The sequence below is a fragment of the Streptomyces sp. NPDC104381 genome (assembly GCF_055583745.1).
This window is the reverse complement of record NZ_JBVJNK010000001.1, coordinates 553310-607683: the sequence shown is the minus strand read 5'-3', so window position 1 is coordinate 607683 and position 54374 is coordinate 553310. Positions and strand designations below refer to the sequence as shown.

The window sequence follows — 54374 nt, the reverse complement described above, 5'->3', positions numbered from 1 at the left end:
GCACCGCGCTGCACAGCGGTGACATCTCGATCGGGGCGAAGGGCTATCTGACCCTCAACCCGCTCAAGTACACCCACGCCCTGCTGAGCATCGTGCTGCCCGTGCTGTTCGTGATCATGGGCGGGATCGGTCTGCCGGGCGGGGCGGTCTACGTCGAGCGGGGCCGCATCCGCGGGCGCTGGAAGCACAGCCTGATCTCGGCGGCCGGGCCCCTGACGAACGTGCTGTTCGCGGTCGTCTGCACGGCGCCGTTCTGGCTGGGCGCCCTGGACGGTGTCCCGCTGACGTTCCGGCTCGCGCTGGCGTTCCTGGCGCTGCTCCAGGTGACGGCGGCGATCCTGAACTCCCTGCCGGTCCCCGGCCTCGACGGGTACGGCGTGATCGAACCGTGGCTCTCGTACAAGATCCGCCGTCAGGTCGAGCCGTTCGCCCCGTTCGGGCTGATCGCCGTCTTCGCGCTGCTGTGGATCCCCGAGGTCAACGGGTTCTTCTTCGACGCCGTGGACGCGCTGCTGCGGGGGCTGGGCGTCAGCGAGGTCGAGACGTACTGCGGGCTCGACACCTACCGCTTCTGGCAGGAGTGGTTCGGCGACCAGGACCCGGGCTGCGCGCTGATCCGCTAGGCGGCGGACTCCGCCTTGTGCCGGCGCAGGTAGAACCACGCCATGTTGGAGGAGAGGCCGGCCAGCAGCACCCAGACGACGCCCAGCAGGACGCCGCCCTGGACGAAGGAGACCACGGCCGCGGCGACGGCGAGGACGCAGACGATGATGGCGTAGAGAGCGAGGCGGGGCATGAGGGCTGGTGCTCCTGTCCGGGGATGGTGCGTGTTCCCGTCCAGTGTCCCTCATGCCCGTTCCGGCTCCGGGCAGGGCCCGCCGGCAGCCCTTACACGTCGGTGGCGCGCAGCCCCGCGTGTGCCTTGTAGCGGCGGTTGACGGAGATCAGGTTCGCCACCAGGGACTCCACCTGGTGCGCGTTGCGCAGCCGGCCGGCGAAGACGCCGCGCATCCCGGGGATGCGGCCGGCGAGCGCCTGCACGGTGTCGGTGTCGGCGCGCGCCTCGCCCAGCACGAGCACGTCGGTGTCGATCTGCTCGATCGCCTCGTCCTGGAGGAGCACCGCCGACAGGTGGTGGAAGGCGGCGGTGACCCGTGAGTCGGGCAGCAGGGCGGCGGCCTGCTCGGCGGCGCTGCCCTCCTCGGGCTTCAGGGCGTAGGCGCCCTTCTTGTCGAAGCCGAGCGGGTTGACGCAGTCCACGACGAGCTTCCCGGCGAGCTCCTCGCGCAGGGACTCCAGCGTCTTGGCGTGGCCGTCCCACGGCACGGCGACGATCACGATGTCGCTGCGGCGCGCGCACTCCGCGTTGTCCGCGCCCTCGACGCCGTGGCCCAGCTCGGCGGCGGCGGCCTCGGCGCGGTCGGCGGCGCGGGAGCCGATGACGACCTTCTGTCCGGCACGGGCGAAACGGTAGGCGAGGCCGCGGCCCTGGGGGCCGGTACCGCCGAGCACGCCCACGGTCAGTCCGGACACATCGGGGAGGTCCCAGGGGTCCTTGGCGGGGGGCTTGGGGGCGCTTCCACTGTCATTCGTAGTCATGGCGCCGACCCTACTGCCAGGTAGCGAGGGCGGACCCGCTTCCCGTTCGGGTGGATCGGAGGCGTTCGGGGTGCCGGCGGGGCGGGGCGGCGGCATGATGCCGGGCCATGGATGCCGTACGTGTCGCGTTGCTGCGTGAGGTGCTCGCCGGGACGGAGTGGCCGGAGGCGGCCCGGGGGTTCGCCCGGAGCCTGCGGTCCTCAGTGGTCCCGCGGGGCGGCGGGCTGCTGCTGGTGGGGACCGAGGTGTACGAGCCGTGGCACATGGCCGCGCACCTGGTGGACGAGTCCACGTGGTCGGGGCTGCCGCAGCTGCGCCCCACGCTCGTACGCCACCGGGTGGAGCCGGACGACCCGGTGCACCTGGCCGTCGGTCTGGGCAGGATCGAGGCGGCCGGACGGGGCGAGACGGTGCTCATGGTGGCGCCCCAGCAGGCGGACGGCGGGCTGCTGGAGCGCGTGCACGACGCGCGGCGGGCCGGGGCGACGGTGCTCGCGCTGGACGGCGGGGACCCGGAGGTGCGGGGCCTCGCCCATGAGGCGCTCACGGTCCGTGACGGCGACGAGGTCGACCTGGACACGGTCCAGCACCTGGTCAGCGCGGCGGCGGGAGAGAACGGCGCCCCGTCCTCCCGGGGCCGGCGCACCTTCCGTGACCGCCTCTCCCGCCTGGCCGACCAGCTGACGGCGCCGCCCCCGGCCCGCTGGTGACGGCGCTGCCGCCGCCACCGGCCGGGCGGGCGAAACCTTCAGGACACGCTCTAGTCCGGCGTCTCTTCCGTGGGCCCGTCCGTGCGGTCGTGCCACTTCGGGTCGTTCTCCCACTCCAGGTTCCGCTCACGCGCCGTGTCCATGGCGCGCTGGGCCTCCTCCGGTGTGGCGTACGGGCCGAAGCGGTCCTTGCCGGGGCACTCCGGCCCCTCCTCGACCTTCTTGTGTTCCAGGCAGTAGTACCATTCGCCCGGTTTGCCCACCGTGCGCTTCTTGAACAGGGCCATTGCAGGATCCTTTCCTCGTTGCCATGGTGCCCCGAGCACGCTGGTTAGACTCGCTGACATGTCTGGCCAGTCGCTTCTCGTACCAGGGGAGATCACTCCCGTCCGTTCCGTGCCCGGAAGGATCCGGCGCCCCGAGTACGTGGGGAAGCCCGCCCCCACGCCGTACACCGGGCCCGAGGTCCAGGACTCCGACACCGTGGAGCGCATGCGGGTCGCGGGCCGCATCGCGGCGCAGGCGATGGAGGAGGCCGCCAAGCACATCGCGCCGGGGGTCACCACCGACGAACTCGACCGGGTCGCCCATGAGTTCATGGTGGACCACGGGGCGTACCCGTCGACCCTCGGTTACCGGGGCTTCCCGAAGTCGCTCTGCACCTCGCTCAACGAGGTCATCTGCCACGGGATCCCCGACTCGACCGTGCTGCGGGACGGCGACATCGTGAACCTCGACGTCACGGCGTACATCGACGGCGTGCACGGCGACAACAACGCCACCTACCTCTGCGGCGAGGTCGACGAGGAGTCGCGGCTGCTCGTGGAGCGCACCCGGGAGTCGCTGAACCGGGCCATCAAGGCGGTGCGGCCCGGCCGGCAGATCAATGTGATCGGGCGCGTCATCGAGTCGTACGCGAAGCGGTTCGGCTACGGGGTGGTGCGGGACTTCACCGGGCACGGGATCAACTCCTCGTTCCACTCCGGCCTGATCATCCCGCACTACGACAGCCCGCACGCGACGACCGTGATGCAGCCCGGGATGACGTTCACCATCGAGCCGATGCTCACGCTCGGGACCCATGACTACGACATGTGGGACGACGGCTGGACCGTGGTGACGAAGGACCGGAAGCGGACCGCGCAGTTCGAGCACACACTGGTGGTCACGGAGACCGGGGCGGAGATCCTCACGCTTCCGTAGCGCGCCGATTTTGCCGACAGCCAGTCGGGAACCTGTTGACTTAGGTAAACCTAAGTAGGAGGATCAGCATATCGGCGCGCGGCGGTGTGTACAGCTGCTGCCGGTATGTACGTTTCCGTCCGGACTTCCCGTCCCTCTCGGTCCCCGGAGGCCCGCCTTGGACTCGACCGCCACCACCACGCCGTTCTCGACCCTCATCCGCACCGCCTCGCACGAGCAGCACACGGAGGCGGAGTCCTCGTCCTTCATGAGCGACATGCTCGGCGGACGGCTCGGGGTGGACGCGTACACGCGCTACACCGAGCAGCTGTGGTTCGTCTACCGGGCGCTGGAGGACGGTGCGGAGGCGCTGCGCCGGGACCCGGTCGCCGGGCCCTTCGTCCGGCCGGAGCTGATGCGCACCGCCGAGCTGGAGCGCGACCTGCGTCATCTGCGGGGCGAGGGGTGGCGCGAGGGGCTGGAGCCGCTGGCCGCCACCGCGGCGTACGCCGAGCGGGTCGCCGAGTGCGCCCGTGAGTGGCCCGCCGGTTATGTGGCGCACCACTACACCCGTTACCTCGGCGACCTCTCGGGCGGCCAGATCATCCGCGGTACGGCGGAGAAGACCTGGGGCTTCGAGCGCAAGGGCGACGGGGTGCGGTTCTACGTGTTCGAGCAGATCTCCAACCCGGCCGCGTTCAAGCGGGAGTACCGGGAGCTGCTGGACGCGGTGGACGCGGACGACCTGGAGAAGCAGCGCATCGTCGACGAGTGCAAGCGCGCCTTCGCGCTGAACACCGCCGTCTTCCGCGAGCTGGGCGAGGTCTTCCCGCTCAGCGCCTGATCAGGAGGCGACGACCAGAAGGACGCGGCCCCCGACCTCCATCGTGCCGTCCGGCGCGGGTGCGGTGAGGATCTGGGAGCCGCGTCCTTGTGTGATGTTCAGGGCCCGGCCGAGCTCGGCGCTCAGCAGCATCGCGGCGGCCCCGGTCGCCTCGTCCTCGTCGATGAGGTCGCCACGGCGGGGGAAGGCGCGGGCCCGTACGCGGCCGGCGGCCTCGTCCTCCCAGGCCCAGACGTAGAGCCAGCCCTCGCCGGGCGGCGGCTCCGTCAGTGCCTCGACCTCCGCGACCGAGGCGTACCGCTCCAGGGTCCTCGGCGGCGCCCATTCCGGGCGGGCCGTGATCCAGGTGAACTCGCCGTCCTGGCGGGCCGTCACGTCCCCGACGGGCATTTCGAGGACCTCCAGGTCGAGCAGCCAGGCCGTGCCGACGAGCGGGTGTCCCGCGAAGGGCAGCCGCAGCCCGGGCGTGCGGATGTCGACGGTACCGCGCTCCGGGTCGTCCACGAACACCGTCTCGCTGAAGCCGAGCTTCCGGGCGAGCGCCTGGCGCGACTCGTCGCCGGGATACCTGCGCCCGTCGCGTACGACGCCCAGCGCGTTGCCGTGGCGGCCGTCCGGGCCGCAGAACACGCGTAGTACGTCGATGCCTTCGGGTACGTCGAAGTCGTTCACACGGGCATTCAAGCACCGCGCGGGGGCCTTTCGCGCCACAGGGCCGCCCCGGCACACTCCGTGCCGGGGCGGCCCTGTCGCCGTGGGGGGACGGGATCAGACGGTACGGCGACGGCGTGCCGCGAACACCGCTCCGGCACCCGCGGCCACGACGACACCGGAGGCGGCGACGAGCGCGCCGGTCGGGACGTCGGAGCCGGTGGAGGCGAGGGAGGCGGAGCCTCCGACGGTGCCGCCGCCCACGGTGCCGCTGCCGCCGGTCGTGGAGCCGCCCGTGGTCCCGGTGCCGCCGGTGGTGCCCGACCCGCCGTCGGCGCCCGGGAGTTCGGCGTCCTCGTCGAGGGCGACGGAGACGGTCACGGCGTCGAGCTGGGTGCCCTTGGCGTACATGCCGCCGAACGCCTTGGTGCCGTCGGCGGTCAGGGTGGCCGGGACGGCGGACAGGGTCACCACGCCGTTCTTCGCGGCGAGTCCACCGCTGGGCAGCTTCAGGTCGGCGAGGGCGAGATCGGTGTAGGTGGTGACCTTCTTGGTCTCCCGGTCCTTGCTGGAGACGTCGGCGACCAGCGTGCCGGCGCCGTCCTTCACCTGGACCTCCAGGCCGGTGAGGGAGAGGTCGAGGGTGTAGGCGTCGCCCTCCTTGTGGCCCAGGAAGCGGACCTTGCCGTCGAACTCGGCGTCCAGGGTCTGCTCGTCGGCGTCGAAGCTGCCCGTGGCGTCGGGGAAGCGGTAGCCCGCGCCGGAGGCGGTGGCACCGCCCGACGTCTCGACCTTGCCGTTCGCGATGGGGCCCGTGACGTAGGAGCGGAAGGACTCCTTGACGCCCCAGTCCAGGGCGCCGTCGACGAGCGCGCCCTGCTCGGCCGCCGGGGTGGTGGCCGACGTGGTGGGGGCCGGGGTGGTGGGCTTCTCCGTAGGCGTGGCCGTCGGCTTCCCGGTGGGCTGCTCCGTCGGCTTCCCGGTCGGCTCGTCGGTGGGCTTCTCGGTGGGCTTCCCCGTCGGTTCCTCGGTCGGAGGCGTGACGGCCTTGACCGACAGGGTGGCAGGGTCGAGGACCTCGCCCTCCGCGTACATGCCGTTGAAGGCGGCGGATCCGGCCTTCGTCAGCTTCGAGGGGATGTCCTTGAAGACCATCGCACCGCCCTCGCCCTGGCCGGGACGGATCCCCGACAGGTCGAGCTCGGCGAACGCGACGTCGTCCTGGGTGCCCTCGGGGGTCTTCAGGTCGACGGTGACGGCGCCGGAGGTGCCGGCCGTGGAGACCTTCACGTCGGAGATGGTGATGTCGAGGACACCGCCGTGGGCGTTGAAGTTGACGCTGCCGTCGAAGGCGGTGTCGGTGCCGTGGGTGGTCGTGTCGTACGTGCCCTTGCCGTTGCCGAAGGTGAAGACCCCGTTGCCGGCCGCCTGGGTGGCGCCGTCCTTCACGGTGATCGTGCCGGCCCCGCCGATGTATCTGCGGAACGACTCCTTGAAGCCCCAGTCGAGGGTGCCGTCGGTCAGCTCCATGGTGGCCGCGGGCGCGGCGGCCGGGGCCGTGGTGTCGGCCGCGAGGGCCGGGAGGGCGAACGTCGCGCCGAGGGCGGCCGCGGTGGCGACGGCTGCGGCGAGGGCTATGGGGCGGCGGGTGGCTGCCATGACAGTGACTCCTGGTGGACGTAAGTGATGAGAGGGGGTGTCAGGTGGTGCGTGCCGTACGGCGGCGACGTGCCGCGTACAGCACGCCGGCGGCGGCCGCGACGAGCACGGCACCGCCCCCGACGGCGAGGGAGGTCGGGAAGCCGGACTCCGCCGCGGCCGGCTGGGCGGCGGGGGTTCCGGAGGACTGTGCGGCGGGCGTCGCGGAGGCTTCGGCCCCGCTGCCCAGGTCGGGCAGTGCGGGCAGCTCCGCCTTCGCGTCGACGGTGACGGCGAGGGAGACCGGGTCCATGGCGGTGCCGGCCTTGTAGAGGGAGCCGAAGGCCTTCGCGCCCTCGGCGGTCAGGGTCGCGGGGGCCTCGGTGAGCACGGCGAGGCCGGCCTCGGGGGCGAGGTCCGCGGCGGCGAAGGTGACGAGGGGCACGGCCTTGTCGGTGGTGGTGCCGCTGGTGACGTCGGCCAGGAGCGTGCCCGTGCCGGAGGCCGTCCGCACGGCGAACCCGGCGAGTCGCAGGTCCAGGCCGTCCGCCCCGGTGAAGTGGACGCTGCCCGCGAACGTGGCGTCCAGCTTCCGCTTCCCGGCGTCGTACGTGCCCTTGCCCTCGGGGAAGCGGAAGACCGCCCCGCCGTCCTGGGCTCCGCCGGCCAGCGTCCACCTGCCCCGGCCGATCGAGCCGGTGACGTACTCGCGGAAGGTGCGGCGCACGCCCCAGTCGACGGCGGCGTCCTCGAAGCGGCCCGCGGTCTCCTTCTTCTTCGTCGCGGAGGGCTTCGGGGAGGACCCCCCGGACCCCGGTGACGTCGACGGCTTCGCGGCGGCCGGCCCCTTCGTGTCGACGGAGAGGCTGACCGCGTCGAGCGGCGTCCCGGCGGTGTAGTAGCCGGCGAAGGCGCCCGCGCCCTGCGAAGTGAGCGTCGCCGGGACGTTGTTGAGGGCGATGGGCGTGGAGCCGCCCCTCATGTCGATCCCGGAGAGGCCGAGGGTGGCAAGCGGCACCTGGGACGAGGTGGTGACCCGGCCGCTCCCCCGCTCCTTGCTGACCATGTCGGCGTAGAGGGTTCCGCGGCCTCCGGAGATACGGACCGTGGGGCGGCTGATGGTGAGGTCCAGCTCATGGCCGCCGTCGGCCTTCCTGTGGCCGACGAAGTGGACCCCGCCGGAGAACCCGGCCCGGAAGGAGCCGCTCCCCGGGTCGTAGGAGCCGGTGGCGGAGTGGAAACGGAACTGGCTTCCGCCGACCGTCGCGGCCCCGCCGGTCAGACTCCAACTGCCCTGGGCGATGGGCCCGGTGACGTAGCTCTGGAAGGAGGACTTGATGCCCCAGTCCAGCCGGCCGCCCTGCACCGTGCGTTCGGCCGCCTGCGCGGCGGTGGCCGGGAGCAGCGCTCCGAGCAGCACCGCGAGAAGCGCGACGGCGGACGCACGGACGGATCTGGACGGCGGCATGGAGCCCTCCCGGAAGGAGAAGATGAGGTGAGGCTAACCTAAACTAAGTGAGGTGAGGCTAACCTAATACGACCCAGCGGGTGCCGGAACCCCTCCGTCACTCCGCCCCCGTGACAGCTCAGGACGGTGCACCCGTGCGTTTGCCCCATGACTCCGCCGCGGCGGGCCGAAGAACCGTGCGACGGCGTACGGTCCGGTTCGGCGCCCTGACCGCCGTGGTGACGCTCGCCGCGGTCCTCACCGGCTGCGGCGGCGGCACGGGAACCCGGGCCGCCGCGCCCACCGGTGGTGCGGCGAGCGCGTCCGCGGCGGCCGACGTCGTCGAGCCGCTGGCCGGGACGCCCGCGCCCCGGCTGCCCGTCACCGTGCGCTCGGCGGACGGTGAGGACGTCACCGTCACCTCCACGGACCGGATCGTGCCGCTGACCGGATCGCTCAGCGAGATCGTGTTCACGCTCGGCCTCGGTGAGCGGGTGGTGGCCCGGGACATCACCGCCACCTTCGAGCAGGCGGGGAAGCTCCCGGTCGTGACCCGCGCGCACGACGTCTCGGCCGAGAGCGTGCTCTCCCTGAAGCCGACGGTCGTCCTCGCGGACACCACGACGGGCCCCGCCGAGGCGATCGGCCAGATCCGCGACGCCGGGATCCCGCTCGTGGTCGTCGAACCCGCGAAGGAACTCGCCGATGTGGGACGCCGGATCGACACGGTGGCGGCGGCCCTGGGCGTGACCTCGGCGGGCGACGAGCTCAAGGCCCGTACGCAGTCGCGTATCGCCGCCGTGCAGAAGACGATTCCCGCGCGCCGGAAGAACGACGCGGGCGATGCGCCGCGCGTCGCCTTCCTCTACCTGCGCGGCTCGGCCTCCGTCTATCTGCTGGGCGGACGGGAGTCCGGGGCGAGTTCCCTGCTCGAAGCGGCGGGCGCCGTCGACGCGGGCAAGGCCTCGGGGCTGAGGAAGGACTTCACCGCCATCACCAGCGAGGCGCTCGCCGAGGCCGCCCCGGACGCGATCCTGGTCATGACCAAGGGCCTTGAATCCGTCGGCGGCGTCGACGGCCTGGTGAAGATCCCCGGAGTCGCCGAGACGCCCGCCGGGATGGACCGCCGGATCGTCTCGGTCGACGACGGGGTCCTGCTGAACTACGGGCCGCGCACCGACCGGGTGCTGGCCGAACTGGTGGAGCAGCTCTACCCGGACGGCGGGAAGGGCGAATGACGGCCACCCCCTACGACGCGCCCGCCACCGAGGCCGGGCCGGCTCGGGGTCGGCGCGGCAGGGCGTTCGTCCTCACCGTCTCCCTCGCCGCCGCGCTGCTCGTCGGCTGTCTGCTCTCCGCCGGGCTCGGCGCGTACGGCATCCCCCTCGGCGACGTCGTCTCCTCCGTCCAGCACCGGGCCGGACTCGGCGGGCAGGCGCTGGACCGGGTCGCCGAGAGCGTCCTGTGGAACGTACGGCTGCCGAGGGTCGTCCTCGCGCTGCTCGTCGGCTCCTCGCTGGGCTGCGCCGGCGCCCTGATGCAGGGCGTGTTCGGCAATCCGCTGGCCGAGCCCGGTGTGATCGGGATCTCCTCGGGTGCCGCCGTCGGCGCGGTCGCCTCGATCGCGCTCGGCCTGAACTTCTTCGGCAACTGGACCATCACCGTCTGCGCGTTCGTCTCCGGTCTCGCCACCGTCCTGCTGGTGTACGTGCTCTCGCGGTCCGGCGGTCGGACCGAGGTGGTGACGCTGATCCTCACCGGCATCGCCGTCAACGCCTTCGCGGGCGCCCTGATCGGCCTGTTCATCTTCTTCGCCGACAACGCGCAGATCACCCAGATCACGTTCTGGCAGCTCGGTTCGCTGTCCCAGGCGACCTGGCCGAAGGTGCTCGCCGTACTGCCGTGCGCGGCCCTGGGCCTCCTCGTCGCCCCCTTCCACGCGCGGAAGCTGGACCTGCTCGCGCTCGGCGAACGGCCCGCCCGCCATCTGGGAGTCGATGTCGAGCGGCTGCGGATCGTGCTCGTCCTCGTCGTGGCGCTGCTGACGGCGGCCGCGGTCGCCGTCGCCGGGATCATCTCCTTCGTGGGGCTGCTCGTGCCGCATCTGCTGCGGATGGCGAACGGCCCCGGGCACCGCTTCCTGGTGCCGGGCAGTGCGCTCGGGGGTGCGCTCGTGCTGGTGGCGGGCGATCTCGCGGCGCGCACCGTCGCCGATCCCGCCGAGCTTCCGCTCGGGGTGCTGACCGCCCTCTTCGGCAGCCCGTTCTTCTTCTGGCTGCTGCGCAGGACCCGTCGTAGGCAAGGTGGTTGGGCGTGAACCCGTTCAAGTCGCTTCTCGCGTCCCGGGGCCGTGAGCTGCCCTCCCCGGTGCCGGCCGGCTCCCCCGCCGCCGAGGTCGCCGGCATCGGTGTCCGGCTGGGGCAGCGGCAGGTCCTCGACTCCGTGGAGCTGACGGTCCGGGCGGGCGAGGTGCTGGCCCTCGTCGGACCGAACGGGGCGGGGAAGTCGACGCTGCTGGCGGCGCTCGCCGCGGACCTGCCCGTGGACGGCGGAGAGGTACGCGTCGACGGCCGGCCGGTGTCCGGCTGGTCCGCCGCCGAACTGGCGCTGCGCCGGGCCGTCCTGCCGCAGTCCGCCGCGCTCGCCTTCCCGTTCCCGGTCGAGGAGGTCGTCCGCATGGGACGGGCGCCCTGGGCGGGGACGGCCCGGGAGGACGAGGACGACGCTGCGGTCGCCGCGGCGATGGCGGCGACGGAGGTGACAGAGTTCGCCGCCCGCCCGTTCTCCGCGCTGTCCGGCGGGGAGCGCGCCCGGGTCGCCCTGGCCCGGGTGCTGGCGCAGCGCGCCCCGCTGCTGCTCCTGGACGAGCCGACGGCCGCGCTGGATCTGCGCCATCAGGAGCTGGTGCTGCGGATCTGCCGTGAGCGGGCCGCCGCCGGTGACGCGGTGGTCGTGGTGCTGCACGACCTGGGTCTCGCGGCGGCGTACGCGGACCGGGCGGTGGTGCTGCACGGCGGGCGGGTCGCGGTGGCCGGGCCGCCGGCCGAGGTGTTCACGGACGCGCTGCTCGGCGAGGTGTACCGGCAGCCGGTCGAGGTGTTCCCGCACCCGCGGACCGGGGTGCCGCTCGTCGTTCCGCACCGGGTCCCCTGATCCTGCAGGCCCTCCTCATGTCACGGTTGGGCGCTGGATCTCATCCCCTCGCTCGCGCCGCCCGCCGCCCCGGTAGGGTTCAGGCGGTCAGTGCCAACGACGGATCAGAAGGCGCAGAAGGCAACGGATGACAAGGCTGGGTCGACTGGCGGCGGGACTCGCGACGGCGACGGTGCTGAGCGTGACGGCGAGCGGCTGCGTGACGGTGCACGGCGAACTGGAAGTCGTGCCGGGAGCGACGGAGTCCGAGGCGGCGAAGGCCCTGGAGGACTTCACCGTCGCGTACAACAAGGCGGACAAGGCGTACGATCCGGCGCTCGACGAGGACCGGGTGACCGGTTCGCTCGGCGCGATCAACCAGGCCGGTCTGACCGCGCGGCGGAAGAACAGCCCGGAGGGCAACGCCCAGCACAAGCCGCTGGAGCTGACCGACGCCTCGTACGCCATCCCCAAGAAGGCGGGCTGGCCGCGCTGGTTCCTCGCGGACACCGACTCCAACCGCGACCAGGACGGCGGGAAGCAGGACACCCGCTGGCTGCTGACGTTCGTCCGTACCGGGCCGGACGCGCCGTGGAAGGTCTCCTACCTGGCGGTGGCGTCCCCGTCCGAGATCCCCAAGTTCCGCAAGGACGCCGACGGCTACGCGGAGCCCGTGCCCTCCGCCGGCACGGACGCCGTGCTGGCCACCGCGCCGGGTGAGCTGAGCACGACGTACACGGACTACCTCACGGACGGCGCGCCGGACGTCTTCGCTCCGGGGTCGATGACCTCGGGCTGGCGGGACGCGCGGAAGAACGTCCGCAGGGCGGGCTTCTCCTACCAGTACGTCGACCAGGCCCTGGACTCCGGGACGTTCGCACCGCTGGGGCTGACGACGGAGGACGGCGGGGCGCTGGTCTTCTTCAGCAGCAAGCACTTCGAGCGGCAGACGGCGGCGCAGGGACTGCGGCCGACGGTCACCGCGGACGTGGAGGCGCTGCTGACCGGCGAGGTGAAGAGCACCCTCACCAAGGAGCGGGTCTCCAGCCAGCTGGTCTACGTGCCGAAGAAGGCCGCGGGGGACGCGGGGGGCACGGACGGCAAGGTGCGCGTGCTGAACCGGCTGCCCGGTCTGGTCGCGGCGCAGGGGTCCTGACCGCCCCCGTCAGCCGGGCGGCGGGCCGCCCTCGGCCCAGCGGGTGAGCCGTTCGGCGAAGTCGGCGACGAGGCCCCGGAGTTCGTCCGGGGTCTCGATGACGAAGGGCCGGTCCAGCGAGGCGAGTGCGGCGGGCAGCCAGTCGAGCCGCTCCACGCGCAGCCCGACGCGGCACCACCGCCCGTCCCCGGGGCCGTCGCCGTCGCCCGGTGACGGCAGCTCCTCCACCAGCGCGACGCCGGGTGGGAGCCGGGTGTGGATGTGCCCGGCCGTGGCCTGGACGCGCAGGGTCACCTCATGGCGGTACGGGGCGGTGGCCAGCCCGGTCAGGACGCGCGTCGCCGGGTCGGGACCTGCGGGCGGTTCGAACGAGCCGGGCAGGGTCCGCACGCCCGTGACGCGGTCCAGCCGGAACGTGCGGTCCTCGCCGGCCGTGAGGTCCACGGCCGTCATGTACCACGTGCCCGAGCGGGCGACGAGTCCGTGCGGGTGGACCGTGCGCTCGCTGCGGCGGCCGTCCGCCGAGGTGTAGCGGAACGAGAGGGGCCGGTGGCGGTTGACCGCGTCGGCGACGGGAAGCAGGACCGCTGCTTCCGGGGCGGTCTCCTCGCCACCGCGCCGAGCCCCGATGCCGCCGGGCGGGGTCGTGAAGGCGAGGGTGTCGAGCACGGCGTCGAGCGCGAGGCGCAGCCGCTCGGGCAGGACCCGCCGGATCTTGGCCGTCGCCGTGTCGCCCGCCGTGCCGGTGGCGGTCGTGAGGCCGGCCCGGCGGCCCGCGATCAGGCCGAGGAGGACGGCGAGCGCCTCGTCGTCGTCGAGCATGAGCGGGGGCATGCGGTGGCCGGGGGCGATCCGGTAGCCGCCGTACCGTCCGCGCACCGACTCGACGGGCACGTCGAGGTCGAGGAGGTGGCCGATGTAGTGCCGCACGGTGCGTTCGTCGACGCCGAGCCGGCCGGCGAGTTCGGCGGCGGTCCGCAGGCCGCCCGACTGCAGGAGCTCCAGCAGGGTGAGTACGCGGGCGAGGGGACGGGACATGCCGAGAAGTCTCCCGCACATACCGGGCGGGTTCCGTCCGGTATGGGTCGTAGCGTGCGGAGGGAAGCAGCGAACGACCGGGAGCACACCATGAACTTCGTCTCTGTCCGCGTCATCACCGGCGACGTCGCCCGGCTCGTCGGGTTCTACGAGCGGGTCACCGGCGTGGCCGCCGCCTGGTCCACCGAGGACTTCGCCGAGATCGCGACGGCCTCGGGCACCCTCGCGATCGGCAGCACCCGCACGGTCCCCCTGTTCGCGCCGGGCTCGGCGCGCCCGGCGGACAACCGCAGCGTGATCCTGGAGTTCCTGGTGGACGACGTGGACCGGGTGCACAGGAACCTGACCGGGTTCGTGGCGGACTTCGTCAACGAGCCCACGACGATGCCCTGGGGCAACCGGTCGCTCCTGTTCCGCGACCCCGACGGCAACCTCGTCAACTTCTTCACGCCCGTCACGCCCGCGGCCGTCGAGAAGTTCACCCGTAGTGGCCCGGCGTGAGGGGGCAGGGGTGAAGGCCCGGTCAGCGGCTCAGCGGCTCATCGGCCAGGCGACGGCGTCGTGGTCGAGGTCGCTCGCGTCGGCCGTGTCCGCGTACTGCGCGCAGGCGTCGGTGAGCGTCTCCAGCAGGGTCAGCGGATCGGGGAGCGGGTTCTCCGGTCCGCGGATCCAGTGCACGTCCAGCTCACCGGGGAGCCGGGCCGGGGGCAGCAGGACATAGCTGCCGCGGCAGTGCCAGCGGAGTCCCGGATGCTCGTCCATGGTCTCGGGGTGGCAGTCCAGCTCGCAGGGCCACCACTCGTCCTCGTCGTCCGGGGTGCCGCGGGTGGCGGTGAAGAAGAGCATCCGGTCGGTGCCGGACTGGGCCACCGGGCCGACGTCGATGCCTGCCGCGAGGAGCCGCTCCAGGGCGGCGCGTCCGGCGCTGAGGGGCACGTCGAGGACGTCGTGGATCATGCCCGTCGCGGTGATGAAGTTGGCCAGCGGCTGGTTGGCCGCCCAGCGCTCGATCTGCGCGCGGTCCGTCGTGGACTGCGTCTGCCAGGCGAACGAGACCGGGTGCCGCGCGGGCGTCGGACAGCCGATGCGTTCGCACGAACATCGGTAGCCGGACGGATGCGCCGCGGGCGAGATGGGCATTCCTGCCTCGGCGACGGCCAGGAGCAGCTCCAGCCGTGCCGCGTCGTCGGCCTCCGGCTGCGGTTTGGGCCGCCTGCGCAGCCACTGGGAAATCCTGCCCTCTGTGCCGCGATAGCGGCCGGAATCGGCGCCCATCTATCCCCTCACCTCAGCGGTTACCTCTCCATGGTCGCACCATCCTGCTCCTCGGGTGGCAGGAGTTCCGAAGCGGGGTGCCCGGACGGTCGCGCCGGGGGCGGCACACTCGTGCGGAATGTCATGGAATGCACCCCCGGGCTCATGGCTCGACCAGGATCCCCCGCAGGGTGAGGTCGACGACCTGGTCCGCGTACGCGTGGGTGAGCGGATGCGTCCTGAGCAGCCAGCGGTGGGTCAGCGGGGCGATCAGGAGCTCCAGCGCGATCCGTGGATCGATGTCCGCGCGCACCTGGCCGGCCTCCTGGGCCGCCCGCAGGCGTGTGACGTACAACTGGAGCTGCGGTTCGAGCAGATTTTCGACGAATTGGGCGCCGAGTGCGGGGTCGATGATCCCCTCGGCGGCCAGGGCCCGGGTGGGTGCCGCGCTCACGGGGTCGTTCAGCCCGTCGACCGTGGTCCGCAGGACCAGCTTGAGGTCGGCCGCCAGATCACCGGTGTCGGGGATGCCGTACGCACCGTCCTCGCCGACCTCGCCCACCCCTTCCGAGCGGCGGGCGCCCTCGTCGAGGAACGCCTCCAGGAGTACGGCCGCCTTCGACGGCCACCAGCGGTAGATCGTCTGCTTGCCGACGCCGGCCCGGGCGGCGATACCCTCGATCGTCGTCCGCGCGTACCCCACCTCGCCGACGAGTGCGAGCGCGGCGTCACAGATCGCGCGGCGGGAGCGGTCGCTGCGACGGCTGGAGTCGGGGGACTTCTGAGCTGCCATCCGGCCATCCTAGGGCCTGACGGTCCGATACGTATCGTCTTGCTGAGGACGGCCACCCGGGCGGACCCCCGCCGGGCCGCCCCCCGGGCCCCGCGCGAACCACCCGAACGGATCACAGCGCGACGGCCCGGCGCGGCGCACCATGAACTCACGCGCACACCCCGCGCGTGTCCCACCGTTCCGCGGCCACGGCCGCCGTTCGCGAGGAGCCTGCATTGACCCGTGACGCCACCCCCCGTCGCTACCTGATGTGCGCCCCGGCCCACTTCGAGGTCACCTACTCCATCAACCCGTGGATGGATCCGTCGAAGCCCGTGGATCTGCCCCTGGCCCGGACCCAGTGGGAGGATCTGCGCGACCGCTACCGGGCCCTCGGCCACACCGTGGAGCTCCTCGTCCCCCGCCCCGACCTGCCCGACATGGTGTTCGCCGCCAACGGGGCCACGGTGATCGACGGCAAGGTGCTCGGGGCCCTGTTCGCCTACCGGGAGCGGTACGCGGAGGCCGAGGCGCACCGGGAGTGGTTCCGGGACAACGGCTTCACCGAGATCCATGAACCGGCCCATGTCAACGAGGGCGAGGGCGACTTCGCCGTGACCGCCTCGTACCTGCTGGCCGGGCGGGGCTTCCGCTCCAGCCCGCTCTCCCACGACGAGGCCCAGGAGTTCTTCGGGCGCCCGGTGATCGGCCTCGACCTGGTGGACCCGCGCTACTACCACCTGGACACGGCGCTGTGCGTGCTCGACGAGGCGGCGGACGAGATCATGTACTACCCCGGGGCGTTCTCACCGGGCAGCAGGTCCGTGCTGGCCCGGCTCTTCCCCGACGCGCTGCTGGCCGAGGAGGCGGACGCCGCCGCGCTGGGTCTCAACGCGGTCAGCGACGGGCGCCATGTGCTGCTCCCGCAGGCGGCCGTGGGGCTCTTCGACCCGCTGCGGGACCGGGGCTTCGACCCGGTCCCGATGGATCTGGGCGAGCTGCTCAAGGGCGGCGGCAGCGTGAAGTGCTGCACCCAGGAGCTGCGGCCCCGGAACACGCCCTAGTCACCGTCCGGCGGCGGCCAGGCGTCGCCCCACGCGGTGTCCCGGGCGGCACGGTAGAGCGTGCCGTGCCGCTTGGTGACCGTGGCGCGGCGCAGGCCCTCGTCCCGGGTGCAGAGCTCCAGCAGCACCTGCCCCTTGCGGATCTGCGGCCTGCGGGTGACCCGGGCGGCGGCGGGCCCGGTGGCGAACCGGGTCGCCACGACGTAGCTGAACTTCTCGTCCTCGTGGCTGAGCGAGCCGCCCTTGACCTGGCGGTGCAGGGAGGAGCGGCTGACCCGCGCCGAGAAGTGGCACCAGTCCGTGCCGCGCTCGATGGGGCACGCCTCGTCGTGCGGGCAGGGCGCGGCGACGCTCAGCCCCGCGGCGATCAGCCGGTCACGGGCCTCGATGACACGGTCGTAGCCGTCGGGGGTGCCGGGTTCCACGATCACGACGGCCTGCGCGGCCGACGCCGCCGCGTCCACGACGGCGGCCCGGTCCGCGGGGGTGAGCTCCTTGAGCACGTACGAGACGGTCACCAGGTCCGCGGGCGCCGGGGCCGGGGACACACCGATCCGCGCCCGCTCCCAGGCGGCCTCCCGCAGCGCGGGGATGCCGGATGTCTCGGCCAGCTCACGGCCGAGCGCGAGGGCCGGCTCGGACCAGTCCAGGACCGTCGTCCGCGTCCCGTCCCAGGCCCCGGCGACCGCCCAGCTCGCCGCGCCCGTACCGCCCCCGATGTCGGTGTGGGTGGCGGGAGCCCAGTCCGGAGCGGCCTCGCGGAGTGCGGCGAGGCAGGACCGTACGGCCTCGAACGTCGCGGGCATCCGGTAGGCGGCGTACGCGGCGACGTCCGAGCGGTTCCGCAGGATCGGGGCGTCGGTGGGGGTGGTCCCGCGGTAGCTGGCGATCAGCCGGTCGACGGCCTGCGCGGCCTGCGTCGGGGGCAGCCCGTCGAGCAGGGCGGCCAGCGCGGCACGCAGGGCTTCCGCGGTGGGGAGGGAGGCGTTCACCGCCGAATTGTAGGCGCAGCGGGACCCGCCCCCGCAGTCCGGTGCTCCGGTACGGAACCGGGACAGAACGGCTGCACCACCGAACTGCTCGCCGGGGCGCGTCCGTTGCTACGCTGACCGACGCCGCGTCGGGGACCGCCCAGGGGCCGGACGGGTCGGGGGGGACCATGGGACACGGGGGGACCATGCGACAGAGGATCGTACGTCTGGCTCTGGTGGGCGGGGTGCTCGTCCTCGCCCTGCTGCTGTTGCTCGCCACCTGTGGGGGCGGCGGCAAGGACGGCGGGGAGGACGACGAGCCGAAGAAGCCGGTGAAGAAGAGCACCGGCCCCGCGACACGGCTGAACGTACCGCCGGAGTACACGACGGAGCGCGGCTGGGAGATCGTCGACGCCGGGCCCGACTACGCGCTCTCGCACACGACGGGCCGGCTGGCCTATCTGGTGCGGGCCCCCGACCGGCGCTACCGGCTGCGGACCCTCGACACGGAGACCGGCCGCGCCGGGTGGAGCGGTGAGGCCTGGCGGCCACCCGACCCGGCGGACTTCCCGAAGCTGCTCACCGTCGCCAAGGACGACCGGCAGTTCTTCGTGACCTGGTCGTACGGGAAGACCGGCGACGGGCCCGCGCCGACGGGGACCTTCGTCTCCCTCGACGTGTACGACGTGGTGGACGGGGAACGCCGGCGGGTCGAGGTGCCGTGGTCCGGTGCACCGACCGTCACGGCGACGGGGCCGGGCATCCTGATCAGCGACGCCCGGGCGAACAGCGCGGTGGTGGATCCGGTCAGCGGCAAGGTGTCGGAGATCGCCGCGTCCGCGCTGTCGTATCCGGCGGGGTGCACGGCCTGCAAGCAGCTCACCGAGGTGCGCGGGCAGACGGCGAAGGGCCTGCTGCTGAGCGGGGCGCGCGAATTCTGGGTGCGCGGCGGCTGGTTCAGCAGGAGGACCGCGCCGAAGGGCGCGAACCCGGCGACCGGGGTGCCGACCTCCGTGGCACCGGGGCTGATCCTCGCGAAGTGGCAGCTCGCCAAGGGGGCGAAGCGGGCCGCGACCCACCAGATGTGGGCGGTCCACGACGCGGTGAGCGGGAAGCCGGTGGCCTCGGTGGAGTGCCACACCCCGGCCATAGAGCCGGGACGCTACCCGCGGGCCGTCGTCTCCCCCTCGGCCACCTACCTGGTCGCGGGGAACCTGGCCTTCGACCTCAAGGCGAAGAAGGGGCTCTGCTTCGAGGACGAGAGCGGTGCGGCGGCGCTGACGTTCGCGTCGGTGACGGACGGGGGCAGTGCCTACGGGGCGACGAACGCGCGTGACGCGGACGAGGCGCTGGAGGGCGACGGGGTCAACCCGGTCACGATGAGCTTCACGACCTGGGACGTCGAGGAACTGCCCCCGAACACCCGGCTGCCGGAGGCGGAGGCCTCCGGCATCGGACTGTTCCGCTCGACGGACCGCAAGGACCGGCTGCACCTGCTGGGCTATCCACGGGTGGGCTGACCGGCCGACGGGGCGGCCCGGCCGGTCCTCACCGGCCGGGCCGCTCCCCGCTCACCCGGTGAGCTGATCCCGCGCGGGGCCCCTGTTCCGCCACGGCCTGCACAGCAGCAGGAAGCACGTCATGGCGGACAGGGCGCAGACCACCTGCACCACGGCCATCGGCACGGCGGTCTTCTCCCCGGCGATCCCGACCAGGGGCGAGGCCACGGCGCCGATCAGGAACTGGGAGGTCCCCAGCAGCGCGGAGGCCGAGCCGGCCGCGTGCCTGGTCCGCATCAGCGCCTGGGTGTTGGTGTTGGGCATCGCGAGGCCCATCGCGGACATGAGCACGAACAGCCCGGCGGCCACCGGCACGAGTCCGACCTCGCCGAACACCCCGGAGGTCATCAGCAGCAGCGCGACCGCGGCGACGGTGATGACGGCGAGGCCGAAGCCGAGCGCCTTGTCGAGGCTGACGCGTCCGACGAGCAGCTTGCCGTTGATCTGGCCGACGGCGATCAGCCCGATGGAGTTGATCCCGAAGAGCAGGCTGAAGGTCTGCGGGGACGCCCCGTAGATCTCCTGGACGACGAACGGGGAGGCGCTCACATAGGCGAAGAGCGCGGCGAAGGCGAGACTGCCCGCGATCATGTAGCCCGTGAACACCCGGTCGGCCAGCAGTCCGCGCATGGTGCGCAGGGCGTCACCGACACCACCGGTGTGCCGGTCCGCCTCCGGGAGCGTCTCGTGGAGCCACTTCCAGACGACGAAGGTGAGCAGCACCCCGACCAGGGTGAGGACGACGAAGATGCCGCGCCAGTCGGTGAACTGGAGCACCTGGCCGCCGATCACCGGCGCGACGACGGGAGCCACTCCCGAGATCAGCATCAGGGTCGAGAAGAACCGGGCCATCTCGTCGCCGTCGTAGAGGTCACGTACGACGGCGCGGGAGATCACGATGCCGGCGGCTCCCGCCAGGCCCTGGAGGAGGCGGAAGCCGATGAGGAGTTCCGCGGTGGGGGCGACCGCGCAGATCGCGGTCGCGAGGACGTAGACGACCATGCCGAGGAGCAGCGGCGTGCGCCGGCCCCAGCGGTCGCTCATGGGTCCGACGACGAGCTGGCCGAGCGCCATGCCGGTCAGGCAGGCCGTCAGGGTGAGCTGGACCGTCGCGGCCGGGGAGTGCAGCGCGTCGGTGACCTCCGGGAGTGCCGGGAGGTACATGTCCATCGAGAGGGGCGGCAGTGCGGTGAGCCCGCCCAGCACGAGGGTGACCAGGAGTCCGGCCCGTCGTGCGGTGGTCGTGGAGGCGGCCGGGAGTCCCGGCGCGGTGGTGGTGGAAATGGCCGGGACACCCGCAGCGGTGGGGGTGGCGGTGGCCTGGGCGGCGGTTGCGGCGCCCTCGTTGCTCGTCGGTATGTGTACGTCTTCTTGCTGGGCCCGGCTCACGCCGTTGTCCGGCATCCTCGTCTCCGCTTCGTTGAATCCGCATCTATGCTCTCAGGTCAGTCGGAGTGGTCGATACCTTTTTGCGTGGGAGCGGGCGGGCATGAGCGGGACTGTGCGTTGGGGTGTACTGGCGACGGGCGGCATAGCCGCGACCTTCACCGGGGACCTGCTGGCGATGGAGGACTCCGGGGCCGAGGTCGTGGCGGTCGCGTCCCGTTCCGAGGCCTCCGCGCGGGCGTTCGCCGAGCGGTTCGGGATCGGGCGGGCGTACGGCAGCTGGGCGGAGCTCGTCGCCGACGACACCGTCGACGTCGTGTACGTGGCCACCCCGCACTCCGCGCACCGGGAGGCCGCCGGGCTCGCCCTGGAGGCCGGCAAGCACGTGCTGTGCGAGAAGGCGTTCACGCTGAACGAGCGGGAGGCGCGGGAGCTGGTGGATCTGGCCCGGGAGCGCGGGCTGTTCCTGATGGAAGCCATGTGGACGTACTGCAATCCGCTCATCCGCCGGATGACCGAGCTGGTGCGGGACGGCGCGATCGGTGAGATCCGCACGGTGCAGGCCGACTTCGGCTTCGCGGGCTCCTTCGGGGCCGAGCACCGGCTGCGCGACCCCGCGCTGGGCGGCGGCGCGCTGCTGGACCTCGGGGTCTACCCGGTGTCGTTCGCACAGCTGCTGCTGGGTGAGCCGGACCGGGTGCGGGCGGACGCGCTGCTGTCCCCGGAGGGCGTCGACCTGAACACCGGGATGCTGCTGGGCTGGGACTCCGGCGCCACGGCGCTGCTGAGCTGTTCGATCGTCGGGGATCTGCCGACCGTCGCGTCGGTGACGGGCACGGCGGGCCGGATCGACTTCCCGCAGGGCTTCTTCCACCCGGAGCACTTCGTCCTGCACCGGCCGGGCCGGGAGCCCGAGAAGGTCGTCACGGGGCCGGGCCCGCAGGGACTTTCCGGCATGCAGTACGAGGCGGCCGAGGTGACGCGCGCCCTGCGGGCCGGCGAGAAGGAGTCCCCGCTGGTGCCGCTGGAGGGATCGCTCGCCGTGATGCGGACGCTCGACGCGGTACGTGACCGGGTCGGCGTCCGCTATCCGGCGGACGACCGCTCCTGACCTCCGCCGGGCCGGGGCGGGGTCACGCCGGGGTGAGTCCCGGGTTTCCCGCCTCGGTGACGAAGGAGCCGGCGGTGGCGACCGGCGCACCGGGCGTGGTGACCGCGGGCACGGTGCGGAAGTCGGCCCGCGCCTGCCGGTCGCCGAGGGTGACGAGGGCGTAGCCGCGGCGGCCGTTGTAGAACTTCATGTGCGGGTTGGCCCGGGTCAGGTTGTCCCAGTTGGCCGGCTTCTCGGAGCCGTCCTTGCCGCTGGCGATCGAGGTGGCGACGACCTCCGTGCCGACGGTCCGGGAGGCCGGGTCGTCGAAGTCCTTCTTGAGGTCGAAGCCGTAGCCGACGTGCACGTCGCCGGTGAGGACCATGAGGTTCTCGATCCCGGCGGCCTCGGCGCCGTCCATGACGCGCTGCCGGGAGGCGGGGTAGCCGTCCCAGGAGTCCATGGACAGCTTGTAGGCGTCGCCCGGCACGTCGCGCCGCTGGGCGAAGGTGACCTGCTGCGGGACGACGTTCCACCGGGCGTCCGAGGCCTTCCAGCCGTCGATCAGCCAGCGCTCCTGCGCGGCGCCCGTCATGGTGCGCGACGGGTCCTCGGACTCGGGCCCGGGGACCTTCCAGCCGTCGCCGTAGGCCTGGTTGCTGCGGTACTGGCGGGTGTCGAGGATGTCGAACTGGGCGAGCCGGCCGAAGCGCAGCCGGCGGTAGAGCCGCATGTCGGGGCCGGTGGGGCGCTGCGGGGCGCGCAGCGGCTGGTTCTCCCAGTACGCGCGGTAGGCGGCGGCCCTGCGCAGCAGGAACTCCTCCGGGGGCACGCTGTTCTCCGGGGTGTCGCCCGCGTAGTTGTTCTCGGTCTCGTGGTCGTCCCAGGTGACGACGAAGGGGTGCGCGGCGTGGGCGGCGCGCAGGTCCGGGTCGGACTTGTAGAGGCCGTACCGCATGCGGTAGTCCTCCAGCGTGAGCGTCTCCCGGTTGAAGTGGTCCGGCAGGACGCGGTCGGTGTAGGCGCGGGCGCCGCCGGTGGCGGAGACGGCGTACTCGTAGAGGTAGTCGCCGAGGTGGAAGACCACGTCGACGTCCTCGTCCGCGAGGTGCTGGTAGGCGGTGAAGTAGCCGTCGTGGTACGCCTGGCAGGAGACCGCGGCCAGGGCCAGGGAGCTGTTCCGGGCGTTCCGGGCGGGGGCGGTGCGGGTGCGGCCGGTGGGGCTGGTCCAGCTGCCGGCGCGGAAGCGGTAGTAGAAGCTCCGGCCGGAGTCGAGGCCGTCCACGTCCACATGCACGCTGTGCCCGAACTCCGGGTGGGCGGTGGCGGATCCGCGCCGGACGATCCGCCGGAAGCGCTCGTCCCGGGCGATCTCCCAGCGGACCTCGACGCGCCGGGCGGGCAGCCCGCCGTCGGCCTCGTAGGGGCGGGGCGCGAGTCTCGTCCACAGGAGCACGGACGAGGGCAGCGGGTCCCCGGACGCCACCCCGAGGGTGAAGGGGTCCTCGGTGATCTTCCGGGCGTCGAGCTCGGCGGCGGCGGCCGTACCGGCTCCGGGCAGGCCGACCGTGAAGGCCAGTGCGGCGGCGGCGCCGGTGACCGTGAGGAACCGGCGCCGGCCGACGCCGGAGCCGAGCCGCCTCGCGGCGAGGCGCAGCTCGGCGGAATGGCCGGGCCGGCCTGGCGTCCTGCTGATCTGTGCGGGTGTCATATGCCCCTCCCCTGCCGGATGTTGTCAGAGGCATTGGAGTGCGGGGCGACGACTTTCCGTCGGCGCGTACACCACATCCGTATGGCGGTGCGATGAGCACCGGGTGCCGGCCGCCGCGAAACCTCCCGTACGCTGCCGGGCCATGAACGCTGAGCAGAGAATCGCTGTCGTCACAGGTGCCGGATCGGGGATCGGCAGGGCCGTCGCACTCACCCTCACGGGTGCGGGCTGGACGGTGGTCCTGGCGGGCCGGCGCGCCGGGGCGCTGGAGGAGACGGCCGCGGCGGCCGGGCCGGGCGCCACGGTGTGCCTGCCCACCGATGTGAGCGACCCGGACTCGGTGGCCGCGCTCTTCGCCTCCGTACGGGAACGTCTCGGCCGGCTGGACCTGCTGTTCAACAACGCGGGGACGTTCGGGCCCGGGGCGACGCCCGTCGAGGACCTCGCGTACGAGGACTGGCGGACGGTGGTGGACGTCAATCTGACGGGGGCGTTCCTGTGCGCGCAGGCGGCGTACCGCCTGATGAAGGAGCAGGACCCGCAGGGCGGCCGGATCATCAACAACGGCTCCGTCTCGGCCCATGCGCCGCGCCCGCACTCCCTCGCCTACACGGCGACGAAGCACGCGGTGACCGGCCTGACGAAGTCGCTGTCGCTGGACGGGCGTCCGTACCGGATCGCCTGCGGGCAGATCGACATCGGCAACGCGGCGACCGACATGACGGAACGCATGAGTACGGGGATCCTCCAGGCCGACGGCAAGCTGGCCGCCGAGCCGGTCATGGCGGCGGACGACGTGGCGCGGACGGTCCTGCACATGGCGGAGCTGCCGCTGGAGGCCAATGTGCAGTTCGCGACGGTGATGGCGACCGCCATGCCGTACATCGGCCGAGGCTGATCCACTTCGCCCCACGCTTGCCCGGAACGCACCGGAACTCGCCCCCGGATGACGGAATTTGCGAGTTTTCCGCGATGCGTCCGGGCAAGCGCGTGCTGCCCGTATGCTACTCACCTTCACCGGATGTACACAGAAGGACCACACAGCATGCGCATACGCACCGCCGCGCCCCTCGCCCTGGCCGCCGCCACCGCACTGGCCGGCTCGCTCCTCGCCTCGGTCCCGGCCTCCGCGGCCTCCCACCAGGGCGGGCTGCACCTCGGCAAGATCCAGTACGACAGCCCCGGCAAGGACACCCGGACGAACGCGTCCCTGGTCGCCGAGTACGTGGACATCCACAACAACGGCAAGTCCAAGCTCCAGCTCAAGGGCTACAAGCTGAAGGACAACACCGGCTACACGTACACCTTCCCGAGCTTCAGCGTGGCCGCCGGGAAGACGGTCCGGGTCCACACCGGCAAGGGCCGGAACTCCGCGGCCCACGTGTACTGGAACAGCGGCTCGTACGTCTGGAACAACACCGGCGACAAGGCGCGGCTGATCAAGCCGAGCGGCGCGCTCCTGGACTCCTGCTCCTGGGGCAAGGGCACCGGCGTGAAGGTCTGCCACTGACCGCAGTGAAAGAGGCCGCCGCGGCCGGGGGGTCCGTGGAAGCGGCCCGGGGTGGTGGTCCGGGGGTCAGGACCCGGACCACCACCCCGCGAACACATCGGCGCGAACACATCGGCGGGCGCGGCCGGGAATGCGCGGTGACGCCTCCGGGTTGACCTGCGACATGAACGCACACGCCGGCTCCGAGGTCCTCCGTTACACCGCCTTCTCCACCGACCCCGAGGGGGGCAACCCGGCGGGCGTCGTGCTGGACGCCTCCGGCCTCGACGACGCGGCGATGCTCGCCGTCGCGGCGGAGCTGGGGTACAGCGAGTCGGCGTTCCTCACCGCACCGGACGGCCGGGGCGGGCACACGGTCCGCTACTTCAGCCCGAAGGCCGAGGTCCCCTTCTGCGGCCATGCCACGGTGGCCGCCGCCCTCGCGCTCGCCGAGCGGGACGGCCCGGGCGACCTGGTGTTCTCCACCCCCGCCGGAGCGGTCCCGGTCACCGTCGTACGCGAGGACGGCGAGCTGCGCGCCACCCTCACCAGCGTCGAACCGCACATCGAGGACGCCGCCGCCGAGGACGTGACGGAGGCGCTGGCCGCCCTGGACTGGCCGGCCGCCGATCTGGACCCGGCGCTGCCGCCCCGCATCGCCTACGCGGGCGCCCGGCACCTGGTGCTGGCCGCCGCGACGCGGGAACGGCTGGCGGACCTCTCGTACGACTTCGCCCGGCTGGAAGCCCTCATGCGCCGGCTCGACCTGACGACCGTCCAGCTGGTGTGGCGGGAGTCGGCCACGGTCTTCCACGTCCGCGACCCGTTCCCGGTCGGCGGCGTCGTCGAGGACCCGGTGACGGGCGCGGCGGCCGCGGCCTTCGGGGCGTACGCGCGCGAGCTCGGCCTCGTCCCGCACGAGGCGGTCCTCACGCTGTACCAGGGCGCCGACATGGGGCGGCCCGGCACCCTCACCGTCGGGCTGCGGGAGGGCGACGCGCGGATCAGGGTGACCGGCACGGGGACCCGTATCGGCTGAGGGGACGCGGAGGCCGGGCCGCCGCGCCGGTCACGGCGCGAGCAGGGCGGCCACCTCCTCCAGCTGTGCGGGTCGCAGCGGGCCGTGGGTGAGGGCCGCCGCGTTCTCCTCCGCCTGGGCGACCGTACGGAAGCCGGGGATCGGCACCGTCCGCCCGCTGCGGGCCCACAGCCAGCCGAGGGCTCCCTGGGCGAGCGTGCGGCCGTCGGCGGTCAGCACCTCGCGGACGGCCTCGACCCGGGCCGCCCAGTGCCGCGCCGGGACCCCGCCCTGCTCGTACCAGCTCAGCCAGGCGGGCGGGGTGGACCGGATGTCGCCAGCGGCGGCCCGCCGGCCGGGATCGCGGGCACCGGTGAGGAGACCCATCGCCAGCGGGCTCCGGATGACGCTGACCAGGTCACGCTCCTCACTGAGGGCCAGCATCCCGGGGGCGTCCTCCAGCACGTTGCAGGCGTGCTGGACGGCCGCGCAGTGCTCACCTTCGGCGAAGAGCGCGGCGCGCTCCGGGTCGTCGGTGCTCCACCCGTAGGCCCTGATCAGCCCCTCGGCCACGAACTCCTCGCAGGCGTCGCGCAGTTCGGCAGCCTCGGCGAGCGGGGTGTCACCGATGTGGAGCTGGTAGAGGTCGATCCGGTCGGTCCCCAGCCTGCGCAGCGAGGCGGTGAGTGCCTCACGGGCGTACGCGGGGGTCGTGTCGGCCCCGTCCATGGTGCGGGTCCGCTCGTCGAACAGGTTGCCCCACTTGGTGGCGACGACGACCTCGTCGCGCCGGCCCGCGAGCGCCCTGCCCAGCACCCGTTCGCTGTGCCCGGCCCCGTACACGTCCGCCGTGTCGAAGAACGTGACGCCGAGGTCGAGGGCCCGGCGGACCGCGGCCACCGACTCGTCGTCGTCGACCTTCCCCCAGCCGAGCGGGCTGCCGTCGGGGGCCGACCACTCCCCGCCGATGGCCCAGCACCCGAAGCCGAGCGCGCCGGCCTCGAAACCGCCGCGGCCCCGCGTCCCCTTCCGTCGATCCCGTCGATCCCGTCGATCCTGTCGATCCATGTCTGTCCGCATGGGCGCAGAAGCTACGAGTTGGAGTGCACGAGAAGGCAAACGCGTGCGGCCTCAGTCCACGTACACGCCCGCCCGCGCGGCCACCGCCGCCGCCTCGGCCGCGCGGTCGGCGACCGTCTCGTCGAGGGGGTCGCCGCTGGCGAGCAGCCGGTAGTAGAGGGGGGCCGAAACGGCGCGGATCACCTCGCGGGCATCGGTCCCCGGGGGCAGGTCGCCCCGGGCGACCGCCGCGTCGACGCACCCCGCCCACTCCTCGATGCGGACCGCGTAGAAGCGGTGCAGTGCCTCGGCCGTCCGGGCGTCGCACGTCGCCGCCGCGACGACCGCGGTGAAGAGGGGGCCCTGGCGCGGGTCGGTCAGGGTCCGCACCACCAGCCGTGCGTTGGACCGCAGGTCCTCGTCCAGCGACCCGGTGTCCGTGCGGGGGACGGACTGCTCCGCCATCTCCGTCAGCAGGTCGGCGACGAGCCCCGCCGCGGTGGACCAGCGCCGGTAGACCGTGGTCTTGCCGACCTCGGCGCGGCGGGCGACATCGGCGAGATCGAGCCCGTCGAAGCCCTGCTCGACGAGCGCGTCACCGGCGGCGCGCAGCACCGCCTCCCGCACCCGGGCCGTGCGCCCGCCGGGCCGGACCGTCCCCGGCTCGACGTCCACCGCGTCCCCTGCCGCTGACTCCATCGGTGTCTCCCGTTCCGCCGACCGCTCCTGTCCTGCCACGACAGCGCATTTTAACGGAACCATGGGGCCGTTAGCCTGTCCCGGGGGCGTTGTCAGGCCGGTCGGGCGGCTGGGCGTCCGCCGGGCGGGGCGGTGGGTGAGTCGGGCCCGGGTCGCGGGGCGCGGGCGCGGCAGGATGACCGGTATGGCACAACCGCTGACCGTCCCCAGCATGACCGCCGGAGCCGACTTCGTCCTGCGCCCCTGGGAGATGAGCGATCTGCCCCTCGTCCGCGAGGCGGCCCAGGACGACTACATCCCGCTGGTCACCACGATCCCCTCGACGTACTCCGACGAGGCGGCCGAGGCGTATGTCAGGCGCCAGTGGGAGCGGGCGGAGCACGGGAAGGGCTATCCGTTCGTCATCGCGCGCACCAGGGACCGGCGGCCGGTCGGCTCCATCGGGCTCTGGCTGGCGGACGCGGCCGCGGGCCGCGCGACACTCGGCTACTGGATGACGACCCCGGGCCGTGGCCAGGGCGTCGCGGGGGCGGCCCTGCGCACGGTCACCACCTGGGCCCTGCACGAGCTGCGCATCCCCCGGGTGCAGCTCCTCGTCGAGCCGTGGAACACCGCCTCGGTACGGACCGCCGAGAGCGCCGGCTACCGGTGCGAGGGCCTGCTGCGCGGCTGGCAGGAGATCGCCGGGCGGCGCCGGGACATGCTGATGTACGCGCAGCTGAACGGCGACCGGCCTTCCGATGACCAGGCCCCCACGGGCGCCTGAACAGCAGACGTTACGATCGCGGGCACCGCGGTGGTGCCGCGGTGCCCGATCCGCCGAAATCCCCCGGGAGCCGAGCCTTGTCCGAACCACGCATCGGCGTATCCGTCGTGACCATGGGAGACCGCCCGCAGCAGGTCGAGGCGCTGCTGGCGTCGGTGGCCATGCAGGATGTGCGCCCCGCCCGGGTGGTCGTCGTCGGCAACGGCTCGCGGCTCCCCGACTACGGCTCCTTCCCCGGCCTGGAGGACCTGGCCGGCGGCGTCACCGTGCTCGAACTCGACGAGAACCTCGGCTGCCCCGGCGGCCGCAACGAGGCCCTGGACGCGCTCGCCGGATTCGGTGACGTGGACGTGGTGATCGAGCTGGACGACGACGGGCTCCTGGTGGACAAGGACGTCTTCCGCACGGTCCGGGAGCTGTACGCCGCCGACCCCGCCCTGGGCATCGTCGGCTTCCGCATCGCCGACGAGCACGGCGAGACGCAGCGCAGGCACGTCCCGCGCCTGCGTGCCAAGGACCCGATGCGCCCCGGCCCGGTCACCGCCTTCCTCGGCGGCGGCCACGCGCTGTCCATGAGGATGCTCGCCGAGACCGGGCCCTGGCCGGCCGAGTTCTTCTTCACGCACGAGGAGACGGACCTGTCCTGGCGGGCCCTGGACGCGGGCTGGAAGATCCTCTACGAGCCCGGCCTGCTGCTCCAGCACCCCAAGACGTCCCCGGCCAGGCACGCGGTCTACTACCGCATGACCGCGCGCAACCGCGTCTGGCTGGCGCGCCGCCACCTGCCCCTGCCCCTCGTCCCCGCCTACCTCGGCACCTGGATCCTGCTCACCGCCGCCCGGACCCGCTCGGCGTCCGGCCTGCGCGCCTGGGCGGCGGGCTTCGCCGAGGGGGTGCGCACCGAGTGCGGCACACGGAAGCCGATGCGCTGGCGCACGGTGTGGCGGATGACACGGCTGGGCCGCCCGCCGGTCATCTGAACGCTCAGGCGGGTACGCCGGTCCCGTCAGGCCGCCGTCCACCGGTACAGCACGTCCGGCTCCTTCTCCTCGTTGCGGGCGCCGTCGTCGTACGCCTCGGCGACGAAGCCGTGCCGCTCGTAGAAGGCGCGCGCGGCGGAGTTGCGACGGAAGGTGTACAGGCTCAGCTCTCCGCCCGAGGCCTCCTTCACCCGCTCCAGCAGCAGCGTGCCGATGCCCCGCCGCCGGGCGTCGGGGCGCAGATAGAGCTGGTCCAGCTCGTCCCCGTCCAGGGAGGCGAAGCCGAGCAGCTCCCGCGCGTCCTCGGCCACCCATGTCCTGCTGCCGGGCAGCAGGACATGGGTGATCCAGGCGAGGGTGTCCGCGTCGCTGTGCACCCGCGGCAGATACGGCAGCGCGGCGGCCCGCGAGGCGAGGTAGACCCGGGTGACCTCCTCCGCGTCCCCGGCGGTCGCCGCCCGCAGCCGTACGGATGTGTCCTGAGCCATGCCGTCGCTCCCCCTTCACCGCTGAACGCCCAGGTATACCAAGGCCGTCCGCCGGTCCCGCGCCCGGGAACACGCGGAACGGGAGGGCGCGCGGCTCCCCCGCCGGGCCGGGGCGGGCGTTGCATAATGCGGCCCTGAGGCACCACCGACCGCCCACCTGAGGAGCCCGACCATGGCTTTGACCCGTACGGAGCGCGAGCTGTTCCTGGCCGAACCGCACATCGCCGCACTCGCGGTGGACGCACCGGAGGAGGGGCGGGCCCCGCTCACCGTGCCGATCTGGTACCAGTACGCGCCCGGCGGCGACCTGTGGGTCATGACGGGCCGCGACTCCCGCAAGGGGACCGCCATCGCCGGTGCCGGCCGCTTCAGCATCATGGTCGAGCGCGTCTCGCCGACCATCCGCTACGTCTCCGTCGAGGGCCCGGTCGTCGCCACGCTCCCCGCCACCCGCGAGCAGCTGGTGGAGATGTCGTCGCGCTACCTCCCGGCCGAGAAGGTCGCGGGTTACGTCGACTTCGCCTGGAAGGAACACGGCGAGCAGGTCGTCATCCACATGCGCCCCCAGCGCTGGCTCAGCTCGGACCTGGGCCAGGTCTGACCCGGGGTCGGACCGCTGGGCCCCGGCGGCTACGCTCGCCCTCCCACCCGGCCACGACCCCAGGGAGCAGAGAGTGCGCGACGCCGCCGTCACCGCGGAGGGTGACCGGATCCGCTGGGCCGAACTGCCCGGCCGGGAGCCCACCCGTGTCTATGTGCACGGGCTCGGGGCCACCTCGCCCGCGTACTTCGCCGCGACCGCCGCTCACCCCGCTCTCGCCGGCCACCGTTCGCTGCTGGTCGACCTGATGGGGCACGGCATCAGCGACCGGCCGACGGGTTTCGACTACACCCTGGAATCGCACGCCGACGCCCTGGCCGCCGCGCTCGGCGCGGCCGGGGTCAGCGGCGCCGAGGTGATCGCGCACAGCATGGGAGGCTCGGTCGCCCTCGTCCTGGCGTCCCGCCATCCGCACCTGGTCTCCCGTCTGGTCCTGGCCGACGCCAACCTCGACCCGATCACGCCCGCGCTCGGTGCGCCGGGCAGCGGGGGGATCGCGGCGTACACGGAGCAGGAGTTCCTCCGGGGCGGCTGGGAGCAGGTGCGGGACCGTGCCGGAGCCCACTGGTGGGCGACGATGCGCCTGGCGGGCCGGGAGGCCCTCCACCGCAGCGCGGTCCACCTCACCCGTGGGAGCTCCCCCATGATGCGTGAGCTGCTGCTGGGCCTGACCATCCCCCGGACCTTCCTCTTCCCCGAGGCCGACGGCCCGCTCACGGGGGCCGGGGAGCTCCGGCGCGCGGGCGTCACCGTGGTGCCGGTCCCCGACTGCGGCCACAACATCATGCTGGACAACCCCGAGGCGTTCGCCCGGGTCACCGCGGCGGCCCTGAGCGGCTGACGGCACCTCGGGCCGGATTCCCGTTCCGGATCCGCTTCCGGTTCCGGTCCGGTCGACGATGCCGAACGGGTGGTTCCGGAAGATCTCCTCCGGGCGGATCTTGTTGCATAGATCGTTTAGGGTCTGGGCAGCATCAGGGCGCACATGATGAGCCGTCAATTTCGGACTCAAAACGCGCACTTCGAGTCAATGGGCGTCAATTCTGATCGCCCTGTCACGGGGCGGGGGCCTGTGAATCGCCGCACGAAAGGACGCCAATGCCGCAGGACGTCACATTCGACCTCCCCTTCGAGACCCCGGTCAGCCCGCACCTCGCGTACGCACGGGAGCACCACCTGCGCTGGGTGTGGGAGATGGGCCTGGTGCGCAGCCAGGCCGGGTTCGAGGAATACCAGTCCTGGGACCTGCCCCAGGCGGCGGCGCGGACGTATCCGTACGCCTCCGCCGAGGACATGGTCGTCCTGATGAACTGGTTCTCGCTGGCCTTCCTCTTCGACGACCAGTTCGACTCCGGAAGCCCCGACCGCGCGGACCGCATAGCGGAGGTCGCGCGGGAGCTGATAGCCACGCCGCTGCGCCCGGCCGGGACGGCCCCGCGCGTGGTCTGCCCGATCACCGTGGCCTGGGCTCAGGTGTGGGCCCATCTCTCGGATGGCATGTCCCTGACCTGGCGGACGCGCTTCGCCGCCTCCTGGGGCCGTTTCCTCGTGGCGCACACCGAGGAGGTCGACCTGGCGGCCGAGGGCCGCGCCGGGACGCTCGGCACCGAGGAGTACGCCGAGTTCCGCCGCCGCACCGTGGGCATCCACCACAGCATCGACGCGGGTGAGCGCAGCCGCGGCTTCGAGGTCCCGGCGCAGGTGCAGGCCCACCCGCTGATGGTCAGGATGCGGGACCTGGCCGCGGACACCATCGGGTTCATGAACGACATCCACTCCTTCGAGCGCGAGAAGCGCCGGGGCGACGGCCACAACCTCATCGCCGTCCTGCACCGGGAGCGCGGCTGCACCTGGGAGGAGGCCGCCGCCGAGGCGTACCGGATGACGACGGTGTGCCTCGACGAGTACCTGGCGCTGGAGGCGCGCGTTCCGGCGATGTGCGAGGAGCTCGGCCTCGGCGCCGAGCAGCGGGACCAGGTCCGGCTGGGCGTGGAGGCCATCCAGCACTGGATCGGCGGGAACTACGAGTGGGCGCTGACCTCGGGCCGTTACGCCGCCGCGAAGGAGGGCCCGGCCGCCACCGCCGAGCTCGCGGGCCGGGGATCGCTGGACGACCTGCTCGCCGTCTGACGCACGGAACCCGCCCGGCCGTGGAGGGCCGGGCGGGAACGTGGGGTGCGGAAGGACCGGCGCCGGCTACGCGGCGAACTCGACCGGGAGGGCGTCCAGACGCGCTTCCCAGGTGGAGGCGGTCGAGGTGAGCTCATCGGCCGGCACGGACAGGCGCAGCCCGGGCAGCCGGTGCAGCAGGGTGTCGACGGCGGTCTCGATGATGGCCTGGCCGATGTTCTGGCCGGGGCACTCGTGCGGACCGCCGCTGAACGCCAGGTGCGACTGGTTGCCGTGTACGGAGACCCCCGAGTCCGGACGGATGTCCGGGTCCAGGTTGCCCGCGGCGAGCCCGAGCACCAGCAGGTCGCCCTCCTTGATCTGCGTACCGCCGAGTTCGAGGTCCGCGGTCGCGAAACGCCCCGGGAGGACCGCCAGCGGCGGGGTGTTCCACATGACCTCCTCGACGACCTCCGAGACGGCCCGCTGGCCGCTGACGAGTCCCGCGAGACGGGAGGCGTCGGTGAGGATCAGCTCCAGCACCCGGGCCAGCAGGTTGCTGGTCGTGGTGTGCGCGGTGATCAGCACCAGACGCAGATGGCTGAGGATCTCGCCCTCGTCGAGTCCGGCGGTGTGCGCGAGCAGCCCGGTGGTGAAGTCGGGGCCGGGTTCGAGGCGCTTGCGCTCGGCGAGCTCCCCGAGGATCTCCATGATGCGGTCGTTGTGCGCGAGCGCGTCGGGACCGCCCTTGATGACCTGGGCGCAGGAGACCGCGAGGCTGCGCCCCTCGGCCGCCGGGAGCCCGAACAGCCTGGTCAGCACCAGCATCGGCAGGTACTCGGCGTACTCGCCCACCAGGTCGGCACTGCCCTTCCCCGCGAACGCGTCGATCTGCTTGTTCGCGAAGTGCGTGACATGGCGCCGGATGCCGCGCCCCGCCAGGCTGTCCAGGTTGTCGGTGACGGCCCGGCGCAGCCGGCGGTGCGGCTCACCGTCCTGGGACACGCAGTCGGGGCGCCAGCCGAGCATCTGGATCAGCGGCGAGGTCTCCTCGACGCCCCCCTCCTGCCAGTCCCGCCAGATGCGCGAGTCCCGGCTGAACTGGAGGGGGTTGTCGAGCACGCGGCGGCTCTCGCGGTAGCCGAGGACCAGCCAGGCGCGGACGTCCCCCTCCAGGAGCACCGGGGCCACGGCTCCGTACTCCTTGCGCAGCCGCCCGTAGATGCCCTGCGGGTCGACCGCCGCGTCCGGCCCGTACAGCCGGGTCAGGTCGTCGGCACCGCCGTGCATGACGGGGCAGCCGCGGGGAGCGCCCGCGTCGTCGGCCGGGTGATCGGTCATCGGGGCTCCAGAGCGACGGCGGAGCGTGCCTTGAGGTGACGTATCAGCGCGATCAGCACATCACGGCTGGAGTTGCGGTCACGGGCGTCGCAGGTCACGACCGGGGTGTGGTCGGGAATGTCCAGGGCGTCGCGGATCTCCTCGACCGGGTGGTCCTTGGAGTCCGGGAACACGTTCAGGGCGATGACGAAGGGCACGTCCTGCCGCTCCATCTCCTCGATGGCCCGGAAGCTGGAGGCCAGCCGGCGGGTGTCCACCAGGACGACCGCTCCGAGGGCGCCCTTGAACAGGCCGTTCCAGAGGAACCAGAACCGCTCCTGGCCCGGGGTCCCGAACAGGTACAGCACCAGCTCCTCGTTGATGCCGATCTTCCCGAAGTCGAGGCTGACGGTGGTCTGCTGCTTGTCCGCCACCCCGATCAGGTCGTCGACGTCCACGCTGGCCTGGGTCAGCGTCTCCTCGGTGGTGAGGGGCTTGATGTCGCTGACCGACCGCACCAGAGTGGTTTTCCCGGTACCGAAACCACCGGCGATCATCACCTTCACCGAGCGGGTGCCGCCTCCGGCGGTCTGCCGGTCGGGATGGTCAAAGCCTTTGAAGTCCACTGAGTACCTCCTCAAGGAGCGCGAGGTCGGGCCCGCGGCCGGCGTCCGACGCCGGGATGGGATCGCGGGCCTCGACGCGGCCTGCGTCCAGCAGATCGGCCAGGAGCACCGCGAGAATGTTGAAGGGCAGTCCGAGGTGGGCGCCGAGTTCGGCCACCGACAACGGATCGCGGCAGCGCCGCAGGATCTCCTCGTGCTCGTGCTGCAGGCCGGGCTCGGCTGCGGCACGGGAGATGATGAGGGTCGCCACGTCCAGGGTCGACGCCGAACCACCCGGTCCGCTGCGCCCCCCGGTGAGGACGTAGTAGCGCTCGAGACCGGGCGGGTCCGTGGGCCGGCGGGGACCACTCATCCAGGCTGCTCCTCCAGGCGCGGACTGGTGCCGAGAAGCTCACCCATCCTCCGCGCCAGGTCCCTCATCTGGTGACCGAGCAGACCCTGGTCGAGCCCTTCCCTGGCGAGCACCCCGAGGTACGTCTCCACACCGGCCCGCACCACGAAGAGGTGGCCGCCGTCGACCTCGATCATCGCCAGACGCAACTGCCCTGCGTACGAGGGGAATTGCTCGGCCACCGGCTGCGCGAGCGCCTGCAGCCCGGCGACCACGGCGGCGAAGCGGTCCACGTCGTCCGGGTCGTCGGCGCCGTAGGAGGTGATGGCCTTCCCGTCGCTGGAGGCCACGAGGGCGAAGCGGATCTCCCGGATGCTCTCCGTCAGATCCCGGAGCGCCCAGCTCACGTCGGTTCCCTGTTGCGTCATGTGGACTAGTCGCTCTCTTCAGTGCGGTTGGACTCGCGGCCGGCAGTCGTCTCGCGGGCGCCCGGGGCGGCGTCCGCGTCGGTACCCCCTGGTGGACCGCTCTCACGCCCCGCCGTGGCGAAGGCGGCGAGACCGGCGAAGGACGCGTCCGGCGGCACGGCGGCCATGGACTCCGCGGTCCGGTCGGCGGCCGGCCGGGCGGTGGGCGCGTCGGCCCGCCTGCTCCTGCGCCGCGGCAGGCCGCCCGGCGTGGTGTCCATGGTGTCGATCGCTTCGGTGCTTTCCACGGGCGCGACGGCCACGACCGGCTCGGGGACCGGCACGGCCCTCTCCACAGCGGGCCTGGCCGGCTCGGTGACGGGGGCGGGCAGATGGCTGAAGTACTTGTGGGGAACCACCACGACCACGGAGGTGCCGAGCCACGGCGAGTCCGCGAAGGTGACGCGGATGCCGTAGCGGCGCGCCAGGGCTCCGACCACCCGCAGGCCCAGGTTGGCGTCCTCCGAGATACCGCCGAGGCCGGGGCCCTTCGCGGTGCCCGCGATGGACTGCTCCGCCTCGCGCTTGCGCTCGTCGGTCAGGCCCTTGCCCGCGTCCTGGATCTCGATGCCGACGCCGTTGGGCACCTCCTTGCCGGAGACGACCACGGGCTCGGTGGGCGGCGAGTAGCGTGCCGCGTTGTCGAGGAGGTGGGCGAAGATCAGCGTGAGGTGGTCCACCAGACCGCCGTCGACGCCGAGTTCGGGCAGGTGACGGACCTGGATGCGGTTGAAGTCCTTGATCCGCCCGATGCCGCCGCGGACCACGCTGAGCAGCCGCTGCGGTTCCTGCCACTGGCGTCCCGGCCGGTCGGAACCGCCGAGTACGCCGATGCTGGCCGCGAGACAGTCGGCGGGGCCGATCTCCTGGTCCAGCTCCATGAGGCCCTGGGCGACCGCGGGCAGCCGCCCGTGCTCGCCCTGCATCTCGTGCAGCCGGCCGCGCAGCCGGCCCGTCAGTACGTGGATCCGGCTGCCGATGCCGACCACGGCCTGCTCGGCCGATGTGGAGCGGTTGAGCTCCTCCTCCACGGAGAGCAGCGCGGTCCGCAGGACCTTGCGCAGCGCGGCGCGCAGCTCCGGGCTCGCGTCGCCCTCCTGGCCCGCCTCGGCCAGGATGTCGTCGATGGCCTCGCCGTCGCGCAGCCTCTCGACCGCCTCGGGCAGGTAGCTGTCGCCGAGCCTGACCACGACCTCCTGCTGGAGCGCGATCCGCTCCGCCGTCACGCGGGCCCGGTCGGCGATGCCGGCCTCGTACGCCTGCGTGTGCTCGGCGAGCCGGGCCTCGAAGAGGGCTGCCTGCTCACCGAGTTGGGCTTCCAGGGCGGAGCGCTCGGCGGCGAATCTCTGCTCCCGGCCGCGCACCTCCGCGTACCGCTGCTGGGACTGCTCGGCCTGGGCCGCGCGGAAGTCGTCGTTCGCACGGCGGAGCTGGGACCGGGACCGGACGAGGAGCCGCACACAGGCGGCGCCGGCGACGGTGACCGCGGCACCCGCGAACGTCGCGGGTATCTGGACCTGATCAGGTCCCGCCACTGCGGTGGCGACGGTTCCCGCTCCTAAGGCCAGGGGCATCAGCCACCAGCCGTACCAGGCGACCGGAGCGCGTGCCGCCGGGGGTGGAGTGGCAAGTTCCATCTGCATCCTTCGAGAGCAACACAATCGAACAGGAGGTCGCGGGGCGCCGCGCACGCCGAGCGGGCAGCGCTGCGGCGGCCGGTTGAGTTCGAGTCAACTCGCCGCGCCGCAAGGGAGCCTATCGGGTCAGAGGCAGAAGTGATCAACTCCCCTCCGCATATGACAGGTACGTGATCGGGTCTGGCCGGAACCTTCCGGTCTCCGGAACGGCAGCGCGGTGCGGCAGACCGCGTGGGAGGTCTGCCGCACCGCGTGTACGACCAGGAGTTCAGCCCCTGGAGGCCGCCCCGGAGAGCTCCCGTTCCTCCGCGTCCGCGTCGAAGCCGACCGGTTCCCAGCGCTTCACCAGGAGCGCGATCAGGCCGAGAACGGGGGCGGCGAGGATGACCCAGTAGACGTGGGTGCCCAGACCGCTGCTGAGGATGGGGAAGAAGAACAGCGTCAGCGTGGAACCGAGGCGCAGCACGGCCTGGTTGAAGCCGATGCTGACGCCGCGCATCGACGTCGGGAAGCCCAGCGAGGCGTAGCTCATGATGTGCGCGCCGGGCCCGAATCCCTGGGCGAACATGAACGCGCCCAGCATCAGGATCCCGCCCGTCACGAAGGCCGTCCCCGACGGGTCCCCGATGAGCCCGAGCACCGTGATGGCGACGAACTGGATCGCGAAGCCCAGCGTCATCATCGGCCAGGCGCCCCGGGTCGACGCCCAGCGGATGCCGAGAAGGCCGCCGGTCAGGGCGAAGACGAGGTTCAGCGCGAAGGAGGACGCGATCGTGGTCAGCGGGCCCTGGGTCATCAGCGTGGCGATGATGATCGGCAGTCCGAACGCGACCGCGTTGTAGCCGAAGGTCTCGGCCACGCCGACCGTCACCGACTGGACCGTGCGGGCCCGGTAGGGCGGGGTGAAGAGCCGGGCGTACGCGGCGAGGCCGGGGCGGGGCGGACGGGGCGCCGTGGCGGGCACGTCGTCGGCGACCCGGGCGTCCACGCCGTAGGACTGCCGGAGGATCTTCGCGGCGCTCTCCAGGTCCCCCTGGTCGGCGGCCCAGGTCGGGGACTCGTTCATGTAGCGGCGGCGCAGCAGCAGCACGATCACCGCGGGCACCGCGCCGAAGCCGACGGTGAACCGCCACAGCCAGCCCAGGTGGGCGTCGGGCAGGGCGAAGTACAGCAGCATGATGACCAGGTAGCAGCCGCTGGTCGCGGTGTACCAGGCGGGCGACCAGGCGGCCGTGCGCGAGCCCTTGCTGCCCTTGCCGCGCAGCCGGGAGAACTCGGCGAGGAACGCGATGGCGACCGGGATGTCCATGCCGACGCCGATGCCCATCACGAAGCGCGCGGCGATGAGCGTCCACACGTCCTGCGCCAGCGCGCACACCAGCGCGGTGACGACGAAGAAGAGCATGTTGGCCATGAAGACCCGGTAGCGGCCGATCCGGTCCACCAGCCACCCCCCGACGAGGGCGCCGATGAGTGAACCGACGCTGATCGAGGCGGTGACCGTACCGGCCATGGCGGAGCTGAGGCCGAACTGCCGGGTGATGTCGGGCAGCCCGTAGGCGAGGGAACTCAGGTCGTAGGCGTCGAGGAAGATGCCGCCGAGCGCGATGACCACGATCATCTTCGCGTGGCTGCCACGCGCCGTACCCGAATTGACCAGGTCGGAGACGTCGGCCGCGGAGCGGATCAGAACCGTGCCCGGGGCCGTCGCCGGGGAGGTGCCGGCGGGGAGGGGGGAGGTGGAACTCACGAGCGCCTTCTGGTGTGCTGCGGGGACTGGGGGGACCGTGGACGGTGGGGAACGTCCCGACGGATCGTAGACACCAAGCGGAATGTGTTCTTCAGCTTGTCCGCATGATGGTCACGATGTGGCCGGGATCACGGGCATGGTGGGCGCTGCGGCCGGTGGGAGGGTTCCTGCGGGCCGCTCCGCCCGGGACTGTGGGAGCTTCCGCGCGTTCATCAGGCACGCGGGGTGGCGGAATCAAGGGTGCCGGGTTGTCCGGTGCACCGTCCGGATGATGATGTGGCACGGTGACCGACCACGAGGGAACGGCGGATGTCCGACCGTTGACGCTGGCCTGGGTGTGCCGGCACCTGGAGGCCGGCGAACGGGTCGTCGGCACCGAGGCGCTGCACGGTGGCATCACCGCCGAGATGCGCAGGCTGACCATCGGCACGCCGGACGGCGGCACCCGTGATCTGGTGCTACGGAGCATCGTCGACCCCTTCTACGCGGGGCACGCCGAGGACTCGATGGGCAGGGAGCCGGGCGCCCTGACCCTGCTCGAAGGGACCGGCGTGCCGGCTCCTCGACTGGTCGCGGTTGATCCGACCGCCGCGCACTGCGAGTATCCGTCGCTCCTCATGATGCATCTTCCGGGCCGGACAGTCCTCGACGACGAGGGAGTGGAGACGCGCGTCCCGCTGCTGGCACGCCAGCTCGTGGCGATCCACGCGCTGCGACCCGCCGAGCGGCCCCCGGCGTACGTGGCGCTGACGACCGCCGACACCGTCGTCGTTCCGCAGGGATCCGACGCGGCGGCATGGGCCGAGGCGATCGACATGATCCGCAAGCCCGCGCCGCCCTACGAGGGGCGATTCCTGCACCGGGACTTCCAACCCGGCAACGTGCTGTTCGACGTGCCGCCCGCAGACCCGGCAGGTGCCCGGCTCACCGGCGTCGTCGACTGGGCGGCGACCTCCTGGGGCCCGGCCGATCTCGATGTCGCGCACTGTGCCACCGGTCTCGCGCTGCTGCACGGTCCGGCATGGGGTCTGCGGTTCGCCGAGGCGTACGAGGAGGCCGGCGGGACACTGGCCGCGGCCCCGGACGAGCGGCTGTACTGGCAGGTGCGGGACGCTCTGGCCTGCTCGGAGGAGCTGCACCTGGTGTCGCGGCCGTGGCGTGAGGCGGGCAGGACGGAGCTGACGAGGCGAGCCGTGGAGGAGCGGCTGGATGCCTATGTCACCGCCCTGATGGACACGCGGGGCTGAGCCCGGGCGGCCCGGGGTTCGGCCCCGGCCTCATCGTTCACCGCTCGATCAAGTGAGGAATCGAGCAGACGCCGAGGAATCACGCCGACGTTGTACCGATCCCCCCGGCCGGAAGCGAGCTTCTCCACCCGACATCCCCACGGTCGCACCCTTGACCTGCGCAAACGTGCAGGGATTGCGCTTCCGTGGCTACTTTGATGACTACGCAACAAGACGTCCCCCTCCGGATCGGCTCCGGACGGGGACGTCATAGCTCCTGCGATCAGACGGTCTGCTCGATCCGTTCGAAGATGTCCGCGTCCGTCTCCTGCTGCCAGGCCGGCAGGTCGGACCAGTCGGCAACATATCCGGGCTTCGGGTCCTCGAAGTGCCTGAACATCTGGGCGGTCCAGCAGATCGCGACGAACCGGCCCTTCTGCTCGCGGGTGAGCCGGGTCGCATGTCCGCCACTGACCTCGATGAAGCCGCGCACCTGCCCGTACACAGCGGCGGCCGCTTCGCGCTCCCACTCCGGCGTCTCGTCCCACGGCGTGACGTAGCCGGGCTTCGGCTCGCCGGGGTAGTACTTGTTCACACCGTCGATCCACGCCTCGCGGAAGATCCGGCCGTCATTCATGCGCGTGCCCCTCTCATCATGCGGTGCGCGGAAGCGCCGCGATTCGGTGATCAAGAGTCGAGACTCGGTCTTCGGACATGAGCGGGGCAAGACGTCCTCGGAGCCCGTCCAGCTTCTTGCCGATGAATCCCGAATTCGACCGGTCGGCCAGCCCGAGTGCTTGCTCTGTGTAGTGCACGATCTGGTCGATGTCCCGCCTGTGCGCCCCGAGCACGGCGAGGTCGCTCAGAACAGCGGCGCGGCGGCGCAGGGACAGAGGCTGGGCAAGGGCTGCGGTGAGTGCTTCCTCGGCGAGATCAGCACGGCCCAGTTGGAGGTAGCAGGCTCCCCTCTCCTCAGCCAGGCGGGAGCCGTCGAAGCGGAGCCAGCCGCCGTTGTGGGAGCAGGCGCCGTCGAGGGTGTGCACTTTCTCGGCCTCGTCCAGAGCCCGGTTGCACGCGTCGAAGTCGCCCACGGCCGCGTATGCCTGCGCCTGGACGGCCGCGACCCAGTGACGGGTGGGGAGAGTGTCGTCGCCCTTCCGGGCGATGCGGAAAGCTGCCGCGAGCAGCGGTTGGGCAGCGTGCGCACGGCGCGCGTACAGCTCGACGTACGCATGGCGGGTCATGGCACAGGCCCACAGGTCGTGGTCGCCACCGGCGTAGGCCGCGTTGGCGGCCAGCGTGTAGCACTGTGCGGCGTCGGTGTACCGGTTGGCGTCGAAGAACAGCTCACCGACGAGTTGATAGAGGTCGGCCGTCATCCGACACAGCCGGGACCGGTCCACAGCGGTACGGGTCTCGGTCAGCCCCTTCGCCATCACATCGAGCTGCGCCCGCACGGCGGGGAAGACGACCTGCTTGGAGTCCGACAGTGCGTAGACCCGCCAGAGGCTGCGATGCAGGGCACCCCCCGTCTCCAGAAGCGTCGACGCCGCACGCCCTCGGGCTGCCTCACCGGAATCGGGCAGAGCGACCAAGGCGCCCGTAACGGCGAGCAGACCCAGGACTTCGCGGCGCTTCATGTCGTCATCATCACCATGGAGGAGGGGTGGAGCGGCGGAGGGCCCGGCTGCCCCGGCCGGCTGTTCGTCGGAGAGAAGGGATTCCAGCTCGGGGAGGGTCACTCCCAACAACCCTGCGATATTCGGTCGTTGATGAGGGCGCGGGATGGCACGACCGCTCTCCCAACGGACCACGGTGGACGCGGCAACCGAGAGCGCTTCTGCGAATTCCTCCTGAGAGTAACCCCGGGCCGCGCGCCGTTTCGCGAAGTGCTTACGCCTCGACGTCATAGGTCTCCCCTCACGAGAACCCTTTCACGCACTCATACCCGCCATGGGCCAACGCCCGGGAAACGCCCGAGTATCGCGCGAGGTTCGCTCTGGGAGAAGGTAACGGATCGTCGTTCACTGGTCACACACCGCTCCGAGGCCGAAGGGTCCTTCCGGCGGCTCCCCTCGGAAAGGAGTAACCGCGTGACAATCTCCGGACTGCCCCGCAGAAAACCTGCCGCCGGTGGCCGTACGTACGCGCCGCCGGAGCCCCCGCCGGGCGCCCCGAGTCGGGCTCTGCGGGTACGGGCGGCCGGCGGTTGGGAGAGGTTCATGCGCCGCGCCGAGGCCCAGCAGGAGCCGGAGGAATGAACTCGGTCGGCTCCGACGGCTACGAGCATCACCCACTCCTGGGCGCGTACGTCCACGACATCGCCTCACGTGGAGAGGGCGTGCTGGTCGCGGTCACACACGAGCTCCACAGCCACGGCACGGTCCGCATCGCTCACATCCGACCCGCGTCCGGAGTCGAGTGGACGACCGCGGCCGACAACATCCAGGCCGCTCGCCTCTGAGCCTCTGCCGCAGACAGCCGTCCGCCCCTGACGCAGGCGGTTTCCCGCACCACACTCAACCCAAGGAATCTCATGAGCATCTCTGTCACACTCTCCTCCCCCGCGCGGCCGTGGGGCGCGAGCCGACTCGCGCCCTACCCGACGGTCATCCGCCGACCCCACGCCACGGTCGCCATCGACCCCACGACGCAGCTCGGAGTTTTCCGCAACCGCGTCGGGCAGGTGGTCGAGATGGGCAAGCACGGCACCAGCTCCGGTACCGAGACCTCCACGACGACGAACTCGGACTCCAAGAACGACCAGGGCCACGACCAGGACAGCAATCAGGACTGATGGCTGTGACCGAGAAGAGGCAGGTTCTGGTGGCCACCGAGGCGGACGACATCACTGCCGACATGGTGATCACCGAACTCAACCGGCGCGATGTGCCGGTGGTCCGGTTCAATCCCGCCGACATCGGCGAGGGCCTCACGGTCTCGGCTCGGTTCGGCACGTGCCCGGCCCCGGTGGTCGGGCACGTGCGCACCCCGTCGCGAACCGCTGATGTGACTCAGATCCTGTCGGTGTACTGGCGCCGGCCGGAATGGCCCACGTTTCCCCACCTGTCGGCTGACGACTCCCGGTTCGCGGCCGCGCAGGTCCGCTACGGACTCGGTGGCACGCTTTACGCGCTGGGCGGCCCGCTCTGGGTCAACCACCCCCTGCGCGTTGCCGCAGCCGACTACAAACCGGCGCAGCTCGCTCTCGCTCAGCAACTCGGCTTCACCATCCCACCCACCCTCGTCACCAACGACCCGGCCGAGGCACGCGAGTTCGTCCACGCACAGGGGCGGGCAATCTTCAAGACGCTGCGGTGGACCCCCTGCACACGTGACGGCGTGCCGGTGACCGGCTGGGCGGACCCGGTCACCGCCGACGAGATCGAAGACAGCGTCCGGTTCGCCCCCCACCTGTTCCAGGCCCGTGTGAACAAGGTCGCCGATGTCCGCGTGCTGATCGTCGGCCGTCATACGTTCGCCGTACGCATCGCCTCCGACCTTTTGGACTGGCGCAAGGACTACAGCGCCTTGGCCTACACCGTGGAGCGCCTTCCCGACCGGGTGGCCAGGGGGCTGCATACCTACCTGGACCGACTGGATCTGGTGTCGGGAAGCTTCGACCTCGCGGTGGACCGCGCGGGGGACTACTGGTGGCTGGAACTGAATCCCAATGGGCAGTGGGGGTGGCTGGAGACCGAGACCGGTCTCCCGATGTCCACCGCCTTCGCCGACCTGCTCACACAGGGAGACCGCCGATGACCGACCCGGCATCCGAGCGACGCCGCATGGCGGCCGTGCTCATGAACCAAGGTGCCCTGAGATCCCCCTGGCTGCGTGAGGCCGTCGAGGCCGTCTCCCGTGAGCAGTTCCTCCGCCCGGGAGTCTTTCTGGACGAGGGCCGGACCTGGCGGCCCGTCACCGCCGCCGACACGGCCCCGGACGAGTGGCTGAGGATCGCATACGGCATCGACACCCTCACCACCCAGCTCGACGGCCACCTCACCGCCGACCAGGCCGACGCACCCGTCGCGGGTGTGCCCACGTCCTCCTCGACCGACCCGGCCACCGTGGTCGGCATGATCGAGACCCTGGACCTCGCAACGGGCCACCGGGTCCTGGAGATCGGCACAGGCACCGGCTACTCCACAGCCCTGATGTGCCACTACCTCGGCGAGGACGGCGTCACCACGGTCGAGGTCGACGCACAGGTGGCCGCACGCGCCGATGCCGCTCTCGAAGTCGCAGGCTTCTCGACGTGGACCGTGACGGGCGACGGGCTCCTGGGCCACCCGTACCGGGCACCGTACGACCGGGTCATCGCCACCTGCGCGGTCCGCCGCATCCCGTACGCATGGATCAGGCAGACGAGACCCGGAGGCGTTGTTCTCGGCACGGTCGGCTCGTGGCCGTGGGGAACCGGCCTGGCGAAACTGGCCGTCGGCGATGACGGCACCGCCGAGGGTTCGATCGTCGGGCGCTCCTCCTTCATGCAGGCGCGGGCCCAGGCAGTGGCGCCCGTAGCCGGCGATCTCTCCGCCCGGACCACTTATGCGGACAGTGAGCGGCGCACTCAGGTGTCTCCTCTTGTCCTGGAGGAGTGGATGCCCGCCTTCCTGGCGCAGTTGGCGGCGCCCGGCGCCCAGTTCGTCCGCGCGACGGACGGTGACGGCTCGCCCCTGCGGTACCTGTTCGATCCGGAGAGGGAGTCGTTCGCCGAGTTCCTCCTCGACGACGAGAACTGGACCGTCCGCCAGGGCGGCCCGGTGGCCCTGTGGGACGATGTGGAACGTTCCCTCGTCGCCTGGCAGGGCGCCGGGGCTCCGGGGATCGGCTCCGTACGGCTGCGCGTGACGCCGGCGTCCCACCTGTACCGGATCGGCCAGGCCCCCTCCCTGTGCTGGGAGCACCGGATCGCCTGATCCACCACGCTCCGGACATGGACGACGAACCGCTCCCCCACCCGACGCCCCGATTCCACGCGAAAAGGCTTCTGTGCTGCGATATCGCAGCACAGAAGCCTGAGCGGCAGACGAGTCGGGCTGTACGCCGGGTTCTGTCGCCCGGTCGCCTCGCGGCGGCCGGGGAGACGGCCATCCATCTAGGACCGGCATTGCTGCCGGTCTCGTGCGGTCTACCCGCGAACTCGGGCGGGCAGCCCTCGGACGTTCGCGCAGGAGCACCGGGGTGCTCCCTCTTGACCTTGCTCCGGGTGGGGTTTACCTAGCCGCCTGAGTCGCCTCAGGCGCTGGTGGTCTCTTACACCACCGTTTCACCCTTACCGGGGGCCGAAGTCCCCGGCGGTCTGTTTTCTGTGGCACTGTCCCGCGGGTCACCCCGGGTGGCCGTTAGCCATCACCCTGCCCTGTGGAGCCCGGACGTTCCTCGGGAGGATCCGGGGATCCTCACGCGGCCGTCCGCCCGGCTCGTCTGCCGTGGTGACCATGCTACCCGGCGGCTCAGGGGGTGAAGGCCGCGATACCCGCCTCCCAGGCGGCCGAGAGGTCGGCGCCCGGCGGGAAGCGGCCGTTCAGCTCCAGGACCAGCATGCCGTGGGCGAAGGCCCAGGCCGCCCGGGCCCGGTCCTCGTCGCCCCCGGCGGCCCGGAGCAGCGGGGCCGCGGCGGCGGCCGCGGATCCCCCCGCGGTGAGCGGACGGCCCATGGTGAGGAGGTAGAGGTGGGGGTGGGCCAGGGCGTAGGCCCGGTAGGCGGTGGCGAGCGCGGAGAAGGAGCCCGGGGCCGCCGCCTCGGCGGCCGCCAGGACCCCGGAGGTCTCCCTGAGCATCTCGTCGGCCAGCGCCTCCACCACGGAGGACTTGTCCGGGAAGTGCTTGTACAGGGACGGAGCCGTGACGCCCACCCGGTCCGCCAGCCGGCGCATGGTGAGCGCCTCGGGGCCCTCCGCCTCCAGCAAGGCGCGGGCGGCGGCGACGATCTGCCGGGGCCGGCCGGTCGCGGGTGCGGTGGCGAGGTCAGTCACGCGGGAGACCTTCCCTGGTACGGAGACGCTACGCGTTCCGTAGCCGAATACGTGATCGTACGAGATGCGGACAAGCCGGTCGCCGGGGGCTGACCTGCGAGATTCACGCGGGTGCGAACAGCACCTCCGAGGAGCCCGGGTCGGCCCGGGTGAGCCGGGCCCGCAGCCGTTCGCCCAGGGGCAGCGGGGTGGAGGACTCGATCCGGGCGACGATCGCGGGGTCCTCGATGTGGACGGTGCCGACGCCTGGTTCACCGTCCTTGACGTCGATCACGTATCCGTCGAAGACCTCGCCGACCCGGTCCCCGAGCAGCGCCGCCTCGACGAGGTCGACGCACGCGCGCTCCACCGTGTTGGCGCGGCGGGTGCCCTCGGCCATCTCCCCGGGCAGGCCGGGCAGCGCCCGGAGCACCCACTCCGGGGGCTCCCGCTCGGCGGTCGCGGCGAGGCAGAGCTCGGCGGAGTACCGGTCGACGAGGCGGCGCAGCGGGGCGGTGCAGTGCGTGTAGAGCTCGGCGACGGCGGCGTGCACGGCGGGGACGGGGAGGTCTCCGTGCGTGAACTCGCTGTAGCCCGCGCCGCGCAGGAGCGTGGTGCACTCCTGGAGGAACGCCGCGTGACTGCTCCTCGCCGGGTCGAGCGAGCGCACCACCTCGGCGTACGGGACGTGGTGCGGCCAGTCGATGTGCAGGGCCTCGGCGGAGCGTCGGAGCCGGGCGACCGCGCCGTCGGGGGCGACGGGCAGCGTACGGAGGATCCCGGTGCCGGATTCCCGCATGAGTGCGGCGGCGGCCATGCCGGTGAGCAGGGAGATCTGGGCGTTCCAGCTCTCGACGCGCACGGGCGCGCGGTAGTCGAGGCCGTAGGCGCCGTCCCGCGCGACGATCTCCTGCTCGGGTACGTCGAGCGAGATGCCGCCCCGGGCTATCTCCTGCTGTCGGCGCAGCAGGCCGATGACCTTGAGCAGGGCGAGGGGTTCCTCGGCGGTTCCGGCGTCGATCTGCCGCTGGACGCCCTCGTGGTCGAGCTTGGCGCGGCTGCGTACGAGGGCGCGGCGCACCTCGGCGGCGACCGTACGGCCCTCCGGGTCGAGGTCGATCCGCCAGAGGGCGGCGGGCCGGGTCTCGCCGGGGAGGAGGCTGCCGGCTCCCTCGGAGAGCACCGGGGGGTGGAGCGGGATCCTGCCGTCGGGGAAGTACAGGGTGGTCACGCGGCGGTGGGCCTCATCGTCCAGCGCGCCGCCGGGGCGGACGAAGGCGGCGACGTCGGCGATGGCGTAGAGGACGCGGAAGCCGTGCGGGCGCCGCTCCAGGTGCATCGCCTGGTCCAGGTCCGTGGAGGACGGCGGGTCGATGGTGAAGAACGGCAGGTCCGTGGCGTCCAGGTGGCCGGAGACGTCCGGGGCCCTCACCGCCTCCGCCGCCTCGGCGAGGACGGCGGGCGGGAAGCCCGTGGGCAGGCCGAGCTCGGTGCGCAGGGCGTGGAGGGCCGACCGCAGCGGGGTTCCGTCCGCGCCGGTCAGGTGCAGGTGGCGGCGGGGCATGCCATCGAGCGTAGGCCGGGGCGGTGCGGTCGGCATCCCGGTCTCCGGGGCTCCGGCCGGGCCGGCGCCCGTACCCTTGGCGGGGGCTCCCACGTGCGCGGGGCCCTGTGCCGCGTATGAAGGAGAACGCCCGTGCTCGTGCTGTTGCCGCCCTCCGAAGGTAAGGCCGCCTCGGGGCGCGGGGCACCGCTGAAGCCGGAGTCCCTGTCCCTGCCGGGCCTCGCCGACGCCCGGGCCGCGGTCCTCGACGAGCTGGTCGAGCTGTGCGTGGCGGACGAGGAGAAGGCCCGTGAGGTGCTGGGCCTGAGCGAGGGGCTGCGCGGCGAGGTCGCGAAGAACGCGGAGCTGCGGACGGCCGGGACCCGGCCCGCCGGGGAGATCTACACCGGGGTGCTGTACGACGCGCTCGGCCTGGCCACGCTGGACACGGCGGCCAGGCGGCGGGCCGGGCAGTCGCTGCTGGTCTTCTCCGGGCTGTGGGGCGCGGTGCGGGTGGGCGACCGGATTCCGTCGTACCGCTGCTCGATGGGCGTGAAGCTGCCGGGCCTGGGCGCGCTGAACGCGCACTGGCGCGCGCCGATGGCGTCGGTCATGCCGGAGGCGGCCGGGGAGGGGCTGGTCCTGGACCTGCGTTCGTCCGCGTACGCCGGGGCGTGGAAGCCCTCGGGTGAGGTCGCGGAGCGGACGGCGAGCGTGCGGGTGCTCCAGTCCCGGATGGTCGACGGGGTGGAGAAGCGGTCCGTGGTCAGCCACTTCAACAAGGCGACGAAGGGCCGGATGGTCCGCGATCTGCTGGTGGCGGGGGCCCGGCCGAAGGGGCCGGCCGAGCTGGTGGAGGTGCTGCGGGACCTCGGTCACGTCGTGGAGGCGAAGGCGCCGGAGCGGGCGGGGCGGCCGTGGGCGCTCGACGTGGTGGTCACCGAGATCCACTGAGCCCGCCCGGGGCGTTGCAGCATACGCAACGCGCGTTGCGCGGAGTGCGGTTCTCGCGGCAGGATGAGTCCATGACCTCCTCCGTGCCCGCCGCCGTGTCCACCTCCGTGCTGGACCTCGCCCCCGTCGTCCCCGTCGTCGTGCTGGAGGACGCGGCCGACGCGGTGCCGCTGGCCCGCGCGCTCGTCGCGGGCGGGCTCCCCGCCATCGAGGTCACCCTGCGGACGGCCGCCGCCCTCGACGCGATCCGGGCGATCGCCGCGGAGGTCCCGGACGCCGTGGTCGGCGCCGGCACGGTGATCTCCCCGGCGCATGTGACCGCGACCGTCGCGGCGGGGGCGCGCTTCCTGGTCAGCCCCGGCTGGACGGACGCCCTGCTGGACGCGATGAAGGCGTCGGGCGTGCCGTTCCTGCCGGGCGTCTCCACGACGTCCGAGGTCGTGGCGCTGCTGGAGCGCGGGGTCACGGAGATGAAGTTCTTCCCCGCCGAGGCCGCCGGCGGCACCGCCTACCTCAAGGCCCTGGCCTCCCCGCTCCCCCAGGCACGGTTCTGCCCGACGGGCGGCGTCTCGCTCGCCTCCGCGCCGTCGTACCTGGCGCTGCCCAACGTCGGCTGTGTGGGCGGCAGCTGGATGGTGCCCGGCGACGCGGTCGCGGCGAAGGACTGGGCCCGCGTGGAGCGGCTGGCCGCGGAGGCGTCGGCGCTGGTCCGCTAACGCAGGTGCGAGGTGTCGTTGAGGAGCCTCAGCGAGGGGTTCCCGTCCGCGTAGTACGCCACCGTCGAGATGGACGCGGGCGACAGCTCCATGCGGAACAGCGACTCCGGCGGGGCCCCCAGCGCGAGCCGGACCAGGGTCTTGATCGGGGTGACGTGCGTGACCAGGAGGGCCGTGCGGCCCGCGTAACGGGCGATCAGCCGGTCACGCGCCGCGGACACCCGCTCCGCCACCTCGGCGAAGCTCTCGCCGCCACCGGTGGGCGCCGCGTCGGGGGACGCCAGCCAGGCGGTGAGGTCGGCGCCGTGGCGCTCCCTGACCTCTCCGAAGGTGAGCCCCTCCCAGACCCCGAAGTCCGTCTCGCGCAGGCCCTCCTCGATACGGACCTCCAGGCCGAGCCGGGCCGCCACGGCCTCCGCCGTCTCCCGGCAGCGGCGCAGCGGGGAGCTCACGATCTCCTGGACCGTGCCCCGGGCGGCGAACGCCTCCGCCGCGCAGGCGGCCTGGTGACGGCCGGTCTCCGAGAGCGCGGGGTCGCTGCCGCCACTGCCCGAGAACCGCTTCTCGGGGGTGAGCGCCGTCTCGCCGTGCCGGAGCAGGATGAAGGTGGCGGGCGCGCCCAGGTCGGGTGCGCTCCCCCAGCCGACCTGCGGGGTCGCGGAGGCGCTCTGCGGGGCGGCGGCCTCCGTGGGGCGGGCGGCCGCCATGGCGGCACGGACCTTCGCCGCGCCCGCCGCCGCGTCACCGGGCGGCCCCGACCGGGGCGGCGCGTCCGGGACGACGAGGGTGCGCGGCGTGTCCTGGTCGGCCGTCGAGGCCGCCGGGTCCCACTGCCCGCCCCGCTTGCCCGCGTCCATCGCCTCGTTGGCGAGCCGGTCGGCGTGCTTGTTCTCGGCGCGCGGGATCCACTCGTACGTGACCGAGGAGCCGGGCAGGACGCGTGCGGCCTCCTCGGCGAGCGGCTTCATGCCGGGGTGCTTGATCTTCCAGCGGCCCGACATCTGTTCGACCACCAGCTTGGAGTCCATCCGGACACGGACCTGTACGTCCGTGTCCGGGAAGAGCTCCTTCACCGCCGTCAGCCCGGCGATCAGACCCTTGTACTCGGCGACGTTGTTCGTCGCGACGCCGATGTACTCGGCGGTCTCGGCGAGCGTCTGTCCATCGGCCGGATCGATGACGACCGCGCCGTAGCCCGCGGGTCCCGGGTTGCCCCGGGAGCCCCCGTCGGCCTCGACGACCAGCTGGCGGGGAGCGGACATTACAGGCCCGACTCCGAGGTGCGGACGAGGATGCGGTGGCAGTTCTCGCAGCGCAGCACCGCGTCGGGGGACGCGGCCTTCACGTCGTTGACCTCGGTGATGTTCAGCTCCAGGCGGCAGCCCTCGCAGCGGCGCTGGTAGAGCCGCGCGGCGCCGACGCCGCCCTGCTGGGCGCGGAGCTTGTCGTACAGCTTGAGCAGGTCGGCGGGGACGGCGCCCGCGACGACCTCGCGGTCCTTGGCCACGGTGGCGGCCTCGGCGTCGAGCTCCTGGGAGGCGGCGTCCCTGCGGGCGGTCGCGTCGTCGACCTTGGCCTGCACGGCGCTGACGCGCTCGGTCAGTTCGGCGACGCGCTCCTGGGCGGACTCGCGGCGCTCCATGATCTCGAGGACGACGTCCTCCAGGTCACCCTGGCGCTTGGCCAGCGAGGTGATCTCGCGCTGGAGGTTCTCCAGGTCCTTCGGCGAGGAGACCGCGCCGGAGTCGAGCCGCTGCTGGTCGCGGACGGCGCGCTGGCGCACCTGGTCGACGTCCTGCTCCGCCTTGGTCTGCTCGCGGGTGGTGTCGCTCTCCTCGGTCTGCGAGGCGACGAGGAGATCGCGCAGCTGCGCGAGGTCGCTGCCCAGCGAGTCGAGCTCGGCGTGCTCGGGAAGCGAGGTGCGCCTGTGGGTGAGCTGCGACAGACGTACGTCGAGTGCCTGGACTTCGAGGAGTCGGATCTGGTCGGCGGGCGCGGCGTTCAGTTGGGGGCTCCAGAAGAGTGGTGGGTGGTCCAGGGGTCGGTGACCTGCTTCGAGACGTGGACCCGCAGGTCCCATCCGTGGCGGTCGGAAAGTGCGTCGAGCTGCGCGGCGGCCTGCTCGCACCAGGGCCATTCGGTGGCCCAGTGTGCGGCATCGACGAGGCCGAGCGGCGAGTGCTGGACGGCCTCGGAGGCCGGGTGGTGGCGCAGGTCGGCGGTGAGGAAGGCGTCCACGCCGGAGGCGCGCACCGCGTCGAAGAGGCTGTCGCCGGAGCCGCCGCTCACCGCGACCCGGCGCACGACGGCGTCGGGGTCGCCGGCCAGCCTGACGCCCTGCGCGGTGGCGGGGAGCCGGGCGGCGGCGCGGGCGGCGAAGTCGCGGAGGGTCTCGGGGTGGTCGAGCTCGCAGATCCGGCCGAGCCCGCGACGTCCCGCGTCGTCGGTGGGGTCCGGCACGAGGGGGCCGGTGACCCGCAGGTCCAGGGCGCCCGCGAGGGCGTCGGAGACCCCGGGATCGGCGGTGTCGGCGTTGGTGTGCGCGACGTGCAGGGCGATGTCGTGCTTGATGAGCCCGTGGACGACCCGGCCCTTGAAGGTGGTGGCCGCGACCGTGGTCGTACCGCGCAGATAGAGCGGGTGGTGGGTCACGATCAGCTGGGCGCCGAGGGTGCGGGCCTCGTCGGCGACCTGCTGGACGGGGTCGACGGCGAAGAGGACCCGGTCGATCTCCGCTCCGGGGTCGCCGCAGACCGTGCCGACGGCGTCCCATCCTTCGGCCCGCTCGGGGGGCCAGAGGGCGTCGAGCTCGGCGATGACTTCAGACAGACGGGGCACGGAGGAAAGGCTACCTGTCCGCCGTGCCCCGGCGCCCCTGGCCGCCGGGGCCCGTGCGAGGGGACCGGCGGCCGGTACGAATCGTTACCCGGTCCGTACCCGGGTGGTCACGTGACGAGGTCGGCCCGGAGGTCGTCGAGGACCAGGTTCGCGGAGGTGACCCCGAGACCCAGGTACCAGGTCTCGTCCGGCACGTCCTTGGCCTGGCCGGCCTTCACCGCGGCGAGGTTCTTCCACAGCGGGTTGGCGCGGGCGGTGTCGCGCTTCGTGGCCTTCGCGTCGCCGTAGACGCCGGTGAAGATCCAGTCGGCGTCGGCCTGGTCCATGTTCTCGGGGCTGATCTCCGCGGCGAGGTCGTCGATCTGCTGGTTCTTCGGCCGCGGCAGGCCCACGTCCTGGAGGATCGTGCCGATGAAGGAGGCCTTGGCGTAGAGCCGGATCTTGTCCGGCATGTAGCGGACCATGGAGACGGTCGGCTTGTCCGGGCCGATGTCGGTGCCGAGCTTCCGCGCCTTGGCCTCGTAGGCCGCGAGCTCGGACTCCGCCTTCGCGGTCCTGTCGAGCGCGGCGGCGTTCAGGAGGTAGTTCTCCTTCCAGGTGAAGCCGGGGCGGATGGAGAAGACGGTCGGCGCGATCTTCGAGAGCTCGTCGTACATGTCCGCCGCGCGCAGCTGGCTGCCGAGGATCAGGTCCGGCTTCAGGCCTGCGATCGCCTCCAGGTTGAGGCTGTTGATCGTCCCGACGCTCACCGGGTCGCCGGCGTCCTTCTTCAGGTACGAGGGGATGGCGGCGTCGCCCTCGGAGGGGGCGTAGCCGACGGGCTTCACACCGAGCGAGACGACGTTGTCGAACTCGCCGACGTCCAGCACGATCACGCGCTCGGGCGCGGATTCGAGCGTCGTGGTGCCCATGGCGTGGGTGAGCGTACGGGGGAACTCGCCGGCCTCGGCGTCGGTCCCGTACGCCGCGGTCTTCTTCGCCGCGTCCGCGAAGTCCTTGCCGCCGGTGGCGACCGCCGCCTTCTTGTCACCGCCCGAGCCGCTCCCGGACGTGTCGGCGGAGTCGTCGCCTCCGCAGGCCGAGAGGGCGAGGGCGGCCGCGACCGCGAGACCGATCGCGGCGGTGCCGCGGCGTCTGAAGGACATGTTCTGCTCCCGTTCGGGACGTGCACAGGAAATTTTCTTAGGGAAGGCTCACCTTATTTCACAGGGAATCAACAGCACAGCCACCCCCCACTCCGCAGGCGAATCAGGACATCGGCACCCTTATGTGTGAAGTGGCAGGGCTCGTGTTGTCCGGTGGGGAGTGCGAAACCTAGCTTCGGTTGCCGGAGGTGACCGGACCATGACTGCCTGTGCCATCGAGGACATGACCGCCGGAGTCGCGGGGACCGCTGCGGCGGCCGGATCCGCGCCCGGAACGGCGGAGCCGGACGGGCCGGAGGAGCCGGTGCAACCGCCCGCCGCGGGTGCGTCGGCCGGGGACCCGGACACGGCCGGGGAGGGCGCGGCCGACGCGGCCCCTGCGGAGACGGCCCCGGCGGAGACGGCGGCCGGGCCGGGCGGCGATACGGGCGACGGACCGGGCGGCGATCCGGTCGGCGGTCCCCGCGGGACGGTGGCCCCGCGCGACGCCGTGACCCCGGGAGCACCGGGTGCCCCGGATGCACCGTCCGCGCCGCCGGAGGCCCCCGCGCGCACGGACGAGGCGCCTCTCCCCCCGCCCCCGTCACGCCTCGTGCCGCCCGCGCTCACCCTCGGCGCCGACCACACGTACGCGGCGCGGCTCACCCCGGCCGGGGAGGCGACCGGCCCCGGTTGGTTCCCCGAGCGCTGGACGCTGGACGGCCCCGAGCCGTACGCCGTGCCCCTCCCCCTGGACCGGCCGGAGGAGGCCGCCTCCGACGTACTGCCGCTCTCGGACGGGCGGGTGCTGATCCGGCGGGAGGTGGCGGCCGGCCGGCACACCTTCTCGCTGCTCTACCCGACGGGCCCCGGCACGGGTGAGGTCCCGCTGGGCGCCCTCGACTGCGCGGGGCTCACGCTCCTGCCCCCGTCACCGGACGGCATGAGCGCCTACGCCCTGCTCCCGGGCGAACGCTCCACCGCCGTATGGCTGGTGGCGGGCGGCGCGTTCGGCCCCGAGCAGGTCGCCGATGTCCCGGGCCGCTGTTCGGGCGGTGCCTGGCTGGACCGCGAGGGCCGGCTGCTCGCCCTGGACCGCCAGATGCCGGGCGGCGGCCCCGTGAAGGCCGTCGTCGTGGACCTGGGGCGCGGCGGCGAGGTGAGCCCGCTGCTGCAGATCGCGCCCGAGAGCAACGACCGGCTGCTGCTGGCCGACGCCGACAGCGGGCTCCTGCTGGTCCGTTCGGACGCGCCCGGCCACGACCGGCTGGGCTGGGGCGTGCTCGGCAGCTGCCTCCCCGTGCGGTTCCCGGAGTGCCTGCGCGCGCCGGACGAGACTCTGACGCCGTTCGCCGTGCAGCCCGGGCAGATGCTGATGCCGGAGAGCTGCGCCGTGGCGCTGCGGATCGACGGGGCCGGGGGCAGCTGGGTGGGGCTGTGGCGTCCGGCGGGGCGCCGGCTGCACCAGG

At 72.5% G+C, this 54374-nt stretch carries 58 protein-coding genes, 1 other RNA gene and 1 pseudogene (2 of these 60 running past the window's edge); 29 read left to right on the top strand and 31 right to left on the bottom strand.

Annotated features, from left to right (window positions below; translation table 11 throughout):
- Positions 1-623, top strand: the 3' portion of a protein-coding gene (locus ACZ607_RS02740) for a site-2 protease family protein (RefSeq protein WP_469731008.1). 190 nt of this gene lie to the left of the window's left edge; the window shows 623 of its 813 coding nt (coding positions 191-813); its start codon lies beyond the left edge, outside the window; it ends in the stop codon at positions 621-623.
- Here ACZ607_RS02740 and ACZ607_RS02735 read toward each other — a convergent pair.
- The gene (locus ACZ607_RS02735) at positions 620-796 is read right to left on the bottom strand and encodes a hypothetical protein (protein ID WP_469731007.1); all 177 of its coding nucleotides are present in this window, start codon (positions 794-796) and stop codon (positions 620-622) included. The genes ACZ607_RS02740 and ACZ607_RS02735 overlap by 4 nt on opposite strands.
- 92 nt (positions 797-888) lie before the next feature.
- A complete protein-coding gene (gene npdG, locus ACZ607_RS02730; RefSeq protein ID WP_124276790.1) occupies positions 889-1599 on the bottom strand; it encodes an NADPH-dependent F420 reductase in 711 nt (236 codons plus the stop codon).
- Positions 1600-1706: 107 nt separating this feature from the next.
- On the opposite strand from npdG, the gene ACZ607_RS02725 reads away from it, so the two are divergent.
- The gene (locus tag ACZ607_RS02725; RefSeq protein ID WP_469731004.1) at positions 1707-2309 is read left to right on the top strand and encodes a hypothetical protein; all 603 of its coding nucleotides are present in this window, start codon (positions 1707-1709) and stop codon (positions 2307-2309) included.
- Between the two features lie 50 nt (positions 2310-2359).
- Here ACZ607_RS02725 and ACZ607_RS02720 read toward each other — a convergent pair whose 3' ends face one another.
- Positions 2360-2596, bottom strand: coding sequence for a hypothetical protein (locus ACZ607_RS02720; protein ID WP_469731003.1), 237 nt, complete (start codon positions 2594-2596; stop codon positions 2360-2362).
- Between the two features lie 58 nt (positions 2597-2654).
- On the opposite strand from ACZ607_RS02720, the gene map reads away from it, so the two are divergent.
- Positions 2655-3512, top strand: a complete 858-nt coding sequence (map, locus tag ACZ607_RS02715; RefSeq protein ID WP_469731002.1) for a type I methionyl aminopeptidase — start codon at positions 2655-2657, stop codon at positions 3510-3512.
- 157 nt (positions 3513-3669) lie between these two features.
- The gene (locus tag ACZ607_RS02710; protein ID WP_469731001.1) at positions 3670-4335 is read left to right on the top strand and encodes a biliverdin-producing heme oxygenase; all 666 of its coding nucleotides are present in this window, start codon (positions 3670-3672) and stop codon (positions 4333-4335) included.
- On the opposite strand, the gene ACZ607_RS02705 is transcribed toward ACZ607_RS02710, so the two are convergent.
- The 3 genes from ACZ607_RS02705 to ACZ607_RS02695 all read right to left on the bottom strand — a co-directional run bounded on the left by ACZ607_RS02705 (position 4336) and on the right by ACZ607_RS02695 (position 8092).
- Positions 4336-5007 (bottom strand): PhzF family phenazine biosynthesis protein, encoded by a 672-nt coding sequence (locus ACZ607_RS02705; protein ID WP_469731000.1) that lies wholly within the window; start codon positions 5005-5007, stop codon positions 4336-4338. It lies immediately after the preceding gene.
- A gap of 96 nt (positions 5008-5103) precedes the next feature.
- Positions 5104-6645, bottom strand: coding sequence for an HtaA domain-containing protein (locus tag ACZ607_RS02700; RefSeq protein ID WP_469730999.1), 1542 nt, complete (start codon positions 6643-6645; stop codon positions 5104-5106).
- 40 nt (positions 6646-6685) lie between these two features.
- Complete coding sequence (locus ACZ607_RS02695; protein ID WP_469730997.1) at positions 6686-8092, bottom strand: HtaA domain-containing protein; 1407 nt, start codon at positions 8090-8092, stop codon at positions 6686-6688.
- Between the two features lie 134 nt (positions 8093-8226).
- Here ACZ607_RS02695 and ACZ607_RS02690 point away from each other — a divergent pair, with 134 nt between their 5' ends.
- The 4 genes from ACZ607_RS02690 (at position 8227) to ACZ607_RS02675 (ending at position 12359) form a co-directional block, all read left to right on the top strand.
- Entirely contained in the window at positions 8227-9309 is a 1083-nt protein-coding gene (locus ACZ607_RS02690) for a heme/hemin ABC transporter substrate-binding protein (protein ID WP_469730995.1), read from the top strand.
- Entirely contained in the window at positions 9306-10388 is a 1083-nt protein-coding gene (locus tag ACZ607_RS02685) for a FecCD family ABC transporter permease (RefSeq protein ID WP_469730993.1), read from the top strand. Before ACZ607_RS02690 ends, ACZ607_RS02685 begins: the two co-directional genes overlap by 4 nt.
- Complete coding sequence (locus ACZ607_RS02680) at positions 10385-11224, top strand: heme ABC transporter ATP-binding protein (RefSeq protein ID WP_469730991.1); 840 nt, start codon at positions 10385-10387, stop codon at positions 11222-11224. Before ACZ607_RS02685 ends, ACZ607_RS02680 begins: the two co-directional genes overlap by 4 nt.
- Positions 11225-11351: 127 nt before the next feature.
- On the top strand, positions 11352-12359 hold the full coding sequence (locus tag ACZ607_RS02675) for an SCO2278 family lipoprotein (RefSeq protein WP_469730989.1): 1008 nt from the start codon (positions 11352-11354) through the stop codon (positions 12357-12359).
- 9 nt (positions 12360-12368) lie between these two features.
- Here ACZ607_RS02675 and ACZ607_RS02670 read toward each other — a convergent pair whose 3' ends face one another.
- Positions 12369-13397 carry a helix-turn-helix transcriptional regulator gene (locus tag ACZ607_RS02670; protein WP_469730988.1) on the bottom strand — a complete coding sequence of 343 codons (1029 nt, stop codon included), beginning with the start codon at positions 13395-13397 and terminating at the stop codon, positions 12369-12371.
- Between the two features lie 90 nt (positions 13398-13487).
- Between ACZ607_RS02670 and ACZ607_RS02665 the strand changes: the two genes are divergently transcribed.
- The gene (locus ACZ607_RS02665; RefSeq protein ID WP_469730986.1) at positions 13488-13898 is read left to right on the top strand and encodes a VOC family protein; all 411 of its coding nucleotides are present in this window, start codon (positions 13488-13490) and stop codon (positions 13896-13898) included.
- Positions 13899-13928: 30 nt separating this feature from the next.
- Here the strand turns inward: ACZ607_RS02665 and ACZ607_RS02660 are convergent, their stop codons facing one another.
- Together ACZ607_RS02660 and ACZ607_RS02655 are read right to left on the bottom strand one after the other, a co-directional pair.
- A complete protein-coding gene (locus tag ACZ607_RS02660; RefSeq protein WP_469730985.1) occupies positions 13929-14672 on the bottom strand; it encodes a bifunctional DNA primase/polymerase in 744 nt (247 codons plus the stop codon).
- A 142-nt stretch (positions 14673-14814) separates the two neighbouring features.
- Positions 14815-15444, bottom strand: a complete 630-nt coding sequence (locus tag ACZ607_RS02655; protein WP_469730984.1) for a TetR/AcrR family transcriptional regulator — start codon at positions 15442-15444, stop codon at positions 14815-14817.
- 167 nt (positions 15445-15611) lie between these two features.
- Between ACZ607_RS02655 and ddaH the strand changes: the two genes are divergently transcribed.
- Positions 15612-16487, top strand: a complete 876-nt coding sequence (gene ddaH, locus ACZ607_RS02650; RefSeq protein ID WP_469730983.1) for a dimethylargininase — start codon at positions 15612-15614, stop codon at positions 16485-16487.
- On the opposite strand, the gene ACZ607_RS02645 is transcribed toward ddaH, so the two are convergent.
- On the bottom strand, positions 16484-17479 hold the full coding sequence (locus ACZ607_RS02645; RefSeq protein WP_469730981.1) for a small ribosomal subunit Rsm22 family protein: 996 nt from the start codon (positions 17477-17479) through the stop codon (positions 16484-16486). The two genes, ddaH and ACZ607_RS02645, sit on opposite strands and share 4 nt — an antisense overlap.
- Before the next feature lie 185 nt (positions 17480-17664).
- Between ACZ607_RS02645 and ACZ607_RS02640 the strand changes: the two genes are divergently transcribed.
- Positions 17665-18978: a hypothetical protein gene (locus ACZ607_RS02640; protein WP_469730979.1), complete on the top strand. Its 1314-nt coding sequence runs from the start codon at positions 17665-17667 to the stop codon at positions 18976-18978.
- Between the two features lie 51 nt (positions 18979-19029).
- On the opposite strand, the gene ACZ607_RS02635 is transcribed toward ACZ607_RS02640, so the two are convergent.
- Positions 19030-20421: a Bcr/CflA family multidrug efflux MFS transporter gene (locus ACZ607_RS02635; protein ID WP_469730977.1), complete on the bottom strand. Its 1392-nt coding sequence runs from the start codon at positions 20419-20421 to the stop codon at positions 19030-19032.
- Between the two features lie 85 nt (positions 20422-20506).
- On the opposite strand from ACZ607_RS02635, the gene ACZ607_RS02630 reads away from it, so the two are divergent.
- The gene (locus ACZ607_RS02630; RefSeq protein ID WP_469730975.1) at positions 20507-21514 is read left to right on the top strand and encodes a Gfo/Idh/MocA family protein; all 1008 of its coding nucleotides are present in this window, start codon (positions 20507-20509) and stop codon (positions 21512-21514) included.
- Between the two features lie 22 nt (positions 21515-21536).
- Here ACZ607_RS02630 and ACZ607_RS02625 read toward each other — a convergent pair whose 3' ends face one another.
- Entirely contained in the window at positions 21537-23204 is a 1668-nt protein-coding gene (locus tag ACZ607_RS02625; RefSeq protein ID WP_469730973.1) for an alkaline phosphatase D family protein, read from the bottom strand.
- Between the two features lie 142 nt (positions 23205-23346).
- Here ACZ607_RS02625 and ACZ607_RS02620 point away from each other — a divergent pair, with 142 nt between their 5' ends.
- The 3 genes from ACZ607_RS02620 (at position 23347) to ACZ607_RS02610 (ending at position 25732) form a co-directional block, all read left to right on the top strand.
- Positions 23347-24102 (top strand): SDR family oxidoreductase, encoded by a 756-nt coding sequence (locus ACZ607_RS02620; protein WP_469730971.1) that lies wholly within the window; start codon positions 23347-23349, stop codon positions 24100-24102.
- 147 nt (positions 24103-24249) lie between these two features.
- Positions 24250-24714 (top strand): lamin tail domain-containing protein, encoded by a 465-nt coding sequence (locus ACZ607_RS02615; RefSeq protein ID WP_469730968.1) that lies wholly within the window; start codon positions 24250-24252, stop codon positions 24712-24714.
- 163 nt (positions 24715-24877) lie between these two features.
- Entirely contained in the window at positions 24878-25732 is an 855-nt protein-coding gene (locus ACZ607_RS02610; protein ID WP_469730966.1) for a PhzF family phenazine biosynthesis protein, read from the top strand.
- A 30-nt stretch (positions 25733-25762) separates the two neighbouring features.
- Here ACZ607_RS02610 and ACZ607_RS02605 read toward each other — a convergent pair whose 3' ends face one another.
- Both ACZ607_RS02605 and ACZ607_RS02600 read right to left on the bottom strand, forming a co-directional pair.
- Positions 25763-26779 carry an aldo/keto reductase gene (locus ACZ607_RS02605; protein ID WP_469730964.1) on the bottom strand — a complete coding sequence of 339 codons (1017 nt, stop codon included), beginning with the start codon at positions 26777-26779 and terminating at the stop codon, positions 25763-25765.
- 63 nt (positions 26780-26842) lie between these two features.
- Positions 26843-27469, bottom strand: coding sequence for a TetR/AcrR family transcriptional regulator (locus tag ACZ607_RS02600; protein WP_469731839.1), 627 nt, complete (start codon positions 27467-27469; stop codon positions 26843-26845).
- Positions 27470-27653: 184 nt separating this feature from the next.
- On the opposite strand from ACZ607_RS02600, the gene ACZ607_RS02595 reads away from it, so the two are divergent.
- Together ACZ607_RS02595 and ACZ607_RS02590 are read left to right on the top strand one after the other, a co-directional pair.
- Positions 27654-28235 carry a GNAT family N-acetyltransferase gene (locus ACZ607_RS02595; RefSeq protein WP_469730962.1) on the top strand — a complete coding sequence of 194 codons (582 nt, stop codon included), beginning with the start codon at positions 27654-27656 and terminating at the stop codon, positions 28233-28235.
- A 77-nt stretch (positions 28236-28312) separates the two neighbouring features.
- Positions 28313-29215, top strand: a complete 903-nt coding sequence (locus ACZ607_RS02590) for a glycosyltransferase family 2 protein (protein WP_469730960.1) — start codon at positions 28313-28315, stop codon at positions 29213-29215.
- A 26-nt stretch (positions 29216-29241) separates the two neighbouring features.
- Here the strand turns inward: ACZ607_RS02590 and ACZ607_RS02585 are convergent, their stop codons facing one another.
- The gene (locus ACZ607_RS02585; RefSeq protein ID WP_469730958.1) at positions 29242-29703 is read right to left on the bottom strand and encodes a GNAT family N-acetyltransferase; all 462 of its coding nucleotides are present in this window, start codon (positions 29701-29703) and stop codon (positions 29242-29244) included.
- 172 nt (positions 29704-29875) lie between these two features.
- Here ACZ607_RS02585 and ACZ607_RS02580 point away from each other — a divergent pair, with 172 nt between their 5' ends.
- The 3 genes from ACZ607_RS02580 to ACZ607_RS02570 all read left to right on the top strand — a co-directional run bounded on the left by ACZ607_RS02580 (position 29876) and on the right by ACZ607_RS02570 (position 32434).
- Positions 29876-30304, top strand: a complete 429-nt coding sequence (locus tag ACZ607_RS02580) for a pyridoxamine 5'-phosphate oxidase family protein (protein ID WP_469730956.1) — start codon at positions 29876-29878, stop codon at positions 30302-30304.
- Between the two features lie 73 nt (positions 30305-30377).
- Positions 30378-31145: an alpha/beta fold hydrolase gene (locus ACZ607_RS02575; RefSeq protein WP_469730954.1), complete on the top strand. Its 768-nt coding sequence runs from the start codon at positions 30378-30380 to the stop codon at positions 31143-31145.
- Positions 31146-31402: 257 nt separating this feature from the next.
- On the top strand, positions 31403-32434 hold the full coding sequence (locus ACZ607_RS02570; protein WP_469730952.1) for a 7-epi-alpha-eudesmol synthase: 1032 nt from the start codon (positions 31403-31405) through the stop codon (positions 32432-32434).
- 66 nt (positions 32435-32500) lie between these two features.
- Here ACZ607_RS02570 and ACZ607_RS02565 read toward each other — a convergent pair whose 3' ends face one another.
- The 6 genes from ACZ607_RS02565 to ACZ607_RS02540 all read right to left on the bottom strand — a co-directional run bounded on the left by ACZ607_RS02565 (position 32501) and on the right by ACZ607_RS02540 (position 38544).
- Positions 32501-33754, bottom strand: coding sequence for a cytochrome P450 (locus tag ACZ607_RS02565; protein ID WP_469730949.1), 1254 nt, complete (start codon positions 33752-33754; stop codon positions 32501-32503).
- Positions 33751-34359, bottom strand: a complete 609-nt coding sequence (locus ACZ607_RS02560; RefSeq protein ID WP_469730947.1) for a GTP-binding protein — start codon at positions 34357-34359, stop codon at positions 33751-33753. Before ACZ607_RS02560 ends, ACZ607_RS02565 begins: the two co-directional genes overlap by 4 nt.
- Positions 34340-34711: a DUF742 domain-containing protein gene (locus tag ACZ607_RS02555; RefSeq protein ID WP_203185867.1), complete on the bottom strand. Its 372-nt coding sequence runs from the start codon at positions 34709-34711 to the stop codon at positions 34340-34342. Before ACZ607_RS02555 ends, ACZ607_RS02560 begins: the two co-directional genes overlap by 20 nt.
- On the bottom strand, positions 34708-35118 hold the full coding sequence (locus ACZ607_RS02550) for a roadblock/LC7 domain-containing protein (RefSeq protein WP_469730944.1): 411 nt from the start codon (positions 35116-35118) through the stop codon (positions 34708-34710). The genes ACZ607_RS02555 and ACZ607_RS02550 overlap by 4 nt, the downstream gene beginning before the upstream one ends.
- A 5-nt stretch (positions 35119-35123) precedes the next feature.
- Positions 35124-36794, bottom strand: a complete 1671-nt coding sequence (locus ACZ607_RS02545; RefSeq protein WP_469730943.1) for a sensor histidine kinase — start codon at positions 36792-36794, stop codon at positions 35124-35126.
- Between the two features lie 268 nt (positions 36795-37062).
- Entirely contained in the window at positions 37063-38544 is a 1482-nt protein-coding gene (locus ACZ607_RS02540; RefSeq protein WP_469730941.1) for an MFS transporter, read from the bottom strand.
- A gap of 284 nt (positions 38545-38828) precedes the next feature.
- Between ACZ607_RS02540 and ACZ607_RS02535 the strand changes: the two genes are divergently transcribed.
- Positions 38829-39791 (top strand): phosphotransferase family protein, encoded by a 963-nt coding sequence (locus ACZ607_RS02535; protein ID WP_469730940.1) that lies wholly within the window; start codon positions 38829-38831, stop codon positions 39789-39791.
- 262 nt (positions 39792-40053) lie between these two features.
- Here the strand turns inward: ACZ607_RS02535 and ACZ607_RS02530 are convergent, their stop codons facing one another.
- The 3 genes and pseudogenes from ACZ607_RS02530 to ACZ607_RS02520 all read right to left on the bottom strand — a co-directional run.
- Entirely contained in the window at positions 40054-40407 is a 354-nt protein-coding gene (locus ACZ607_RS02530) for a hypothetical protein (protein ID WP_469730938.1), read from the bottom strand.
- 16 nt (positions 40408-40423) lie between these two features.
- A complete protein-coding gene (locus ACZ607_RS02525) occupies positions 40424-41410 on the bottom strand; it encodes a transcriptional regulator (RefSeq protein WP_469731837.1) in 987 nt (328 codons plus the stop codon).
- An 87-nt stretch (positions 41411-41497) separates the two neighbouring features.
- A pseudogene (locus ACZ607_RS02520) lies at positions 41498-41680 on the bottom strand (helix-turn-helix domain-containing protein); the annotation flags it as partial.
- Between the two features lie 183 nt (positions 41681-41863).
- Here ACZ607_RS02520 and ACZ607_RS02515 point away from each other — a divergent pair.
- From ACZ607_RS02515 to tgmC, 5 genes are all read left to right on the top strand, one after another.
- Positions 41864-42031 (top strand): hypothetical protein, encoded by a 168-nt coding sequence (locus tag ACZ607_RS02515; RefSeq protein ID WP_469730936.1) that lies wholly within the window; start codon positions 41864-41866, stop codon positions 42029-42031.
- Positions 42028-42234 (top strand): hypothetical protein, encoded by a 207-nt coding sequence (locus ACZ607_RS02510; RefSeq protein WP_469730934.1) that lies wholly within the window; start codon positions 42028-42030, stop codon positions 42232-42234. Before ACZ607_RS02515 ends, ACZ607_RS02510 begins: the two co-directional genes overlap by 4 nt.
- A 72-nt stretch (positions 42235-42306) precedes the next feature.
- Positions 42307-42567 (top strand): putative ATP-grasp-modified RiPP, encoded by a 261-nt coding sequence (tgmA, locus tag ACZ607_RS02505; RefSeq protein ID WP_469730933.1) that lies wholly within the window; start codon positions 42307-42309, stop codon positions 42565-42567.
- A complete protein-coding gene (gene tgmB, locus ACZ607_RS02500) occupies positions 42567-43532 on the top strand; it encodes an ATP-grasp ribosomal peptide maturase (RefSeq protein ID WP_469730931.1) in 966 nt (321 codons plus the stop codon). Before tgmA ends, tgmB begins: the two co-directional genes overlap by 1 nt.
- Complete coding sequence (tgmC, locus tag ACZ607_RS02495) at positions 43529-44692, top strand: ATP-grasp peptide maturase system methyltransferase (RefSeq protein ID WP_469730929.1); 1164 nt, start codon at positions 43529-43531, stop codon at positions 44690-44692. The genes tgmB and tgmC overlap by 4 nt, the downstream gene beginning before the upstream one ends.
- A gap of 107 nt (positions 44693-44799) precedes the next feature.
- On the opposite strand, the gene rnpB is transcribed toward tgmC, so the two are convergent.
- The 3 genes from rnpB to ACZ607_RS02480 all read right to left on the bottom strand — a co-directional run bounded on the left by rnpB (position 44800) and on the right by ACZ607_RS02480 (position 47294).
- Positions 44800-45199, bottom strand: an RNA gene (gene rnpB / locus ACZ607_RS02490) — RNase P RNA component class A.
- 30 nt (positions 45200-45229) lie between these two features.
- Positions 45230-45751: a TetR/AcrR family transcriptional regulator gene (locus ACZ607_RS02485; RefSeq protein ID WP_469730928.1), complete on the bottom strand. Its 522-nt coding sequence runs from the start codon at positions 45749-45751 to the stop codon at positions 45230-45232.
- Positions 45752-45854: 103 nt separating this feature from the next.
- Entirely contained in the window at positions 45855-47294 is a 1440-nt protein-coding gene (locus tag ACZ607_RS02480; RefSeq protein WP_469730926.1) for an RNB domain-containing ribonuclease, read from the bottom strand.
- Between the two features lie 132 nt (positions 47295-47426).
- Between ACZ607_RS02480 and yaaA the strand changes: the two genes are divergently transcribed.
- Together yaaA and eda are read left to right on the top strand one after the other, a co-directional pair.
- On the top strand, positions 47427-48227 hold the full coding sequence (gene yaaA / locus ACZ607_RS02475) for a peroxide stress protein YaaA (RefSeq protein ID WP_469730925.1): 801 nt from the start codon (positions 47427-47429) through the stop codon (positions 48225-48227).
- A 71-nt stretch (positions 48228-48298) separates the two neighbouring features.
- Positions 48299-48943 (top strand): bifunctional 4-hydroxy-2-oxoglutarate aldolase/2-dehydro-3-deoxy-phosphogluconate aldolase, encoded by a 645-nt coding sequence (gene eda, locus ACZ607_RS02470; protein ID WP_469730923.1) that lies wholly within the window; start codon positions 48299-48301, stop codon positions 48941-48943.
- Here eda and ACZ607_RS02465 read toward each other — a convergent pair.
- From ACZ607_RS02465 to ACZ607_RS02450, 4 genes are all read right to left on the bottom strand, one after another.
- On the bottom strand, positions 48940-50205 hold the full coding sequence (locus ACZ607_RS02465; RefSeq protein ID WP_469730921.1) for a bifunctional RNase H/acid phosphatase: 1266 nt from the start codon (positions 50203-50205) through the stop codon (positions 48940-48942). The two genes, eda and ACZ607_RS02465, sit on opposite strands and share 4 nt — an antisense overlap.
- Positions 50205-50948, bottom strand: coding sequence for a zinc ribbon domain-containing protein (locus tag ACZ607_RS02460; protein ID WP_469731835.1), 744 nt, complete (start codon positions 50946-50948; stop codon positions 50205-50207). Before ACZ607_RS02460 ends, ACZ607_RS02465 begins: the two co-directional genes overlap by 1 nt.
- Entirely contained in the window at positions 50945-51781 is an 837-nt protein-coding gene (locus ACZ607_RS02455; protein ID WP_469730919.1) for a Nif3-like dinuclear metal center hexameric protein, read from the bottom strand. Before ACZ607_RS02455 ends, ACZ607_RS02460 begins: the two co-directional genes overlap by 4 nt.
- 107 nt (positions 51782-51888) lie before the next feature.
- A complete protein-coding gene (locus ACZ607_RS02450; protein WP_469730918.1) occupies positions 51889-52926 on the bottom strand; it encodes an ABC transporter substrate-binding protein in 1038 nt (345 codons plus the stop codon).
- Positions 52927-53125: 199 nt separating this feature from the next.
- On the opposite strand from ACZ607_RS02450, the gene ACZ607_RS02445 reads away from it, so the two are divergent.
- Positions 53126-54374, top strand: partial view of a hypothetical protein gene (locus ACZ607_RS02445; RefSeq protein ID WP_469730916.1) — the 5' portion only. 242 nt of this gene lie beyond the right edge of the window; 1249 of the gene's 1491 nt are visible here — the first part of the coding sequence; it begins with the start codon at positions 53126-53128; its stop codon lies beyond the right edge, outside the window.

Excerpts from the sequence above, each read along its gene's own strand:
- ACZ607_RS02555 (WP_203185867.1), bottom strand. The coding sequence starts at position 34,711 with ATGAGTGGTCCCCGCCGGCCCACGGACCCGCCCGGTCTCGAGCGCTAC.
- ACZ607_RS02565 (WP_469730949.1), bottom strand. The coding sequence starts at position 33,754 with ATGACCGATCACCCGGCCGACGACGCGGGCGCTCCCCGCGGCTGCCCC.
- ACZ607_RS02660 (WP_469730985.1), bottom strand. The coding sequence starts at position 14,672 with ATGGGCGCCGATTCCGGCCGCTATCGCGGCACAGAGGGCAGGATTTCC.
- ACZ607_RS02615 (WP_469730968.1), top strand. The coding sequence starts at position 24,250 with ATGCGCATACGCACCGCCGCGCCCCTCGCCCTGGCCGCCGCCACCGCA.
- tgmA (WP_469730933.1), top strand. The coding sequence starts at position 42,307 with ATGAGCATCTCTGTCACACTCTCCTCCCCCGCGCGGCCGTGGGGCGCG.
- eda (WP_469730923.1), top strand. The coding sequence starts at position 48,299 with ATGACCTCCTCCGTGCCCGCCGCCGTGTCCACCTCCGTGCTGGACCTC.
- ACZ607_RS02595 (WP_469730962.1), top strand. The coding sequence starts at position 27,654 with ATGGCACAACCGCTGACCGTCCCCAGCATGACCGCCGGAGCCGACTTC.
- ACZ607_RS02735 (WP_469731007.1), bottom strand. The coding sequence starts at position 796 with ATGCCCCGCCTCGCTCTCTACGCCATCATCGTCTGCGTCCTCGCCGTC.
- ACZ607_RS02525 (WP_469731837.1), bottom strand. The coding sequence starts at position 41,410 with ATGAAGCGCCGCGAAGTCCTGGGTCTGCTCGCCGTTACGGGCGCCTTG.
- ACZ607_RS02720 (WP_469731003.1), bottom strand. The coding sequence starts at position 2,596 with ATGGCCCTGTTCAAGAAGCGCACGGTGGGCAAACCGGGCGAATGGTAC.
- ACZ607_RS02655 (WP_469730984.1), bottom strand. The coding sequence starts at position 15,444 with ATGGCAGCTCAGAAGTCCCCCGACTCCAGCCGTCGCAGCGACCGCTCC.
- ACZ607_RS02610 (WP_469730966.1), top strand. The coding sequence starts at position 24,878 with ATGAACGCACACGCCGGCTCCGAGGTCCTCCGTTACACCGCCTTCTCC.
- ACZ607_RS02530 (WP_469730938.1), bottom strand. The coding sequence starts at position 40,407 with ATGAATGACGGCCGGATCTTCCGCGAGGCGTGGATCGACGGTGTGAAC.
- ACZ607_RS02635 (WP_469730977.1), bottom strand. The coding sequence starts at position 20,421 with ATGCCGGACAACGGCGTGAGCCGGGCCCAGCAAGAAGACGTACACATA.
- tgmC (WP_469730929.1), top strand. The coding sequence starts at position 43,529 with ATGACCGACCCGGCATCCGAGCGACGCCGCATGGCGGCCGTGCTCATG.
- ACZ607_RS02620 (WP_469730971.1), top strand. The coding sequence starts at position 23,347 with ATGAACGCTGAGCAGAGAATCGCTGTCGTCACAGGTGCCGGATCGGGG.
- ACZ607_RS02640 (WP_469730979.1), top strand. The coding sequence starts at position 17,665 with ATGCGACAGAGGATCGTACGTCTGGCTCTGGTGGGCGGGGTGCTCGTC.
- ACZ607_RS02725 (WP_469731004.1), top strand. The coding sequence starts at position 1,707 with ATGGATGCCGTACGTGTCGCGTTGCTGCGTGAGGTGCTCGCCGGGACG.
- ACZ607_RS02580 (WP_469730956.1), top strand. The coding sequence starts at position 29,876 with ATGGCTTTGACCCGTACGGAGCGCGAGCTGTTCCTGGCCGAACCGCAC.
- ACZ607_RS02625 (WP_469730973.1), bottom strand. The coding sequence starts at position 23,204 with ATGACACCCGCACAGATCAGCAGGACGCCAGGCCGGCCCGGCCATTCC.
- map (WP_469731002.1), top strand. The coding sequence starts at position 2,655 with ATGTCTGGCCAGTCGCTTCTCGTACCAGGGGAGATCACTCCCGTCCGT.
- ACZ607_RS02600 (WP_469731839.1), bottom strand. The coding sequence starts at position 27,469 with ATGGAGTCAGCGGCAGGGGACGCGGTGGACGTCGAGCCGGGGACGGTC.
- tgmB (WP_469730931.1), top strand. The coding sequence starts at position 42,567 with ATGGCTGTGACCGAGAAGAGGCAGGTTCTGGTGGCCACCGAGGCGGAC.
- ACZ607_RS02465 (WP_469730921.1), bottom strand. The coding sequence starts at position 50,205 with ATGTCCGCTCCCCGCCAGCTGGTCGTCGAGGCCGACGGGGGCTCCCGG.
- ACZ607_RS02605 (WP_469730964.1), bottom strand. The coding sequence starts at position 26,779 with ATGGATCGACAGGATCGACGGGATCGACGGGATCGACGGAAGGGGACG.
- ACZ607_RS02675 (WP_469730989.1), top strand. The coding sequence starts at position 11,352 with ATGACAAGGCTGGGTCGACTGGCGGCGGGACTCGCGACGGCGACGGTG.
- ACZ607_RS02665 (WP_469730986.1), top strand. The coding sequence starts at position 13,488 with ATGAACTTCGTCTCTGTCCGCGTCATCACCGGCGACGTCGCCCGGCTC.
- ACZ607_RS02585 (WP_469730958.1), bottom strand. The coding sequence starts at position 29,703 with ATGGCTCAGGACACATCCGTACGGCTGCGGGCGGCGACCGCCGGGGAC.
- npdG (WP_124276790.1), bottom strand. The coding sequence starts at position 1,599 with ATGACTACGAATGACAGTGGAAGCGCCCCCAAGCCCCCCGCCAAGGAC.
- ACZ607_RS02480 (WP_469730926.1), bottom strand. The coding sequence starts at position 47,294 with ATGCCCCGCCGCCACCTGCACCTGACCGGCGCGGACGGAACCCCGCTG.
- ACZ607_RS02450 (WP_469730918.1), bottom strand. The coding sequence starts at position 52,926 with ATGTCCTTCAGACGCCGCGGCACCGCCGCGATCGGTCTCGCGGTCGCG.
- ACZ607_RS02685 (WP_469730993.1), top strand. The coding sequence starts at position 9,306 with ATGACGGCCACCCCCTACGACGCGCCCGCCACCGAGGCCGGGCCGGCT.
- ACZ607_RS02695 (WP_469730997.1), bottom strand. The coding sequence starts at position 8,092 with ATGCCGCCGTCCAGATCCGTCCGTGCGTCCGCCGTCGCGCTTCTCGCG.
- ACZ607_RS02570 (WP_469730952.1), top strand. The coding sequence starts at position 31,403 with ATGCCGCAGGACGTCACATTCGACCTCCCCTTCGAGACCCCGGTCAGC.
- ACZ607_RS02630 (WP_469730975.1), top strand. The coding sequence starts at position 20,507 with ATGAGCGGGACTGTGCGTTGGGGTGTACTGGCGACGGGCGGCATAGCC.
- ACZ607_RS02700 (WP_469730999.1), bottom strand. The coding sequence starts at position 6,645 with ATGGCAGCCACCCGCCGCCCCATAGCCCTCGCCGCAGCCGTCGCCACC.
- ACZ607_RS02670 (WP_469730988.1), bottom strand. The coding sequence starts at position 13,397 with ATGTCCCGTCCCCTCGCCCGCGTACTCACCCTGCTGGAGCTCCTGCAG.
- ACZ607_RS02510 (WP_469730934.1), top strand. The coding sequence starts at position 42,028 with ATGAACTCGGTCGGCTCCGACGGCTACGAGCATCACCCACTCCTGGGC.
- ACZ607_RS02545 (WP_469730943.1), bottom strand. The coding sequence starts at position 36,794 with ATGGAACTTGCCACTCCACCCCCGGCGGCACGCGCTCCGGTCGCCTGG.
- ACZ607_RS02550 (WP_469730944.1), bottom strand. The coding sequence starts at position 35,118 with ATGACGCAACAGGGAACCGACGTGAGCTGGGCGCTCCGGGATCTGACG.